The organism is Lactobacillus selangorensis (genome assembly GCF_001437205.1).
In the GTDB taxonomy this organism is placed as follows: domain Bacteria; phylum Bacillota; class Bacilli; order Lactobacillales; family Lactobacillaceae; genus Paralactobacillus; species Paralactobacillus selangorensis.
Genome location: NZ_JQAZ01000008.1, coordinates 1 through 57671, shown reverse-complemented (window position 1 = coordinate 57671; position 57671 = coordinate 1). Strand labels below are relative to the sequence as shown.

Here is a 57671-nt window from a genome sequence, read left to right as displayed (position 1 = left end):
CTAATCCGTACTGCACCAGCAAACGCTGTTCTCCGTCCCAAAAATGGTGGCGGTGCTGCTGATTTTTCCGCAGTTCCAATAAATAGATGAAGTAGCAAACAGAAAAGAGGCACGTCATGTACCCCATGTAATAATTGGTGACGATTGTCAGCCACAAGCTGAACACATACAGTTCGCTGTGATACCCATTGGCAAGCCGTTGCAATCCCAACGCCACTAACGGCAGCAGAATGACACCATCGAGCCACATCACATCATAAAAATACATTGCCACAAAACCGCACAAACTATAGGCCGCCGCAAATAGCAACGTTGAAACATGCTGCTGATGGTAGGTCAATTTCAGAAACAGTGCCATCGTCAGGCTGGCTGTGCCGACTTTAAGCAGGATAATCCAGCTGATTGCCGTCGGTACGGCTGACGCCTTGAAGCAAACGAGCAGTAAGTTGAAGGGGCTCAATAAATAATAGGCCACTAACGGCAGCACATTATCCCCTAATGATAATGAAAAAGAATACAGGCTCAGCTGGTGCGTAATCAGCTGATGCCGAAACTCGGTGAAAAACGGAATGTACTGGGTCCCCATGTCGCTAATTAGCAGGTTGCGGGTCCCGAACGGTGTCAAATTCAGCGCCCAAAAGGCAGCCATTAAGGTCAGCAGCGCCAGCAGAAAGGCACACAGATAGAATAAACTGCTTTGCAAAAAATGCTGCATGCGTTGTTTCATCGTGCCCCGTCTCCCTTACTTTTTCTTCAACAACCAATAAATATAGTGTACATCTTGATTGTATTGCGCATGTGCTTGGACGACCTCATAATTCTTGGCCACCAGCGGATAATCAACGGCCACTGGATTGCCATACGTCCGGGTGACGACGAAATCAACTTTGCGGTCTCGAACGAGCCGATTTTGGGTCCGCATAATTGCCGGATACCGTTTGACCGGCACATTCTGATTTTCAAAGTAACGGGTCGTCGGCAAAATATCGGCCGTCGTATAGAGACCCAGGTCAAGCTGGTCATAATTCAATAATGTCGCATGCGGATACTGTTTGAGATACTGGGCAAACACAAGCTGTGCCGGTTTTAATGGCTGCGCCGGTGCCGCCGAAATACTGCTGTTATGGGGAAATAATTTTGATTCCTGATAATTCTGATTAACATTGCCCAGCCAGACAACGGCCAAAATCAGGCTGACGAGCCATAGCACCCAGCTGCCCCACTGCGAAACCGGCGGCAACTTTTCTAAGCCGATTCCAAGCACAATCAACCCGGCAATCGCATACGGGAACAAGATCAGATGGTAATAGTCGAAGGCCTTGCCGCCATAAAAGGCTAACAAACCGCAGCACAAGAAGGCCATACTGAACAGCCATTTCCCATAAGCGGTCGGAAAGACAAACCGGGTCAGCAGAATAGCCAGCACTGCCAATCCCATTAGCACGCCGAACACTGGCTGCAGCAGAAAACTATTCCAAAAAAGCTGGAGCGATTCCGATAAGCGGCCGACCAGCGACGTCGAATTGGCGTAAATCGTCATGTTGAATTTGAAATAGACCCCGAATAAGGAATGTAAAGCATGATTGAGTCCGAAATACAGCAGAATCGGAAGTGTCACAATCAGCATCCCTGCTAAAGAGTCCAAAATCGTTTTACCGAGCTGCAGCCATTCGCGTTTGAACAGCATGGCACAGCCCAAAACGAGATAAAACCCAATCCAAGAACCGACTAAACTGTATTTAATCCAGATGACAGCCGCAAAACTGATTCCTTCAAGCACTAGCATCCGGCGGATCGGCCATTGCTGGGTATGGCCCGCCCAGAAAAGCACATACAAAAGGCTCATGATAAACGGAAAGGCAAATTCTTCGGCACTATCGCCCTCCCGAAAATACGGCATCCACATCAGAAAGACCGGCATCAAAAAGGTTAGGCAGTCGGCCCACAACGGCCGCATAAACAGCCGTAGTGTCCGCTGGGCCAGCCATAATGTGACTCCCAGCGAAATCGCTTCGGCTAAATAAACCCCGAAGAAGGTCCGATGACTGACCCAATAGGCCAATGTGTGCAGAAAATACAAGAGCGGTCCCTTTTGTTCGAACAGGTCCCGATACGGCACCAGGCCGTGAGCAGCCCCTTTTCCGACTGTAAAATAGGCATTCGCATCGACCCAGCTATTGAGCCAGTATAAAGGCGACGACTCGCTTGTAAACAACAGCAGGCACAAACTCAGGAGAATCCAGCCCCCCAGCGCCAGCCAGTTAGGCGTCTTCTTCGTTGTCGTTATCGATTTGTGCTGCATGGTCAACAAACTCCTTCTTATCTGGTTTCTGATGTTCGTGCGGGGTATAGAGGTCCTCTTCTATAATAAATCGCGGCCGCCGTTTGACTTCCGTAAAGATTTTGCCGATGTAGTCGCCCAGAATCCCCATCCCAATCAGCTGCACACCGCCTAAAAACCATAGCGACATCATCAGCGACGCCCAGCCGGTGACAACATTGCCGCTGATTTTCTGGACCAGTGTATAAATCATGACGCCGATTGCAATCAGCACACATAAAAACCCCAGATTCATCAGCAGCGTCATCGGCACAATCGAAAAGGAAGTGATTCCAGTCATCGCAAACTTAATCATCTTCTGCAGCGGATATTTCGATTTACCCGCCGCCCGTTCATGACGGGGATAGTAGACCTTCGTCGACGGAAACCCGACCAGCGGAATGATACCCCGCAAAAAGAGGTTGCGTTCCTTAAACTCTAGAAAAGCTTCCGTAGCCCGTTTGCTCATCAACCGATAATCAGCACTATCGGGCACCATTTGGACCCCGAGTTTGCCCATCAGACGATAAAACAGCAGAGCCGTATCCCGTTTGAAGGCCGTATCAGTCTTGCGGCTGTCCCGAACGCCATAGACGACATCATAGCCGGCGTGGTAAGCTTGAATGAAATCTGGCATTTTACTGACATCGTCCTGCAAATCGGCATCAATTGTGATTAAGCAATCAGAATCCTTCACGGCGACCGTCATTCCAGCGATCAACGCATTCTGATGTCCAAAATTGCGGCTGAATTTAAGGCCGGTAAAATGCGGGTCCTGCTGGGTATAGCTGGTGATTAACTGCCATGTTTGGTCGCTGCTGCCGTCATTGACAAATAAAATCCGGCTCGAATCGGCCACTTGGTGGGCGGCAATCATGGCCTGCAGCTGCTTTAGGACAACTTTTTGTGTAATCGGCAGCACTTCTTGTTCGTTATAACATGGTAAAATGATTGTTAATTTTGGCAATGCCTTGGCTGCATTCATTGTTCGTATCCCCTTCATCAATATCCCTATTCCATATTATAGAAGATAATCATGAAAACAGGTAATTTCAGGTCACATCAAAATGGATTAGACAAGCCTTTTAAACCCGTACGCCGTATAATAATCTATACACAAACATTTTTTCAGAAAAGAAATTGAAAGGGACTCCACTATGTCTTACAAATCATTTCGTCATGGCATTTCCTGGCTTCTCGTCGGTATCGTACTCGGCGGTGCGCTCGTCATCGGCATTGATCATTTTGTCACACTTCCCCATGAACGGGCTGCCCAGCAAGTTAAAAACAATCAGCAAAGCAACCAGCAGCGAGCCGAAAATCGCCTTCAGAAAAATAAGGAGCGTCAGAAAAAGCCAGTTGCTGATCCTTATGCTAAAAATGTGGCCAGTCAATTAACACCCGTTCAGACCCAGCTCATCAAAAAATTATTAACCACGAATAAAGTCATCGGCACTTTGCTGGTCGTCAAAAATAATAAAGTCATCTGGCAGCAGGGGTTCGGTTATGCTGATGCGGCGGCCCAAAGGGGCAATAACGCCGCTTCGTTATATCAAATCGGTTCAATTCAGAAATCTCTGACGGCAACGTTGTTTGTTAAAGACTTAATCGACACCGGCAAAGTAAAGTATAACGACCCTGTTGCTAAGTATTATCCGACCATTCCGCATGGCCATCAAATCACAATTCGAGACATGCTCGATATGGTTTCCGGCATCTACCACACCGATTTAGCAGATAAAGTGATGACCGATCAGGAAATTGTCAATTGGTCGGCCAAACATTTAACCGTCAAGCCTGAAAACATTGGTCTTTTTTCCTATCAGCCAATCAACTTTACGCTATTAACCGGCATTCTCGAAAAGGAAACTGGCCAAAATTATCAAGACTTGCTCGACCAACAGCTGCTGACGCCGTTAAACCTCGTCCACACTGGTTTTGTTCAAGCCATGGGCGATGAAAAACACCGTACCTATTCCTATAAAGACGGAACTACCTATCAACGCTATCCCGATGAATCCCAAGTCGAAATAAGCCGGGAGCTCGGCACCGGGAATCTCTATGCTTCAGCCGGCGACTTATTCCGGATGGAACAAGGAATCATCCAAGGCAAGATTATTTCAAAAAAGAGACTGGCCGAGCTGCGCAACACGACTAACGGCAGTTATCGAGGTGGCGCCTACTGTTTTAAAACTTATGTCAACGGTCATGGTGTTGAAGCCGGCTACGATGCGGGGTATGCTTTAGCTAAAGACGGCCGCAGCGGTGTCGTGCTGCTTGCCAATACCTATCCGAAACAAACAACCTCAAAACTGGCGACCCAGATTGCCCAAATGGTTTTGCACATCTAAAAAGGAGTTCTCACATCATGGATTACATTTTTACGAGCCATCCGAATTCGGCCCAGCTCGCCCAATATGAATTTGAACAATATCTGCCCAATGCGACGGCCAGCACGTGGCTCGCTCCTGGCGTCGGCCTGTTGTCGACGGACCTCGATCCCGACCAGCTGGCTGAAACGATTTTAAGCACGCCGCTTTTATACACCCGCCACGTTTTTCCGGTGCAGTTGACTTTGCATGCCGACCAGCCGCAGGACGACTTAGCTAAAGAATTATATAGTTTTGCGGTCAGCCAAATCGACTACAACTTTGCTTATGCCCTGCAGGCCCGCAGCAGCCACGACGACACTGCCAAAATCCTGCTGCGAGAATTACTGCCGAAAGTCACTAAAAAGCTGACTGACAGCGGTTATCAGGAAGATAACCAGCACAGCGACCAAATTGTTTCGCTATTTATCACCGCCGATACTGTTTATGCCGGCTTCTCGTTCGCCGAAACCAATTTAAGCCATTGGAACGGCGGCATTCCTCGTTATTCGCATGATCGGGGTGCCATTTCGCGTGCCGAATTTAAATTAAAGGAAGCCATTGAAACCTTCCACATCGATACCGCCGATTTTAAACTGGGGACTGACCTTGGCGCCGCACCTGGGGGTTGGAGCAACGAACTGCTGGAAAATGGCCTGAAGGTAATCGCCATCGATCCGGCTCACCTCGATAAGCGGGTCCTCAACAATCCCAATCTCCATGATTACCGTGAAACGACTCAGCAGTACCTGCAGCGGCACCTGCCCTACGAGTACGATATGATTGTCAACGATATGAAGATGGACGTCCGTGAAAGCATCGGCATCACAGCCTCCTTTGCACCCCAGCTCAGCGACAAAGGTGTCGGCGTAATGACTTTCAAACTGCCGCATCATTATCCTTACAAACATCTGCGTCAGGACCTCGACAAACTGCAAACTAGTTATCGACTCCTCTACGCCCGCCAGCTCTACCATAACCGGTCGGAAGTGACAGTCGTGTTTGGGAAGAAAAAAGCGTAACAAACTCAAAAAGGGCGTGTGCCAGCAGTCGTATTTTGACTTCGTCGGCTCACCCCTGTGAGGACAGCAAGATTAACCTGTCAAAATAAAAAAGTTTCCAAAATGCAAAAAATTGCATTTTGGAAACTTTTTTTGTGAAAGAGGCCTCTTTATGTCAAGGCCGCTTTTCATATCAACTTTTTCAGTCGTTAATTATTCAGCATCTGCTGATTCTGCTGAGTAACGGATTTTACCATCCAAGTAAGTTTCGGATAAGGTCATGTCTTGGTTCAGAACCAGGAAGTCGGCGTCACGGTCTGGTAAGATCGTACCACAAACATCACCGATCTTGCTGCTGCGAGCTGGAACCCATGAACCCATTAAAACGGCTTCTTCTGGACGAACAATGTTCCAATCAACAACGTTCTTGATGGCATCCTTCAAGAGCAGGATACTACCAGCCAAACTATTGCTGCTATCCTTTAAGCGTGCCATTCCGTCTTTAACATAAACTGGGAATTCACCTAAAACATAGTCGCCATCTGGCATCATGGCAGCTTTCATACTGTCGGTAATCAAAAGAACATGTTCTGGGCCCTTCTTGTCGATTAAGATGCGGGCAACGGCTGGGTTGATATGATGACCATCGCAGATCAATTCATCGTCAACGAGATCCAAACTCATTGCGGCACCGACCATGCCAGGAACACGGTGATTCAAACCACTCATCCCATTGAAAGTATGTGTGAAGACAGAAGCACCGGCTTCAACGCAGGCCTTGGCTTGTTCATAAGTAGCGTTACTGTGGCCTAAAGCAACTGTGACGCCTTCTTCACTGACACGACGGGCAAATTCAACGGAACCGTCACGTTCTGGGGCGATTGAGATTTTCTTAATCATTCCGTTGGCACTCTTCTGCCATTCATCGAATTCTTCAACAGATGGATTCGTGAAGTACTTTGGATTCTGAGCACCCTTATGCTTTTCAGTATAGAAAGGTCCTTCGAAGTGAATTCCTTGAATCTTGGCACCTTTAGCTTCTTTGTAATGGCTGCCGATGGTCTTGCAGATATCGTTCAGCTGTTCCCGTGAAGCCGTTAATGTCGTTGGCAACCAGGAAGTAACCCCAGCCTTCAACAAGCCTTCGCTCATTGCCTGGAGACCTTCCCAATCATTATCCATGACATCATGACCTAATAAGCCATGAATATGTGTATCCACTAAACCTGGTGCAATCCATTGTTCGGACCGATCCAGAATTTCGCCGTCTGGTTTTTGATCTTCTGGGAAGAATTGACCAAACTTGCCATCATCGGTGATTTCAAGATAGCCACCGTTTTCAGTTGTGTTGTGTAAGAAAAATTTAGCCGCGTGAATGTACTTCGACATGATTTAAAACCTCCATAATTTCAATTGGTAAAGCGATTTCCTATACAGCCATTATAACCATCTTCAGCTGAGAAACAAAATGATTTTTCCCGTCAGGACTGGAAAGAAAGCGCCATTTTAGAATTGGTCTAGTCCATAATGTGAGCACCTAAAGCGTCCACTAAACTTTCCTGTGCAGAGTGGTCTAGCTAAAAAAAGAAGTTGAACAAAATTTGTTCAACTTCTTTACGGTTAATCTGTTGCGCCGTTTTCACGAGCAGCCTTCCGATTGGATTCGGCCAGTTCAATCGATTTATCGACAATAATCGATTGGGCATCAATGACCCGATAATGATGATCCGGCGCTTTTTCTTGGGCTAATGACAATTCAGTGCAGCCCAAAACAATCGCATCGGTGTGCATCTTATGCTTCATTTCGCTGAGGATGTGATGGTACAAACTGCCATCAACTTCCCCCCGATTTTCTTTGATGTCATGATAAATCAGCTCATTGACTTCCATTTGGATATCATGGTCGGCCATCACAACTTCACGACCAGCCGCTTCGATTTCATGGTTATAGATTCCATCAGCCATCGTGCCTTCAGTGGCAATCAAACCAATTCGTTTGGCCTCTGGATATTTCTTGACCATTTCCTGAATGGCAACATGCGGCATATTCAAAATCGGAATATCCGTCAGCTTTTGGAAATCATCATAAAAATAATGAGCCGTATTGCAGACGATGACCATAAAATCAGGGTGCAAAGTCGCCTGCTGTTTGATATCTTCAGCAATCACCGGGAAAAAGTTCGGCTTCGTATGGTCCAAAATGTAAGCCGTCCGGTCGGGCACCGTTGCATGGTTGACGAGAATGTAATTCAAATAATCTTGATCGCGTTTAGTAGGGGTCCGTTCATTCAGCAGCCGGATGTAACTCTCCGTTGCCATCGTGCCCATACCGCCAATTACTGTAAAAAAGTCTTTCATAATGAGTCAGATCTCCCAATTGAATTAGTTATTCTGCTTTAATTCATCCGCAACGGTCTTCACAACAACGGGATCAGTTGCGTATGGTGTATCAATCCCTTTGACTTTCTGGTACGGATCTTCACCCTTCCCAGCTACGACAATCACATCGCCGGGTTTGCTGGCCAAAATGGCATCTTTGATTGCTGTCGCCCGATCTAATTCGATCGTCACATTGACCTTTTGATGATCAATATCTTTATCAATCTGGTCGGCGATCGACTGGGCACTTTCGAAACCAGGATCATCCGTCGTTAAGAAAGCATCCGTTGCATTTTCATTCAATGCTTTGGCAAAACCTTCCCGACGGTCGATGCCTTTGTCGCCAGGGCTGCCGACAACAACCAGCATCCGTGGATTCTTGTATTCCCGATTGAGGAAGGTCAGCAAGGCGTGCATGCTGGCGTAGTTATGGGCATAATCGACGTAAACACGGCCATGGTCAGGCACATCAATCGATTCCATCCGGCCCGGAATCCGCACATAACGAATCCCTTCAGCAGCCTGCTGGGCATTCGCACCGGCTAAGCCAGCTCCAATCACAGCAGCGGCGCCATCTAATTCGTTGAAGTCGCCGATCAAACTGATTTGATATTCGCCATCGATATGAAGGGCTGCCGCTTTATCGGTCACGGCCACCAACTTGAAGCGGCTGGTCTTGAGATCGGCTTCTTCGCTTTGGAAACGGAAATCAATCGACAGGTCATCCGGCTCTTTGTAATCCGCCCGAGCAAACAGATAAATACTGTCAGGTTCAGTCGTCGTTGTGGCCGCCGCATACACTTCATCGAAGTGATCAGTTTCGGCATTGATGACACACTTGCGGGAGTTGACCAAGATTTGCAGGCCGCAGTGCAAATAATCGGCAAACGTTGGATGCTCGTTCACACCAATGTGGTCCGGTGAAATATTCAAAAAGAAGCCGACATCATAAGTTAATCCGAACACCCGATTTTTCTTATAGGCTTGTGAAGAAACTTCCATCACAAGGTCGGTCATGCCGCTATCAACGGCTTCCCGCATATCATGGAACAAATCCATGCTTTCAGGTGTCGTCAAATCGGATTTGAATTGCTGTTCCGGTTTTGGTCCGACGATTCGGTCGATCGTTGAGAACAAGGCCGTCTTATTATCATTCTTGAGATCAAGGATCCCCTTCGTGAAGTAGGAAGAAGTGGTCTTCCCTTTCGTGCCGGCGTAGGCCACAATAAAGAGGTCGTCCTGCGGATAATTATAATAAGCCGCAGATAAGAGTGCCATCGCCTTCTGAATATTGCGAACGATCAAAGCGTTCATGCCGTTGCCTTCGACAAGCGGCTTTTCAGCAACATAAGTAATTGCGCCTTTTCCTTTAGCCATCGTTAAATAAATGGGGCGAAAGTTTGCACCCTTGCAGAAAAATAACGTATTTCCTTTTACATTGCGTGAATCATAGGTGATGTCAGTCATTTCAACATCTGGATCAACCTGCAAAGCGCTGCTCTTCAAAAGATGATGTTCCTTCAGAATCAGCAGGCAGGCGTTCAATGTCAGTGCCATGTTGGTCTTCCTTCCATTCATAAATTCCGTACTGTTCTTGAAACCCCATTATACCATATTCATGCTGCGGATAAGAAGCGATCACGAACGACCAGAACAAAAAAACGGCCTGCTTGTGAAAATAGTTTTCATCGGCAAGCTGTTTTAATTTGCTACGCTTTCTCAAGCTCCGGATTAGTCAGTTTCTGCTTCCGGTCGAGCGGCAGATGAATGATAAAACTGGTCCAATCAGCATTCGAAGTGGCATAAATATAGCCACCATGCAGCGCCACAATGCTCTGAGCAATCGCTAAACCAAGCCCAGTGCCGCCCGTTTCCTGCGAACGCGATTCTTCGACCCGGTAGAAACGATCGAAGAGCTGGTGCAGCGATTTAGCTGGAATCGGCTGGCCGTCATTGGCCACTTTAATGATGACTTCGCTGCCGACTTTATCAGCACTCAATTTAATGTGGCTAGCACCAGCGCCGTATTTAAAGGCATTGCTGAGCAGGTTGTTGAAGACACGGCCCAATTTTTCGGTATCGGCCGTCATCTTCAAAGGATCGGGATTCGTCGTTACAGCGATGTCGATACCCTTCTTGTGGGCTTCGAGTTCGAAGCTGGCCGCCAATTGTTCGAGCATCTGGGTCATATCGAATTCGGATAAGTTGAGCGGTGTCGACGTCTGCCGAACTTTAGTATATTCAAACAAATCGTCGACCAGCACCTTCATCTGCTTCGATTTCACATAGGCAATGTGCGTATACTTCAATAAATCATCCATTGAATGGTACTGTTTATTTTCAATCAGCCCAAGATAACCGATGATGGAGGTCAGCGGCGTCCGGATATCGTGGCTGACGTTGGTAATCAGCTCATCCTTGCTTTCCTCCATCTTGCGTTCCTCTTCCATCGACTGAACGGTACTGTCGACTAACGCATTGATACTGTCGATGACTCGCTGCAGATCCCGATTGACCTTGAAGTGAATCCGATGATCCAAGTGATGATCGGCAATATAATGTAATTCGCTGATGACGTGCCGCATTTGCATCGAGTGGTACCGGCGGATTAGGCGCCAATAGACGATGATCGCATCGGCAATAATCATTAAAAGGATGAAGACGTTTTGCCAGCTCCACAGATGAATATCGCTAGGCCCGAATGCCAGCCCCTGTTTGATTTGCCAGATTCCATCATTGAGCTGCTGGTTCGTCGAAATGACTTGGTTGATAATAACGACGATCGACAGATTCAGCAGCAATAACAGAATTACCGTGACGATTCCCTCAATAAAAAGTTCGCTTTTTTCACGACGGGTTAATTTGATTGGTTCATTGGCGACGACCGTTGTGGTCACTTCTGCTTCTGCCTCAGGTTCGACCGTCCCTTCTTTTTTGGGTTCGGCGCTCATCACGCTTCAACCTTGTAGCCAACGCCCCAGACCGTTTCGATCACTTTTTCGCCATCGGTAGCTTCTTCGATTTTGTCACGAAGATGCGACACATGGACCATGACCGTTTTGGCCGAAACGATGCTTTCCTGCTGCCAGACCCGTTCGAAAATTTCGTCGGCTGAGAAAACCCGATTGGGGTGACTAGCTAATAAGTACAAAATGCCGAATTCCAGCGCTGTCAGCTGAATCTGAGTACCCGTTAAGGTAGTGACCTCATGGGAATCCTTTTTAATCGTCAGCGGTCCGACTTCCAAAACATCCGGTTCCTCCGGTGTCACCGAATTCTGGCTGCGCCGTAATAAAGATTTGACCCGCGCCATGACTTCTAAAGGATTAAACGGTTTGGCCACATAATCATCGGCACCTGTAATCAGCCCTTTGATTTTATCCATATCAGCCGTTTTCGCCGACACAATGATGATTGGAATCTGCGAATCCTTGCGCACTTCCTTGATGACGTCAATCCCGGACATATTCGGCATCATAATATCGAGAATCATCAAAGCAATATCGGGCTCTGTCAGCAGTTTAGTGATAGCTTCCTTGCCGCTAAAGGCTTTGACTGGTTCGTAACCTTCGTTTTTAACATAAATACTGAGTAATTCGACGATTTCTTTATCATCGTCAACAATGAGGATTTTCATGGCAGTACTCCTTCTATTCATAAACATGCTTTCAAAAGATTGCCAGCGGCGGTGGATTTTTTCGTCCTAACTGTCAATCGGCTTTGTTTTCACTTTAATTCCGTTTTATTGTAACAGAATTCCCTAAAGAAACTATAAAGTTCCCAAGATTTTGTTCAAAAGCGTTATTTGACTGTTGGGCCGTGTTTCGTGCTACGCTTAAGTTGAATAATAATCGGAAGAATGGAGGGTGCAATTTGAACTGGAGCTTAGTTGCGACAATTTTTATTTTAAATGCTGCTTATATTGCGATCAATACACTGCGGACAATGATGGTCGTCAAGCATCATCACTTGCTGGCACCCCTATTGTCAGTGTTTGAGGAAATCGTTTATGTGGTCGGGTTGTCAATGGTTTTGAAAAACCTCGACAACATCGTGAATTTGATGGCTTATTCCTTCGGGTTTGCCTTTGGGATTTATTTAGGCATGCTCATCGAAGAGAAGCTGGCCCTTGGTTATACCAACTTCAACGTGACCGTTCCCGTTACCCCCGAAGGTGAAGATGACCATGGCAAGAAACTCCCGCAAGCCTTGCGTGACAAAGGTTATGGGGTCACCGAAACTTGGGGCTATGGCAAAGACGGCCCTCGCATGATTTTGAGTGTTCTGGCACCTCGTAATGCTGATAAGGACCTAATCAATCTCATCCAGAGTATCACGCCGAACGCCTTCATCGTTTCTTATGAGCCGACCTCCTTCCATGGTGGCTTCTTATCCCAGCAAGTCGATAAGCACTTCAAGCGCCGTGAAGCGATTAAGCGGAAGGTTTTACGGAAGTAACGCTGCAGCCGAATTGAAGCGGCGTTTCGATCTGAGTACACAAAAAAGAGCTCGAATTTGAAATTCGAGCTCTTTTTTACTTATTTAACACAAATTTAGCGACTTCACCTAATGCATCATCAGCTTGTGGATAATTGCCGACTTCGTCCATAAAGGCATGTGTCATCCCGTTATAACGGATATAGCGGATATCGCCGCCGGCTAATTTAACCTTCTTGTAAAAAGCCTCGCCCTGCAGACGCAACGGGTCAAATTCACCAACCATAAATAAAGTTCTTGGTAATTGTTTCAGTAATGATTCCGGTGCATTTAACGGTGAGATATACATACTCTCAGGATCAGCATCTTTGATGTACCATTTATCGATTGTTTGATTGGCATTAAATGTCGTCAGGAATTGTGCAATTTTATCCTTATCAGGATCGGTTAAATTCAAGTTAGCCGGATCATCGAAATAATGCCGCCGTTTCGGGTCCTTGCCCTGGTAAGTGACTGGATACAAAGTAACGCAGGCTGATAAATAATGAGTGCCCATGGCTAAATCTAGTAATGCCGTTGTGTAAGTTAGATTGCCGCCAGCTGAATCACCAAACATGGTCATTTGTTCCGGATCGATTTTGAATTCGTCTGCATGCTGATGTAAATAGACTAAACCACGATAACAGGCTAATAATCCTTCCGGATACGGATGTTCGGGAGCTAGCCCATAATCAAATGCAATCACTTTAACGGCCCCATCATCGGCCAATACATGGCAAGCCATTGCAATGTTATCCAAACTACCGCCAGTAAAGCCGCCCCCATGAATAAAGAGGATCACTGGCAAAGTCTGATTTTTCAATTCAGTCTGCACATAAGTCTGCACTTTGAGATCGCCGGCAATTGTCTGGTCTGCCACTGTTAATGGGTGCCGGTCCGTGTGTCTGGCATCGGAACTCCCCATCATTTTCCGTAACTCTTCAGGTGGGATTTCCGCATGATTGACTTTATCGAAAATGTCATTCATGCCATTCGGTTGTGTTGCACTGACGATCACCTCCCGTGTCTGCGGCGAAAGCCGGCCTTCTAAGACATCTGCAGAAAATGGTTTCATTAAATAATCTGTGTTCGGTACTGTAACAGCAGCTAATAATTTGCTTTTAGTCATGATAATTTCTCCACTAAGCCTTTACGCTTTTGGATTGCGTTTTATTTTCTAATTGATTCCCGATCCGCAGCACAAACATTAAGACTGCCACGACACCGCTTAAAACAATTCCGGCCATAAATGATTGTGCACCGGCGCCGATTCCAACAGCGGCAATCAGCATGGGTGCAAAGAAACCGGCGATACCAGAAACAAGTGTGTTCATCGCAATGACCAGTGGAAATTGTGTCTTATTGGCCAAGTTGGACAAATCAAATGGAATCGTGGCGTTAATCAGAACGATTCCGACACCAGAGAACATGTTCCCAATGACATGTGTGATTGGATTATTAGTAAAGAGGATAAAGGCAAATGATAAGGCAAACGCAACGAACCCCCATGCCAATGTGTTTTTCTTAGTATATTTACGAATAAATTTAAGTGAGAACGCGGTTAAAATGCCGCCGATATTCCCAAATAGCCGTGATAATGGCTGTATAAGAAGTACCCTGACCCTTTGATGCTAATAAAATTGATTCATTGGCCATAAACATGGTCATAATCAAGGACATGATCAAAGTAATCCCTAAAATAATATAAATGCGACCGTTGAGATGTGCCAGTGTGGACCATAAGCCGACTTTCTTTTCTTGATCATCGGCTGTTTTAACAACACGTGGTGTTTTGATATCCTGTGGAACCATGAAGAAGACAGCAACTAAAATGATAACAGCAATAATGTAGATCCAGAACAAGTTGTGCCAGTTGGAGCCGCCCAAAACACCGCCGATAGCAGTCATCGCCATCATCCCGATGTTGTTGAACCCAACGGACCAGCCCATCACAGTTGCACGTTGTTCACCTTCAAAATGCTCTTGCAGCAAAACAGGCACAACGTTAGTAATCAAACCTAAGCCGAACCCCATGGCAATCATGCAGGCTAGAATCAGATTCAGGCTGCTGTTGAAGAAGACCGGCAGCAAACCGCTGACAGCGACGACTGCAACAGCTAACATTCCGACGTTTTTACGAGTCAAATGATATGTTAGCCAAGCAAAGAGGAAGGTTGCGATGATCTGTCCCAACTGTGGAACTGTGCTTAACATCTGCACCTTTGAAATTGGTTCAGTTGGAAATGATTTTGCAATAGCAGCAATGGCCGCTCCGACAGCCGAAGCACCCATTAAAAGTAGGTTCATACTTAAAATCCCAACGGCTAATCTTAAATTCTTTTTTGTCATCAGAAAAAACTCCTTTTTCAATATTGTGTATTTGTATGCGTTTGCAATTTATAGACTGAGTATAGGCGGCGCTTTCATTTGCCACCATACAGAAAATGCAGTTTAGGTATGTTCATTTCAAAGATATCTGAATAATTGGTATCGATTGAAAGCCTTCACACCAGCAGTGATTACTCACTTTGGTGCGAAGCGGCCGTATTTTTATTGCGAAAATCATTCTTTTTGAGAAATCGGACCTGTTTTAACGCGACTAACGGCAGCAACGGCTAATGTAGCATTGCCTAACGCATAAAGCCCTTCTATGTCGCCGGTATTCAAGGCGGCAATGGCCTCATTCGAGAAGTTCAGTGCCGCAGTCGTAAATTCAACCGTCTTGTTTTTGGCAACTACTCTGAAAGTTTTGGTAGCGGCATGGTTGATCAGACAAAACTGTTCTGGCAGTTCGGAAAGTGTCCCGATCACTTCATTGATTTCAAGATCGGCAACCTGCTGCTGTCGAATCACATTGAAGTGCTCCTGATCGGCTTCAATCAGCAAAGCAGCAAAATGATCATTGTTAATCAGACTGGCAATTCCCAAACGCCCCTGCTTCAAATCAGTTGCTTCCGTCGCCAGTGAAACAGTCAGAATTTCGTCGTGAGACGCTTGACGCAATCCTAAAAAGGCTGGCGTTCCTTGCTGGGCAAGTGTTGTTTCGCCGCCATGCAGCAACAGCATCTGGTGCGTCAGCTTTAAGTTGTCCTTTAGCCCATTACGCAAACTAAGCCATTCAGGCCGTAATTTTGCTGTTTCAAAATGATCTTCAAAATCGGTTGACCGTTGTTCATTAAGCAGGCTCTGTTGATGCTGTTTAAAATCAGCCAGCGAAACAACTTCAGTCGGGACACCATGATTGATGACCGGCCAAGTGTGATTCCAATTGACAGGATACAAAAGTGTTTCACGGCCGAGATTCGTAATTTGCGTCATCCCAACGGCGGCTGGCTGTGTGCCTAAGCAGACCAACCACCAATTGTGAGCGGCATCTTGAAACAAATCGCCATGTCCAATATTCTGCAACGGTTGTTCGGCGCGATCACGATTGGTAAAAATGGGATTGACGCCATCCTTATTTTCGTAAGGCCCCCATAAATGGTCTGATTTAAAAATAGTAATCATATGGCCGACGCCAGTACCGCCTTCTGCAGTCAATAAATAGTAGGTGTGGTCTTTTTTAAGAATGTGTGGTCCTTCAACATCACGGCCGCCAGAACCAAAACTGAGCACCTTAGGGCCAGCGAGAATCTCGCCAGTATGCAAATCGATTTCGACTTGTTGAATGGCTTTGGTTCCTTTGTCATCAATATAGCCTGTGAATTCGACATAAGTCCGGCCATCTTCAAAATAAAGATCCGGATCAATCCCATTCACATTGATTTCAACCCGATCGGCATCCCAGACGATTTCATCGTGGTTATTGAGAACGCCGCGAATAATAAACGTTTTGAATTCAGCAAAATTAGTCGTAATAACGTAAAAGGCACCTTCAAAATACCGGATGCAAACGGCAAAAATACCTTCATTCGACTTGGCATGGGATAAATCAGCCTGTTTCGTCTGAGTGACGACCCCAGGCAGCTGCTGCCAATTCAATAAATCGGTGCTTTTACTGAGTGCAATGCCTGGATAATATTCAAAAGTGCTATTGACTAAATAATAAGTATTGCCGACACGGCAGATGCTAGGATCGGGATACATTCCCCGTAAAATAGGGTTTCGATATGAAGTAACCATAGTCATTCTCCTTGCGTAAATTTGTTTTTCAAACTGTTTAACGCAATTCTACGGTTCAATGAAAACGATTACTATGCCGAAAACCAAGATTGCGACTCTTCATTTTGTACATATTCCAACTTTTAAAATAAATAATCTCGACAAAAAAAGCCCCTGAATCGGATTTTATCCAACTCAGGGACACGTTTTAATCGGCATAATTCTGGTGTTTCTTTCGATAACGGCTCGGTGAAACTCCAGTTGCGTGGCGAAAATAGCGATAAAAATACTCTGCTGAAGCAAATTTTAACCGGTCAGCGATCTCACCAACACTCAGATCTGTCAAACTCAGCAGCTGCTGAGCTTTTTTGATGCGCACGACCCGTGCATATTCCAATAAGGTCTTCTGTTCTTTCTGTTTAAACAAGCGGTTCAAATATTCAGCATTATAATGAACTTCTTGGGCAATCTCATCCCGTGTGACAACACCGAAATGAACTTCGATTAACCGGCGGACTTGATTGACTAAATAATCATCTTTGCTCAAATTCATTGCGACCCAATTTACAGAAAAAGCATTTGGATTCTGCAACGTGGCCAGCAAACGCAGCACTAGCCCAGACTGGAAAAAGCGTGCGCCGACCTTGGCAGTGCTGCATTCCAGCTGCAGCGAATCCAAAATCACCTGGAGTGTTTTATTTTCGATTGGCAAGCTCCGTGAAAATTCCAAATAACGATGCTGCCAATTTTCCTGTTGATTCAAACTGCTTTTTAAAAACTGAAAAACATCACCAGTGAGTTTTTCGGTCGCGTCATGCTGCAAAAGCGAATTGAAAAAATCAGCCGTAAAGTCAACAAAAACAATCTGCGAATGATCTTGGATTTCTTCGCGATGTTTCACCTGACGGTTCATCAAACAACCTTCACCATGCTGATAACGAATCGTGCGGTTTCCAACGTGATTGATAATGCTTCCTTCTAGAACCAGCATCAATTCAAAAAAATCATGTCGGTGTTCCGGCGCATAGTCCTTGCCTTCAAAAGTCGTGATCTGACCGTCTTGAATTTTTGTATACAGCAGCCGCTCGCCATCACGCCGTTTATAAAACAACGCCAGCGGTCCTTCAATCGAAAGAACGGGGACCCCGCCGCTTAAATTGCTTTCCATACGCTGCATCCGCTGATCTTTCATGCCACATACCTCCAAAAAGTCGGCTTTTTGTGTAAACGATTACAAATTAGTTGCTATAACGACTAATATCTCGTTTAAATTTCCAGTATTTTAATAAGTGTACCACCGAAATTGATCAAGGAGTGAAAACAATGCGACAAACCAAGAATCTCGCAAACGGCTGGCAGTTTCATTACGGCAACTTGCCGACCCCTAATAAATTAGTCCGTAAAGCCCATTCATTAGGCGGCATGACCTCTGCACTACCTAATGAAGGCAAACGGCTGCCGGTCAGTACCAGCGGCGAATATTTTCTTAAATTAATTGCACAAGGCGATGTTCAGCAAGGATTGCAAAATCTAGCCGGCACCGATTTAAGTACTCAGCTGGACGGTGATTGGGAACCTGTCTCGATTCCACATGATTGGAAAAAAGATCTCCCTTATGTTCAAAATCCGGCCTTATTGATGAGCGGCTCAAAGGAAAATGGGACTGCATACTATCGACTCGCTTTTGAGCTGACTTCTGATCCAGATACAGAACGTATCACGCTTCATTTTGATGGCGTAATGGGTTTATCTGATGTATGGCTGAACGGTACTTATCTCGGCCACAATAATAGCGGCTATACCGCTTTTGATTTTGACATTACCGAAATGGCCAATTATGACGCTGAAGGCCCCAACATCCTCCTTGTCCGTGTCGACACCACAGCTGGCGCTGAAGGATGGTGGTATGAAGGCGCTGGTCTTTATCGAAAGGTCTGGCTGGAAAAATTGCCAGCTGTCCATTTAAATGCCGATGACGCCTATATTTATACACAAACGTTAAACGGCCAAAATGCCGACCTTGGAATTGAGCTCAGCGTGACGAATGAGCGTTCACAACCTGTTTCAAGCACCCCCAAAGTCCAATTTAACAATCAAACGATTACATTTGAATCCCAGTCGATCCAGCCTGGTGAGACAGCTCATTTTAAAACGACCAGTCATCAAACCGACGTCACTCCCTGGACACCAGAAAATCCCCACAATATTCAAGCAACTTTTATTGCTGGTGACGATCAAGTTACCAAGCACTTTGGAATCCATACCTTTGCTTATACAACCGCCGGCTTCTTCTTGAATGGCAAGCCATACGTCTTAAAAGGTGTCTGTGAACATCAAGACTTTGCCGGTGTAGGTGTCGCTTTAGATCAAGATATCATTAATTACAAAGTTAAACTGTTAAAGGAAATGGGCGTCAATGCCCTCCGAAGTTCGCATCATTTTGCGGCACCAGAATTGCTGAATGCCTGCGATCAATACGGTATTTTAGTGATCGACGAAAATCGTATTCTGGAAAGTACGCCATGGCGGCTGGCCGACCTCAAAAAGATGGTAAGACGCCAACGGATGCACTCTTCAATTGCTTTCTGGTCCCTAGGCAACGAGGAATTGATCGGCAGCACCGAACTAGGCGGCCGGATTTTAAAACGGCTGGCACGGCTCATCAAACAATATGACCATGAGCATCTGACCGTTTCCGCTGAATTATTGAATCCCGAAGGTAAAATCGATGAAAATTATTTGGAGAATGTCGATATTCTGGGCGTCAATTATCCAGAAGCCGATGTAATGGGCGACGGGGCACTGAAGATTCATGCCAATTTTCCACAGCAACCCATTATGAGTACTGAAAGCGGCTCGTATTTCCAAACACGTGGCATCTATCGTGACAACGCTGAGCAATGCCAAGCCAACAGCTTTGGTTCCGACTATTCAATGGTCATGCCTGGTAAACGCAAACCTGGTGAACCAGGTGTTGGTGGTACAGCTCGGCCTGAAAAAGTGATTCAGTTTGCCCAGCAGCATCCTGAATTCGGCGGCGTCTTCTTATGGACCGCCTTTGATTACAATGGCGAACCTTCCCCATTCGGCTGGCCCGGAATCAGCTCACAATTCGGTATTCTCGACCTCTGCGGTTTTCCTAAAGATTACTACTATTATTTCCAAGCACATTGGACGGATAAACCGATGATCCATGTCATGCCGCACTGGAACCGTGAGGGACTTGAAATTGCTGCTGATGGTACCGTCGCCGTCCGTATCTTCTCAAATGCACCAACAGTCGAATTATTTATCAATGGTGTTTCACAAGGCCAGCAGCAGGTCAAAGACTGCCAGATGAATTGGCAAGTGACCTACCAGCCTGGCGAATTACGTGCCGTGGCACTTGAACATGATCAAGTCGTTGCTGAAACGATTGAACAAACCGCTGATTCAGCTGTAAAAGTCGTTGTTTCTGTCCGTTATCACGGCCAGCAAGACACCCTGTACGCCTTACAAGCGGTTGATCAAAATGATGTGCCCGTTCCAACTAGCGATCAATTCGTCACGCTCCATGCTGATGGCGCCATCTTAGGGTGGGGCAACGGCAATCCAGCTGATATCAGTGTCCATCATGCCGATGAACTCCAGCTCTTCAATGGCAAAGCACTCATCATTGCACCAAAAGAAACAACATTAATGGCCACATTAAGCAAATAAAAAAAGAGAAATGGCCGTTAAAAGTCATTTCTCTTTTCTTTACTGATTTCGTTTTCGATATTCATTCGGCGAACAACCGAAATTGTCCCGAAAGACTTTATAAAAATACGATGGATTTTCATAGCCGATCTTGGCGGCAATTTCTTCAATCGAAATGTTGGTATTCGTCAAATATTCAGCCGCAACGTTGATCCGCTGCAAATGAACGAGCTTAATAAAGGTCAACCCTGTCTGGCGTTTTAAATATGATGACAGATAATTGGGATTAAACCCAAAATGAGCCGCCATCGCTTCCAAAGTAATGTATGAATAATTTTTTTCGATGTACAGCAGCAATGATAACAAATTGCTCGGTGCCGTTTTGATTGCTTTCGCCGGCATCTTGGTTTTAGAAGCAATCCGAACTAAACGTGCAAACAAGGTCAAAATTTCAAACCGGATAATCTGATCGGTCTGAATATCCGGATGGTAATACTCTTCGATGACATCATCCAAAGTAGTAATTATCTTTTGATCATGATGCGTTTTGAACAAACTATAACTGCCACCGTCGTTATTGCTGGCCAGCAGTGAAAACAGCATCGATGAAATATTGGTTGTACTGCCGTAATAACGCATGAAATCAAGGTCATTTAGTGAAAAAGCGGCATCTTTCAGCGCCAGATTGACGACAATAGTCCCCTTCTTGATTGGTTCAACTCGATGAATGGTCCGATTCCCCATCACGATAAAATCATCTTGTTTTAAATGAAATGATTCATTTTTGGTGGTCACGACACAATTACCGGCGATCGGAATCATCATTTCCACATAATTATGTACATGAAACGGAATGAAGGATTCGATCGGCTGAACTGAGATCGCAATCAACTGCGTCGTTACTTCCAAAGAATCGGTTAACGTATTTGAAAATTCAAAAACGGGGCTTTTACCGACATGATCCACCATTTGAGGGTGCATCTCAGGTCCAAGGGTGTTCCAATCTTTAGGCTGATTGTTTTTTCGTAATAGATTCACAATGTCTGTGTTCATGCAAAATCCTCCCATCGCATTTCCATTTCAACTTTGAATATCCTTATTCTATCGTATTCAAATATAATCGAAATACATTTTTCGAAACACCTGTAAAATGAACACACTATATCTCTTTTTCCTCAATAGCCAGAAAAAAGAAAACGTTTAGAATGAACTTGTTTAGCAAAATAGAGCGTTTCAGGAGGATACCAAATAATGGTGAATTTAGAAGAAAAACCATATAACTTAAATAAAGCACAAATCGATTATATTCAAAACAAAGTTTCGGAAATGTCCGTTTCCGAAAAGGTCGGCCAGTTATTCTTTGTCATTGGTCAAGATGAAGATTCAGTCGATATCAATCACTTTATCAATCAATACCAACCCGGCGGCATGATGTATCGTCCCGATCATGCTGAGAAGATCAAACGCGAAATCAACACTGCCCAAACAGCCAGCAAAATTCCGATGTTCTTTGCGGCCAACCTCGAATCAGGCGGTAATGGGATTGTAACTGAAGGAACTTGGTTCGGCAATCCGCTGGAAATGGCCGCCACCGATGATTCCGAAAATGCCTATCAGCTCGGTAATGTTGCCGGCAGCGAAGCACGCCAAGTCGGCAATAACATGTCATTTGCGCCAATCGTCGATTTAGATCTCAATTTCCGCAATCCCATCATGAATACCAGAACCTTCGGCAGCAATAAAGGCCGTGTCATCAGCATGTCAGATGCCCAAATCAAAGGGCTCAAGAAAAATCAGATTATTCCAGTCATCAAACATTTTCCAGGTGATGGTGTCGACGAACGCGACCAGCATTTAGTCAGTTCGGTCAACTCCTTGTCAGCCGATGATTGGATGAATTCTTATGGCGAAATTTACCATCATTTGATTGCCAATGGTGCACCAGTGGTCATGATTGCTCATATTATGCAGCCAGCTTGGGAACGGCGGCTTGAGCCTGGCATCAACGATACCGACTTGCATCCAGCTTCTAGTTCAAAGCTATTGATCGACGGCTTATTGCGGAATGTCTTGAAGTTTAACGGCTTAACGATTACCGATGCCACTCCGATGATCGGTTACAATGCCTCGATGGCCCGGAAAGATCTTCTACCAGCCACAATTAACGCCGGGATCGATATGATCCTCTTCAATAAAAATATTGACGAAGATTATGGCTACCTCCACGATGCCATCGATAATGGCACTTTATCAATGGCACGTGTTGATGAAGCTGTCACTCGCATTTTAGCAACTAAATTATCGCAGCAAATTATGGACACCGACGAACAACCTTTGCAAAAGTTGCCAGCTGAAATCAATCTTAATTCAGAAAAGCACGCTCAGTTGGCTGCTAAAGCAGCTAATCAGGCGGTCACATTGGTCAAAGATCGGGATCATCTCTTGCCGATCTCGCCTAAAAAGACTCCACGTGTCCGTTTAGTCGTCTTGGGCGACTCAGACGACGGCGGTTTCAAAGAAGGCGGACACGTTACAAATGCCTTCAAGCAGCAATTAGAAGACGCCGGTTTCAAGGTCACCTTGTTTGATCAGAAACACCTCGACTTCCATGAAACGTTTGAAGAAGGTGTCGCTGACCTGCAAAAGAAGTTCGATTTAGCCATTTATGTGGCCAATGTCGAAACGGCCAGCAACCAAACAACGACTCGTTTGAATTGGGTCCACTTGATGGCAGCCGATGCACCGTGGTTCATGCGCAGCATCCCGACTCTCTTCATTTCAACTGCGAATCCATATCATTTATTCGATATTCCAGAAGTTTCTACCTTTATCAACGCCTACACAGGCAATCCGCAAACAATTACGGCCGTGATGAACAAAATCACTGGCAAAGAACCCTTCTTGGGAACCAGTCCAGTCGACCCATTCTGCGGTGATTTCACTACACATTTATAAAATAAAATGAGGTCATTCAAAAATGAAAATTAAACAAATCACAACCAATCATATGTTTGAACCACTTGGATTTCAGTTATCCGGCTTACGGATTGAATTTCAAGTTGATGCCGAGTCTGATACATCCATTTCAAAGCAATTAAAAATTTGGCGCGAAAAGGATGCTGACCCCGTTTATGTCACTAAAATGATTCCGTTTGACAACAATTATTTCGAAGTTCCACTACAATTACAGCCACGAACACGCTACACCGTTGAAGTGACCATCCGTGATGACCAGCAAACGGCGACCAAACAAACCTTCTTCGAAACTGGAAAGATGAATGAACCCTACTCCGCTGAATGGATTGGTAATTCCGACAAGGAAATTCAAAATACTTTATTCAAAAAGCACTTTGCTACCAAGACACCCATCAAAAAAGCACGTCTTTACATCACTGGCCTTGGTTTGTATGAAGCCTTCCTCGACCAGCATAAAGTCGGCGCCGAATACTTGACTCCTGGTGTAACGGATTATAAAAAATGGGTCCAAGTCCAAACTTATGATGTGACTGATCTGCTGAATGACCCTGCTGAGCATGAGCTCGTCATCAGCACTGGCGATGGCTGGTACAAAGGCCGTTACGGCTTTGACGGCGGTCAAAAAGATATTTACGGCGACCAGCAGCAAGTCATCGCCGAATTGCACATTGAAGATGCCGATGGTCACGAACAAGTACTCAACACAGATTCATCTTGGCTGACCACTTCCGGTAAGATTACTAAATCAGCCATTTATTATGGTGAAGATTATGACGCCACAAAGATGGTTGCCAATTGGAAGCCCGTCGTTCTGACCGATCAATCCACAGCAATTTTGCGCGACCGGATGAGTATGCCGATCAAAATCAATCAAAAGCTGCCTGCCCAGGAATTGATCACAACTCCTAAAAATGAACAAGTGTTAGATTTTGGGCAGAACCAAGCCGGCTGGCTCGAATTTTACAATCGTGAGCCAAAAGGCACTCAGATCACCTTCCAAATGGGCGAAATCCTGCAAAAGGGTAATTTCTACCGGGATAATTTACGTGAAGCACGGGCAGCCTTTGTCTACATCTCAGATGGCAAGGAAGGCTGGGTCCATCCGCATTTCACCTATTATGGCTATCGTTACGTCAAAGTAACCGGCAACACCCTGCCAATCAATATCGCCGATTACAAAGCCGATGTCATCTACTCCAGTTTGGAAGCCACTGGCAAATTAACAACTAACAATTCAATGGTCAACCGGTTGCTGGAAAACATTGTTTGGGGTCAAAAGAGCAACTTTATCGACGTGCCGACCGACTGCCCGCAACGTGATGAACGGCTTGGCTGGACCGGCGATGCTAATATTTTCTCAAACACCGCCGCTTTGAACATGAATGTCTACGAATTCTTCAAAAAGTACGCTCGAGACATGAGTGTCGAACAAAAACAGCATGATGGCATGCTGACCATGTATGCCCCTGCAATGGGCACAACTGATGGCGGCGCTGCTGTCTGGGGTGATGCTGCCACAACAATTCCTTGGAACATGTACCAGGCTTATGGCGACCCAGCGATATTGGCTCAAAATTATACCAGCATGAAGGCTTGGGTCGACTGGATTTCAAAACAGACGAAGACAAAGAATTTATGGACCGGCACCTTCCAGTTTGGCGATTGGATTGCCCTTGATGGTGAAAATCCAGCCCTGCCGACCGGTAAAACGGATGAAGACTTCATCGCTTCAGTTTATTACTACTATTCCAGTCAGTTAGTGGCCAACGCTGCTAAGGTGCTTGGCAATGAAGCTGATTATTCAACTTATACCCACCAAGCTGAAAGCATTAAGCAGCACATCCAGCATGAATACATCACAGCAACTGGACGTCTGGCAATCGATACGCAGACTGCTTATGCCCTAACACTGTACTTCAAGTTAGTCCCAGCTCAGCAACTCCAACGTGTGGCCGCTGATTTAGCTGCACGTCTGCATAAAGACAATGATCACCTCAAGACCGGTTTCGTCGGTACCCCATTCATCTGCCAGGCCCTTTCCCAATATGGTTATCATAAATTGGCTGTCAAGATTTTCTTGCAAGAAGATTACCCTAGCTGGCTATACGCCGTTAAAATGGGCGCAACCACTGTCTGGGAACGCTGGAATTCAGTGGAAGAAGACGGATCAATGAATCCCGACGGCATGAACTCATTAAACCATTACAGTATTGGTGCCATCATGGAATGGGTCTATAAATATCTGTGGGGCTTGCAATCACATTCCGCCGGTTACCAAAAGATTTCGATGGCGCCTTACTTTGATGCCCGTTTATCAACGGTCAAAGGCACCTATGAAACACCTTATGGCAATTTGACGATGGACTATCAAATCGAAAGTGATGCCAAGCATACGATCAAAATCAATCTGACCGTTCCATTCGGCGTTACCGTTGATTTAAGTTTGCCACGTGTTAACGTCAGCACCTTAACAGTTAATGGCACCCCTGCCGATAAAGAAGTACTGACCTTAACCGCCGGCACATATGCCATTGCCTATCAGCCAACGCATGATTATATCGAACGTTATAACGCCGACACACACATCGTCGATATTATGGCCAATAAAGACCTCGTAGCTGCAATTGATGCGATTGATCCCGTTTTGGACTTCTTCAAAGACAATCCCGACAACCTGAACGGCGGCTTAGGCAAATTGTCTTTGACCAAGATCAACACCATTTTGCCGATGATCAACATCACACCAGAACACTTGCAGCAAATCAATCAATTATTAACAGAGACACCGCGAATTTAGCAGCTGCACAATCGTCTCATCTGCTTATTGATAGAGCGTCACATCTCAAGAGCTCCAAATATCAGAGCTGCTTTTAAACGGCTTCTGGCCGGACTGCTTCCGATCTTCGTTCGGAGGTAGTCCGGCCAGTTTTATTATGCATATCTTTCTGCGGCAAACATCATAAAATCCTCTGAGTTGGATTTTGTGCAACTCAGAGGATTCATCAGAAATCGTTTTTGAAAACGAACCTGCTTTTCTAAAAAGTAAAATGATACCGTGTTTTTTCTTGCCGTGTCTGACCAGAATGAAGCCGAATATCCCCAAATTTAGGATCTACAATGGCTCGTGGTGCGGTTTGTGCTTCCATTGCAATCCCAATGTGCGGCCTAGCCTGTTTGCCGATAAAATGCAGCGATTCATCAAAATCATTGGCTGTAAATACAACCAGCGCATTCCGATTCGAAAATACATCTACTTTAATGTTGCCTTGGCTGAGCGTGGCTGCCAAGTTCTGTTCCCTGTGTGCATTTAAATAATAAATGTCATCTAAGCCGTTTTCAGGAGTTGATTGTGCTTTTTTAAACATCTCCTTTAGTAATTGCGGCTTGCGAAAATCAAAATATGATGCAGCTACATCAAGCAGTTCACCGGTGGGAATCTTTTTGCTAGTCAGCTTAAACCGCTGGCTGCTTGGAACTGTCAAATGATGATTACCGATATCCGTATCGGATGCATTCAAGTTGAAATAAACATGATTCGTCGGATTAAACAGTGTTTCAGCGTTCGCAGACGCAGTATAAGTAATCGTCACATTATTCTGGTCATCGAGCGTGAAAATAATGGTGACATCGATATCGCCAGGAAAACCATCTTCTGATTCAGAAATATGCCGATTAAAAATAATTTGATTGTTTTTTATCTCGCCATGCCAATTTAATGTGCTGAAGCCGTGCGGGCCGCCATGCAAAGTCGTACTGCCCTCATTTGTTGGTAATGAAACTTCTTGGCCCGCTTGCATATATTGTCCTTGACCGATTCTGCCGGCCACACGCCCGACAGATTTTCCATGGTATGTCCCGACATAATCATCTATTTGCGGCGAAGAAAGAATCAACTCTTGCAGGTGCCCGTTTACTGGCACTTTCAGACTTTGCCATGCTGCTCCATATGATAAACAGGAAAGCTGAACGCCATTTTTATTTTCGACCGTATAACGATAAATCGGTGTCCCGTTCATTTTTCCAAATAATTTTACGGCTGTCATGTTTGCACCTCTTATTTATATTTTGAAACTATTACTAGCTTAAAAGAAATTGAAAGCGTCAACAATGGCATTTGTACAGATGAACATTGCAAGAGTACGGATGTTATCTTTTAGGCCTTTTAAAGACATATTTCATGGAAATCAACAATATTTGGAGATGATCAAATGGACCAAAAACAGCTTGATGAATTTCTTCGCAAGGAGGACCCCATTGAACGCCTGCAAAAAGAGCGGCAGCAAAATATGAACCCCATTCATTTAGATTATCGTGATGGTAATATTCCGACCATCCCCTGCAAAACGCTCTTTAAACAAGGCAATATTTTCGTCAATAAAAGTCGGCGCTTTTCTTATACACCGGCACATCGCCATAACTTCATTGAATTTAATTACATGTATTCTGGTCACTGTACCCAATACATCAACGATGAAAAAATAGTGTTAAACCAAAACGACCTAATTTTAATGGATAAAGATATTGTTCAACGGATCGACTCCATTGGTCCCAATGACATTCTGATCAATATCGGGGTCCGTGATGTTTCTATTTTCAACAATATTACGCACAATCTTGCGGATTCTGAAAGTCTCGTCACAAAATTCATGCTGAATGCGGCAATTGTGAATGCAGTCCACAATAATTTCATTTTATTTAATGTCGGCCAAAACGAGATGGCAAATGAGCTCATCAAAATGATGATTGTGAAGAGCCTTTCTAAAAATCAGGATCGTAATAAATCTTTGAATCTGCTGCTTTCAACCTTGCTCATCGAATTAGCTAATACGGTTGAATCACAAACGAATCAGATCGCAAAATCGGCCGACCCTGAGCTCGCAATCTTACAATATATTGACACCCACTATAGTGATTTGTCACTTAAAACCCTTGCAAAACATTTTGGTTATAACAAGAATTATTTAGGCAATATGCTCAAGAAAACAACGGGCCAAACTTTTCAAAGTTTGCTTGATCAAAAAAGATTGGCACGAAGCCGAACTCTCCTGACGAATACGAATTATTCAATTGAAAATATTTCCGAAATGATCGGCTTTAAGAGTCCAACTTCGCTATTCAAATTGTACCGAAAATATTTACATACCACCCCAAAGACCTTTCGTATGCAGCATCAATAAAAACAGAATCTTTTTTTAGCGCGCAACAAAAGGCCGATTTTAATCGACCTTTTTAACTATTCATCTTAAATTTCATAATGACCGCTATTTAATTTCAACTTTTTTCCGGTCGGAGAAACGACATCAGCAGTTGTTCGAATCGGAATATCCACGACCAATTTCATGGTAGGTATACTCTCCCAATAAACATTTATCGTTCCATTAGGCACTTTTAAGCTTCCGCAAACCCAATCAACTTGATTGCTGTACAATGGATTGATTTTATAATTTTCATCATGTCCTTGTGGCAATTTGATTCCTAAAACATCCTCAATCAGGAAATCTTCAATTGCACCATAAGCATAATGATTTAAACTATTCATCTCAGTTCCGCTGATCCTTCCATCTGGCAAAATGGAATTCCAGCGTTCCCAAACCGTCGTAGCACCTTGCTTGACTTCATAAAGCCAGCTTGGCATTTTATCACGCAAAAGCAGCTCATAAGCTTGGTTGGTTAACCCTGCCTTAACCAATGCATGCGGTAATTCTGGTGTGCCGATAAATCCAGTATCGAGAGCTCCTTTATTGTTAGTCAACAATGTGTGCAAAGATGAACTTAATTTCAAACGGACATCATCATTTGGATATAAACCATATCTTAATAATAACGCTAATCCTGTTTGGGTAATCGGATTTAAATTCAATTCATAATCGGCTGTATAGTAAGTTTGTAAAATAGCATCTTTGATTTCTTGAGTCAGTAGTTGATATTTATCTGCAGATGGCGCTTTAATAATTTTAAGTGCACGCACTAAATTGCTAGTTGAACGATAATAATAAACACTTGCAATCAAATTAGGATCAGTTGCACCAATCGGCGAGTCCCCATTATCAAGTGCCAACCAATCGCCAAGTTGCTGATCGAAATTCCAAAGGTGTTGATCACCATGCTCATGATCACGTTTTGCTAAATAGTCAACCCAGCCTTTCATAATCGGAATCGTCTTTCGTAATAAGCCTTCATCATGATAATGATCATAAAGTACCATCGGTAAAATCGTCGCAACATCCCCCCAAGTCGAGGCGCCATTTGTAACCAAAAACGGATTGATTCCCTCAAATGGTTTTAATTTAGGATATGGAACAAAAAACGGAATCGAACCATCAAGTTGTTTTTGTTCAAGTGCCATGTTATACAAATAATTTGTATAAAAGGCCCGCATGTCCATGTTGTAGGCGGCCGTATTACTGAAAAGTGTTACATCCCCGGTCCACCCCATCCGTTCATCTCGTTGTGAACAATCAGTTGGAATACTTAACGAATTATCACGTTGCCCCCATTGAATATTCTTAACCAATTTGGTCAAACCGGGATGAGACGAATTGAACTTAAACCGATCTTCCATATCGCTATAAAGTGAATAACCAACCCATTTTTCAGCATTTTCAGTGTTTATTCCTTCAACCGCTACATAACGAAATCCAAAATAAGTAAAATGCGGACGAACATCACGATCAGCAGTATTATTTAAAATAATAAATTGTTGTTTGGCGGTCCGTAAATTATCTGTATAAAACACACCATCTTGCAGCAACTCGCCAAATCTAAATTTAACATTATGCTCGGACGCAGTTAATTTACCTTCGATCCAACCAGTTATTTCCTGACCAAAATCCAAAATCAACTGCTGCTTTTGGTCACGGAATACCCTCACCGGCTTTAACTGATGCATCTTTTTTACCGGCGGATCAAGACGTGCAGTTAATAATGATTTATCATCTGACAATACTGTCAGTGTTAATGGTTTAATTTCTTTTGAGAAATCAATTATCTCGCCGTCATAAATCGAGTTATTTTGAATCCGGTTTGTCATAACCTGCCAAGTATCGTCAGTTCCAAATGTTTGCGTCATTCCATCTGAATAACAAACAACTAATTCTGCGATTGCCTTTTGACGTGACCCATAAATATTTTCTTGTCCCCCGTCAAAGACAAACCGTCCTTTATACCAGCTGTTACCTGTAATCATTTTTAAATTGGTTTTTGAATCTAAATATTTTGTGACATCATACGTTTGATAATATTGAACAAGATCGTAACTATGATAACCCGGCAATAAGTATTCATCTGACACATGACAACCATTTATTTCGAGTTCATAAACACCATACGCACAACAATACAAACGTGCCGAACGAATCCTTTTTTCAAAATGATAATCTTTTTGAAAGGTCACACTTGGTTGCGGTTTTCCTCGATAGCTGACCCAATCGGCTTGCCATGGTTGTTTCATCTTGGCTGTTTCAAAAGTACTTTCTGCAATTGCATCGCCACTTGAAACGGACCAATAATATTTCGTTTTCGGTTGCAAAAATTCGCCGTCAATCGTCAATTGATTGTCCTTAGCACTTGTCTTGCCTTCATAAACAACTACATCATAGTTCGGATCGGTTGCAACAACAATTTCTTGTGCATCAACTTGTTCAGAATCTGTACTATCTAAGCGCCACGAAAAAGTCAAATACGGTAACGAATAACCTAATGGCGCTGTTAGTCCATTAACTTGTAACTCACTAATCTGCATTATTCATCAACTCTTTCAGTTTAATGTTCTTACAATTCGGATCAATTGGACTGTGACCTTTGAACTCCTGTTCACCGACTAATTTTGCAACTGCTGCTTTAATAAAATGTTCATAATTACTATATGCATTTACGACTGTTTTAACCATTGGCATATCAAACATATGATATGGATTGCCAAAACTAACAAGCACAGTTGGCACTTCTTGTACAAACCATGGCAGATTGTTCCCTAGCCCATAAAGTGTCTTCCAATTGATACGTGCCGTTGTTTGGTTACTTGCATTTTCAATATTGGCTGCATAAAGAACTAAATCATACTTACTCTTAAAATCGGCAACAGACCCAAGATCTACAAAATTTTTTTCCGGCCGATAAAGAGTTACTTCAAATCCGCGTTTTGTTAATTCGTTCTGTAATGTCTCTTCAACTCGCTGATTAGATGCAAATCCGCCTAAAACTTCAAGCAAAACTCGCTTTTGTTTTTGAGCTGCTAATGGCAAAATGTTTTGATCATCTTTTACTAAGGTAATTGATTGATCGGCAATTTCCTGCTGCTCCTTTTTATAATCAATTAACGGCTTCGACGGTATGGACACGTCTTGATTCAAATTTAATGACGCCTTGGTTGCTAAAATCCGTAATACTGCTTCATCCAAACGCTTTTCTGTTAGCAAACCATTCTTAAGCCCATCTTTCATATAAGAAACATCTTCTTCAAAGTCGTGATTGAACAAGAACATATCGCAGCCATTTTGAATTGCAGTCGGAACGGCTTGATAACGCGGCATTGCCGTTGAAAATCCAACCATTGGTGTGGCGTCGGTAATAATAAGCCCATTAAAACCTAAATCATGCCGTAACAATCCTTCCAATAATTGCTCGTTTAATGATGCCGGAATTTGATTATGCGAATAAGCAGGGAATGCAATATGGCCCACCATTACAGCCTTGGTTCCAAAATCAATCAGTTCACGATAAATCTTGCCGTAAGTCTTCCACCAGCTCGATAATGGCAATGAATTAACAGAGGTCAGCAAATGCTGATCACGCTCATCAATCCCATCACCAGGAAAATGCTTAATTGATGTCATCATATTCTGATCATGAAAGGCTTGAATAAACTGCTTTGAAAAAGCAATATCACGCTCTGTGTCATCACCATAAGTTCGAACATTCATGATTGGACTGTGAAAATTCAAATCTAAATCAACGACCGGTGCAAATCCCCAATTGATTCCGGCAGCTTTTGCATCTTCAGCGGCAATCTTGCCTAATTCATAAGCATATTTTTTATTACCAGCAGCAGCCACAGCCATTTGTGGGGCATATCCTGTGCCTTCTAATACTGCACCATCACCGCCACTTTCCAAATTAGCCGGTGTTAATAATGGCACCTTGCTATTTTGCTGTGCATAGTTAAAAGTTGCTCGTAATTCTTCTAAGTGAGCAGACCGGAAGAATAATCCGCCGATGTGATGCTTTAACAAGCTGTCAATATAATCGTGATCAGTTGAATATCCGATTGGCACGAATAATTGACCGATTTTTTCGTCTGTTGATAATTTTTCTGCCGTATCTTTGACCCACTTAATTTGATCATCATTTAAGTAAAATGGTTTTTGATGCATATTTAACATATTCTCTTTCCTCCAGAATGATAATTGCTAATCTGCCGATGGTGCCTTCGTCTTTTGACTATCAAAAATGAAGACAACCAGAACAATTACAGCAAGTGCTACAATTACGTATCCGGCATTACGCAAGGAAAGCACTGCAGTTGCGCCCAAAACACTAGCTAGAATTGGAGCAACAAAGGAACCGAGGTTTGAGCCCACCAATGCAAACGCATTATGTAATGGCGCTGTCTTCGTATTTGAAACTTGCGAAATGCGGGTGAAAATATACGGAACTGCTAAACCGCCAAATAATCCGCTTAATCCGCCAAGCAGCATGATCATGCCATTAGATTTTGTGAATGTCATTAGAACCATCAGAATCCCGCTCAATCCAACCCCTAAAGGCAGAACGTTACGGTGTAACTTTTTATAGGTCAATCCGAATAAAGCACCACCAATTAACTGTGCAAAGCCCAATACACTGATTACCGTGCTGGCCTGTGAAGGAGACCCGATACCTGTCTGAATATACATTAACGCCATTTTAATATATGAAATCATTGCACAAGCCATATAAACCATTAGCAACAGACTCAACCCAATTACGATCAGCAAAGAGGAATGTCCATTTTCAGTAGCTGGTTCTGTATTTGTTTCTTCTGATTCTTTTTTTCCATCTTTATTTTCAGTTTCTTGCTCTGCGACCATTTTTTCCGGCGATGGAACAAAGAAGAAAAATAGGATCAATGCTGGAATAAACAGTAAATAAACAAGGTATGAGGCATGCCAGTTAATTTTCAATAATTGCCCAGCTAAGAAGGTCATCACTGAAACACCGATACTTGCAACGGCTGTTCGCCAACCCATCAAACTTGCTAATGTATCTCCATGAAAAAACTCACCAATCAAACTAATTGCCAATGGATTGACTAACCCAATCCCAATCCCTAAAACAACTCGTGAAATCATAATTACGTTAAAACTATTCGAAAAAGCCGGAACGATTGAAGCTACTGAGGCAATAACCAAGCCTAAGATGGCCGTTTGTTTTTGACCGATTTTCTTAATAACTAAACCACTGACTAAAACAAAAATTGTAACTGAGATTGACACAACTGTTGTTACTAATTCAATTTGAACTTCCGAATGTTGCGGAAATGATGCAGCCATTTGTGGAATAGAAGCAGAAATTGCACTCGCCGCCTGTTCAACAATATTCAAAAGCAGCAGTGAAACAATTAACATTACTTTCTTAAAACCGGATGCTGTTTTCATTTTTAATTCCTCCTTGATATTATCGTTATTAAAAAATAACTCTGTAAGCTTACAAGAAAAATTGTAATCGCTTTCTAAAGGCGATTCTTGTACTTTTGTATTATTTTTTGCATAATAAAGCATAAAGATGAATTCTATTTTAATAGAAAGGCTGGCAAATCATGCTTACAGAAGAAATTCTTAAATTATTTTACGCAGCAACTGAAGTTCCTTTGTTTTTATTTGATTCTGAATTAAATCATTTAACTTGGCAATATCCTGCTTTAAGTCATCTTCCGCCGCAGCACTTCATTGATGTTTTAAAAAAACATATTACTGATGACGCCGCCGTTTATATTTTCTTAGTTCAGCAAGCAAATATACTTTCATTTATTCGCACTAACAGTGATCATTACTTGATGCTTTGGAGTCAGCCGCTCCCAATCTATACAAACAACAATGAGCAGTTAGAATTTAAAAATGGTGTTCAGTTTTTGCCAAAAATGATTGCCATCACTAAACAACTATATTTCGATCTATATCAAGAACTTCCAAATCAAAATATAATTGATGTTAAATCATTAAATATTGAATCTGAAAACTCAAAAAAACTAATCGATAATATTCATCCGCACAATAGTAATAACGCAGAATCGCGGATGCTAGATGCTCTTAGCAAAGGCGACGTTAAAAGGTTCACAAGTTATTTTGATGACTTTTTAGCTTCCGGCGAACCTGGTTTATTAAATACAACTAGCACCCTGCGTAATCAAAAGGATTTAGCAATCGTTGCCACCACTCTCTTCACACGTGCCTCATTACGAGCAGCTGTACTTCCTGAAGAAGCTTATGCACTCAGCGATAACTATATACAAGAAATCGAACAAATGCCTAGCATCGATGATTTACATAATTATATTTTAAATATTGGACTAAACTTTATCCAAAAAATTCAACACAGCAAACGAACAAATTCCTTGCCTTTAGTGACCAAAGCCCAGGATTATATTGCTAAAAATATTTCTCATACTATTTCAGTTTCAGACATTGCTTCCTACTTAGGAATCAGTTCATCCTATCTTATGAAGCTTTTCAAGGAATCAACCCATATGACCGTTGGTGCCTATATTACCGAACGAAAAATCCAAGAGGCTAAAACCCTTCTAGCCTATACTTCCAATTCAATCGCTGATATTGCAAATCAATTAGGTTATTCAGATCAAGCTTATTTCAGTCGCCAATTTTCAAAAGTCACCGCACATTCACCTTTTAAATATCGTCAGCAAAAACAAAATAAATTCATTTAGCCAAAAAAATCGCCAAAATCAGTTCTGATTCTGACGATTTTTTAATGTCTTTATGTATGTAATCCCTGGATTTGATAATGCTTCAATTTCCGGAAGATATGAGTATCGAAAAAGCCGATCAGTGAACCTTGAAAAAGCAGGCAAAATAGCGTTCCGATATTCACGGCCCATAAGTGATGTGTCCAAACAAACGTGACCAGCATAATCATAAGCGGCGGAACGTAATGAACCATTTGTGCCCTTGCAGCACTGCCATGCAGATAACGGTAGCGCAAAATCTGCATTAAGTCATCATTCGGATGCAAGATCAAGTTGACACGCTGATAGATTGAAGTGGCGAGTGCTACCATCATCACACCGATAATATCAACGCTGATTTGTAAGATGAGCGGCCAGCTGCCAATTTTGAAAATGGCCAGTTTTTCAACGAAAAATTGAATCAAAATACTAAACGGGATTACAAAACCCAAGTTGCCGATAAAATGCCACCAGCTGAAGTGATGGATCAGCGCTGCATTAACGAGTGCAACGACAAATCCACACAGGAAGAGCGTCATTCGCAGGCTCAAGGGCCACAGGTGGTAAATATTTACAGCCGAGGCCGTCCAAACAGCACTGCCAAGATTAGCCGCAATTGTGAGTGCATGACCGGTTGCATTGATCAAGAGTGCTAGAACCCAATACAGCCAGCGCTGCAGCAATCGTCTGAGCTTATTCTGCATTTTTTTCATAAACAGACCTCTTTTCCGTAAAAAAATAGACCGGCTGGAGTACCGATCCATTTCAAAAAGATTCAATAGGAAACACAATCAAAAGAAGGATTTGATCATCAAATTAAGGCTTCTTGATGTAGAGGAATTCACGGTTTGCAGGCAAATCAAAACGGTCGACCAAATCACGGAGGTCATCATCGGTGATGCAGTTGATCATCTTGCCACCTTGAGCCTGAATCGTTGTAAAGATTAAAGCTGACTTTTCAATGGTTTCGATAATTCCAAGTGTTTCATCCAAAGAATCACCGGCAGCAAAGACACCGTGATGCGGCCAAATAACGGTTCTGAAGCGTTCCATTTGCTGAGCAGTTGTTTCACCGATTTGAACAGTCCCTGGGCACATATATGGAATAACAGCTAAGCCTTCTGGAATGACAACGATGCCTTCTGGATGCATCTTCCAAATCGTCCGTGTAAATGATTTAGAATCCAACGGCTGGGTAAAGGTCATGGCAACAATATTGGTTGGATGACAGTGCATGATAATCCGCTGATCTTTATCAACTGCCTGACGCGCAATGTGGCTCATCAGATGAGATGGAAATTCACTGGTTGGTTCGCCGCCATCATTGAACCCCCACATCAAGTCGACGCTGGTCCCATTGTCAGCGATTCGAACTAAACCGGTATCACGTTCTGGAAAGTTTTTAATATTTTTAAAGTAACGGCCAGTGCCGGTTACTAAGAAATATTGACCGGCTAATTTAGTCGCATCGAAATCAATCGGAATGTTGCGAAGTACTTTGCCTGTATCTTCAAACTGAGCAACTTCATCATCCATGATCCGGTAGCTGACATTGCCGCCATTACGTTCATCCCACCCATGCTGGTACAAGTTAGTCGTTACATCGCCAAGGCCTTTTACAAATTCAGAATCGATAAATTTAGTCATTTTTTGCTTCTCCTTTAAAATTAGTCTTCTCGTTTGAATTGAACATCTTTTTCATACTGATGGATATTATTCAGCCAATCCGTCCCGACTGGAACATTATTCTGTAAACAGAATTCATCCCAAACAGCACCAAATGGATATGATTTTAATTCTTCGGTAACCGCCAGACGAGTGGTAAAGTCATACGTGTTTTCTTCCTGCTTTAATTGGTCGATGGGAGCCAGCATCGCTTGTAAGAAAGCTTTTTGAGTAGCACGTGCGCCGATGACCCAAGCAGCAACACGATTGATCGTCGCATCAAAGAAATCAAGTCCAACATTAGTCCGATCAAGCTCGTGATCACGAACTAAAGAACGTGTGATCCGCATCAAAGCATCATCCATAATGACAACATGGTCACTGTCCCAACGAACTGGACGGGAAACATGGAGCATCAAGCCACGTCCGAATGGTAGGAAGGCCGAGAATTTATCGGAAACATCTTCCGTTGGATGCCAGTGACCTGCATCAATTGTCCATAACTTGTTGCGAGTAATGGCGTAATTGTTATAGAAGAGGTGTGAGCCAACGGTGAATGATTCGATTCCCGTCCCAAATAATTTGCCTTCAACGGCTTCGATCGTATTCTTTTCATCGTATTTCTGCTTCATGATTTCATCCAAAGAATTCATCAACCGCAGACGTGGTGATAATTTGTCGATTGGATTGTCCTTGTAGCCATCTGGAACCCAGAAGTTATTGACGGATTGCTGACCTAATTCCTCCCCAAAATAGTTTGAAATTTCACGGGACTTTTTCCCGACCTCAATCCAGTAATCACGGACTGCCTTTTCAGGACTGGCTAAGGTGAAATTATTTTTAACCATTGGATGCGAGAAGAAAGTTGGATTCATATCCAGTCCGACACCTTCTTGTTTTGCCCAATCGACCCAGTATGAAAAGTCTTCAGGACCAACTTCATCGAGGTCCTTCTTCTTATCCGTAACGGCATAAATCGTATGTAGCTGTACTTTATGCTTGCCAGGAATCAAAGACAAAGCTTCATGGAGGTCGCCGGTTAATTCATCAGGGGTCCGTGCCACACCAGGATAATTGCCACTAACACCAATCCCGCCAGTTAGTTCCTGATCGGGATTCAAGAAACCATGGATATCATCACCTTGCCAGCAGTGAACTGACAATTTAATCTTTTTTAAAGCGGCCATTGCAGCATCAGTGTCGACGCCTAATTCGGCATAACGTTCTTTAGCAACTTGATATGCGGATTCAACTTCGTTTGTACTAACCATTTTCAATACCTTCCTTTTGTTCTGATTGTTGGGTTAAAAATTGTTTATATTGCGCTAGAACTTGTTCCAACTGCTGTGATTTTTGTGGTACATATTTTTTTAATGGATATGAGGTACGAATCAATGCACGTGCAGCTTGAACATTCTTGACATCGCCAGTCGAAATCATCTGAACTAAGATGTTGCCGATTGCCGTTGCTTCGGTTGGACCAGCGACAACATTGATATTTGCCAATGAACTCGTTAATTGATTCAACAATTCAACATTCGAACCGCCGCCAACAATATTGAGTGTTTCAAACGGCTGTTTCAAAATCTGACTTAACTGGCCTAATTCGGCGGCGTAGCATAGGGCTAAATTATCGTAAACTGTCCGAGCCAGTTCACCTGGTGTCTGCGGGACAAATTGCTTTGTTTCACGTGCGTACGCCTGGATTTCATCAATCATATTAGTCGGATTTTCAAACCGTTCATCATTAACATTGATGAACGTCCGAAAGCCTGGTGTTTTCTGAGCCATGTCGGCTAATTCTGGGAATGAATATTGATCGTTTAAATCGGCTTTGATGCGCTGAATAATCCATAATCCCATAATATTTTTCAAAAAGCGGTAGGTTCCATAAGCACCCCACTCGTTTGTATAATTGGCATGAAAAGCGGCTAAACTATTTTCTGGTACATTGGTCTCGGCACCGAGCAATGACCAAGTTCCTGAGCTTAAGAAAGCCCATTTATCGCCCTCTGCCGGTGTTCCAATCACAGCACTCGCTGTATCATGCGAAGCTACTGTAACGACAGTCGCATCTGGCAGCTCATATTCTGGAAAACGCTCCTTTTGCAACTGGCCCAGGATCGTCCCGGATTCGACCAACTTGGGAAACTGATCATCACGAACATGGACGTCAGCCATCAAATCGGAATCAAACAAACGTTTTCGCAAATTAAGCATCTGGGTCGTCGAAGCATTCGTAACTTCTGTGACTGCATTTCCAGTCAATTGAAAGCCCAGATAATCAGGAATCATCATGATTTTATCGGCTTGCCGCAATTCGGATTGATCTTCCTCGTAAAGCTGATACAGGGTATTAAAGTTTTGGAACTGAATACCTGTTTTTTCATAAAGATATTCTTTCGGCAAAGTACTGGTTAATTCATGAATCGCATTTTGCGTCCGTGCATCCCGATAACTGATCGGATTCTGCAGTTTGTGTCCGTCTTTATCAGTCAGGACATAATCGACGGCCCATGTATCAATTCCTAAGGTCACTTTTGAAATACCAGCACGTTTTACCTTTTCAAGTCCAATCAAGATTTCTTTGAGAATCTGGTCAATATTCCACCGATCGTGTCCATCCTCTCTGAAAAATCCATTTTTAAACCGATGAATTTCAGTTGTTTTTAATTTTTGATCACTGATTTGCGCCATTACCAGCCGGCCGCTGGATGCGCCGATATCAACTGCAACAAATACATGCATCAAAATTCACCTCTTTTTGTCAGAATATGTACGTAATGAAGCACCAAAATCACATATTGTTTACTTGGTTTACCTCTCGCTTACAGTTACTATTTAACCGTTTTCAAAGCGGACTAACAATGACATATATTGTGACTAATTGGAACATATATACAGGAGCATTCAAAATAGTTGTGAGAAATAAAAAAGGTCTGATTAAAATCAGACCAAGTTCATTTTTATTCAAATTTACAAAGCAGTGAGGAACGCTGCCAAACCAAGAAAGATGCCGGGCACATTTGCAATTACTACTGGCCAATCTTTTTTCGGCTTAATGGCTCCATAGGTAACCCATAAAATACTGTTAATGGCCGCACATAATGGTTGAATCGGATTGCCTCGGACACCAGCAAGATTATTGATGATCTGCGGAATGTATGAAACATACATTAAAATCGAAAAAAGGGTTGCAATGCGGCCAACACTAAATAATTGAATATACTTATTTTTCTCCATCTGTTTCATTGATTCCTTTCCTTGCCCCAGTAATCTGAATCATGAGATTATCAGATGTACCAATATTACACATTTTCAGGTTTGCATGAATTTCGTACCCAGTTAATATTTAATCGTATTTATGCTATGCTAGCAATAACAGATATTGTGAGTAATTGGAACAGATATACAGGAGAAGCTTCAAATGGATATTCGCGTCTTAAATCACCTAAAAGAATTGACTGCCGTTGAAAAAAGGCAGAAAAAAGAACGCCGGACGAGCGACGATCTGCCCTTCGACGCAATCGATGTTACTTCAAGCAAATCGGCACAAGTCCCAGTCCTTAATGATTACTTTTTTAAAAATAAAAGTGTCTTCATCAGCAAGCACAATCGTTTTGCGCCCTACCCACTGCACAGTCATCTTTTTTTTGAAATCAACTACATGCTGCAGGGCAGCGCCGTTGAAACAGTGGCTGGACAGCAGATTAATCTGCAGCAGGGCGATATCCTGCTGATCGATATTGGTACCAAACATGCCATCAATGCACTGGGGCCTAATGATATTCTGATCAATCTGCTGTTCCGTGACCAGAACATTTCACTGGAACTTCTCAAGAAAATTAAAAGCAGCCAGAGTGTCCTTTATGACTTTCTAGCCCACCAAGTAACAAGTACAACAGCGTCTTACCTGCTTGTAAAAAATGGGCATACTCATGACGTTCGAGATACAATCGACACCATTATCAATGAATATTATTTGAACCAGGACTATTCGGACAGCATTATCGAATCAGAGCTTTCCGTTTTACTGCTGAAATTAATCCGCAATTATCACCTGAACAATGCCGATGATATTTCACCTTCACAGCAAGTCGTAATCGATATGTTAACGGAAATCAAGGAAAACTATGCCACCACCAGTCTTGAAAAAGCAGCCGCTAAGTTTGCTTATAACAAAAACTATTTAAGCAATTTATTCAAGGCCAAAACACATAAGACCTTCAGTAGTGCCCTCACTGAAGAACGCCTGCTGCGCGCGCAAGATCTCCTGCACAATAGCAAAATGCCGATCAGCGAAATTTGCGAACGAATCGGTATTTCAAATAAAACTTACTTCTATCATAAATACCGAGCCTACTTTGGCTGCTCGCCAGCCGAATCACGGTAAAAAAGAACGTTTCAGGGGTCATTAATGACCCCTGAAACGTTCTTTTAGTCTAATCCTGTACCCACTTTCTCAGTTTGAAAAACATATGGAAAATCGTAATCACCAGCCCCAACCTCTAATGAGTAAACCTGCTTTTCAAGAGTCGCACCAGCTGGAACATTCTGTACATCTTGATAAGGCAGTATGATTTCAGCTGTGACCCCTGCTGGGATCGTTACATGCAGCAAACTGCCGTTTTCAGTGTCTTCACTGCTAATCTTAATCAAACCGCTGACTGCTTGGTAAGTCAGTTCAAAGCGGTCGACTAATTTCACTTTCGGACTAATCATGATGGTTTGATAACCAGGTTCTGTGGGAGTCAATCCAATCACGTCTCGGATGAACCAATCGAGCACACACCCCATCGCATAATGATTGAACGAGAAAGTCCCCACTTTGCCATCCGGTTGAATGCCAGACCAAGATTCCCATAAAGTCGTGGCCCCATGGTCAACCTCATACAGCCACGATGGACATTTTTCTTGTAAGAAAACTTTTTTTGCAAGAGCGGCATGACCATTATCAACCAGAACATCCAGCAGATACGGAACAGATAAGAAACCAGTATCCAAACAATCGTCGTTTTCATGAATCAATTCGACTAAACGAGCTACTAAACGTTGTTTGGTTTTTTCATCGGTAATCAGGCCAAAAGCAAGTGCCAAAACATAGCAGCCCTGGTAATCAGCTGTCAGCAAACCCTCTTTAGTCACATAATATTTTTCAAAAGCATGGCCGACTTGATCAGCATACTCATAATAAGTTGCTGATGGGCGGCCAAGGACATCGCTGATTTGACCTAACAAGCGGGCACTATTGGCTAAGAATGCTGTTCCGACCAGGTTACGAGTGTATTTCGAGGTGACCATCGGATCGCCCATTTTCGCCATCAAACTAGGCAGCATCCAATCGCCATAATGAAACTTAGTGTCCCATAAGTAGCGGCGGTCATCCGTTTTATTGCCAGCGGCACTCTGTTTTGCAAAATGATGCCACTTAACCATTGCCGCATAATTGTCCTGCAAAGTCTGCCGATCGTCAAAACGCTGGTAGAGTGTCCAAGGAACCATCACAATCGCATCGCCCCAGCCTGCTGACGACATTGATCCAGTAAAATCGAGATCCGCATAATAATCCTTTGGCGCTGGTGTATAATCGATCACTTCACCGCTATCCTGCTGCTCCAACCGCACATTTTTCAGCCAGCGGTTAATAAAGGAGTCCGTATTGTAATAAAAGGTCGATGCCGGTGCAAAAACCTGCATATCGCCCGTCCAGCCAGCACGTTCACGTTGAGGACAGTCCGTTGGAATCGAAATCATGTTGCCACGTTGACTCCAAGCGACATTTTCCAGCAATCGATTGATTTTCGGATTGCTCGTCGTTACATGACCAGTTGCTTTCATATCGCTAAAAATCACGATTGCTTGGATGGTTTTCAGATTGCTTTGCTTTAATCCAGTAATTTTGACATAACGAAACCCGTGAAAGGTAAAATCAGGTTCGATGGTATCAACCTGGCCACGGCCGATAATGACATCCTGCTGGTCCTTATTACGACCGACAATATTCTGGAAGAAATGTCCTGCTTCATCAAGTACTTCGCTATGGTCCAAAACGACTGGCTGGCCGTCGTCAAACATGGCCGTTAATCTCACTCGTCCCGCAACGACCTGTCCGAAGTCAACAATCAGCGCATTTCCTTCCGGCCAAATTTTTTGTGCGGCCAGTTTCATTTTGCGTTTCACTTGCGGCCCTTCTTGCGGCACTAAATGACTAAAATCAGCATCGATTTCAAGTGCCTGCTCAGTCGGCTGTAAATATTCTTGACGGAGATCTTGTTTTTCGCCGATCTGAATATCGGCGTATCGCCATTTGCCAGTTCCTACTTGAAAACGATGATCTGTTCCAATTACTTTTTGCGAACCATCCGCAAAACACAGCGTCAAATCAGCCAAGGCGGCCAGCTGACCTCCGAATTGGGCACTGCCGCCCGAAGTACTGATCCGGCCAGCGTACCAGCCATCTGCGACTACAATCACCAGTTTATTTTGACCCGAATGCAGCAACTCAGTGACATCATAAGTCTGATATTGAAGCATTTTATTGTAGTCAGTATAATCTGGTGTCAAAATGGCATCCGTAACATTGCGCCCATTCAAATAGGCCTGGTAAATGCCGTGTGCTGTGATCGTCAGCACGGCTTGACGCACTGTCTGATCAAGCTGAAAGTGTTTGTGAAAGACTAAAGCTGGACGTAAACGTTGGTCAACGGGTTCCTGCTGGGCGTGACTGCCTTTGACAAACATATCAGCCAGTGTAAAGGTTGGTTCCTGCCTGACAGTTCCGAAACTCGCTGAAATCCATTTTCCCGTCCAGACGGGATGTTCTTGGCGCATCAAATTTTTCTGCATGACTCTTCTGCTCCTCTTCTTTAATCTTTAACGACTGACCGCTTGGCTTTCTCCTGAACACCTTGTTTGGTCACGTGTTTGCCAACACGTCCGAACAAGCAAAACAGCCCCATAACGGCACTTGCAATGATTCCGACGAAAAAGGCATCGTTACCAGAGCTGATATGAAAAGCCCCTAATACCATCGGACTGAAGAAACTGCCTAATGAGTTCATGAATTGGAACAACGACATTGCAATCGCCAATTCCGCACCGCTAGTGACTAGCGACACATAATAGGGAAGGGTCGACATAATCGTTGCCATCGCAAATCCGGACAAGAAGGAGCCAACCATCGCCATTGCTAAACTGCCGGCAAAACGAATCAGAATAAATGTCAGCATCAATGAAGCAAAACCAGCAACGAGGATGTTGTCTTTAAAAAGACGCTTAATATATTTCATGCTGAAGCCGGTAATTAACCCGCCGACCGTTCCAATCGCATTGACAATCCCAGCTGCGCTCGTTCCGCCCAATGCTTTAGACGCTAGAATAATGGATAAATTGGTTTGGAAAATCGTATAAACCATCGACATAATCAACGTAATCCCAACAATCACAAAAACATATTTATTCAGCTTCTTCACTACTTCCAATGTATTTGGCTTTTTCTGTGCTGGGCCGGCTGCCGAAGTCGGCTGAACGGGAACATGATCATTCGGTAATGTGAATAAGACGATAAAGAATACTAAAATTGTGATTGCAAAAATATAATAAGTATGTGTCCAATCGACGGCACCTAACGTACTGCCGCCAACTACCATGATAATGGAACCTAAACTTGAGAAAGCTGTACTTTGGCCCATCATTTCAACCCGATCATCACCATCAAAGAAGATTGAAATCAGCATCGGATAAATTGGTGTTGTAAATCCTAATCCAACACCCATCAACACACCGAATGCCAATAACAAATTAACATTGCTATGGAAAGCAATCGGCAGCAAGCCGCCGAGTCCAATCAGAAAAATTCCAATCAAACTTAGGAGTTTCTTTGAAAAACGGGTTGCTAGGACACCAACGAATAAGGTGGTCACTAAGGTTCCTAACCCTGGAACAGTCCCTAACATTTGAATTTTTGTGACCGATTCATTTGGAAATGATTTGATAATGGCACTAAATGCACTCGTAATTACTAATCCGCTCATCCCTAATAAACATATACTAAGGATACCAATTCTAATCTTGAAATTCTTCATATCGTTCACCTTTCGCTTAAGAAAATCACAGTATCTTTTAAACAGTTTCAATGGTTGCTAATCCCATTGCATTACGCGCGTTCTGTTGATATGATAAGTATCGCCTGAATAGCAAACGCTTACAATATTCTGGGATGACTATTTAGTGTGAAAATATGACTTCTAAATGGAGATGAAATGTGTGAATTTACAAGAAAACATCAAGCAGCAGCTGGCTTTTATGGCACCAAATACACAGCAATTAGATGCACAGGTCAGCTTTTCACGTTTGCAAGCCGACCATCGAATCCCTGATGAAGACATTTTCATTGTGGCGCATCAAATGCAACAAAATGTCCCGCTGCACCAGCATGATTTTTACGAATTCATTTACGTAATCAACGGCACTGTCTTGAATCTCATTGACGATGAAGCCATTTATATTCTGCCAAACAGCTTGTTTCTGATGAATCTCCAGAGCCGCCATGCTTTAAAAATTGTCGATTCGCAGGCAATTATTATTAACATCGGGCTCCGCAAAGAACTCTTTGCTGCCGGTGTCTTTGCCCAATTCAAAGCCGAAACTAATCCCGTTGCCGATTTTTTGCGGAACAAAGGCCATCATTCTTACCTCTATTATCCGCTGCCGCATGACCTGCAAATCAATGCCACCATCAATTATTTAGTCGGCGAATATGCCAGAAATCAATTTCACAGCAGTTACTCTTTGCAGGCATTTGTCCTGCTGCTGCTTGACCAATTGCAAAAGGAAAAGAAATATTCCTATTATGGAGTTAATCAGCGTTGCATGAAAATCATCAGCATGATCAATTCAGATTGCCAGCATGCCTCTTTGTCCGCTTTAGCTCAGAAACTGAACTTCAATGAAAACTATTTATCCCGCTACGTTAAGAAATATACCGGCAATACGGTTTCTGAGTTAATCCAAGGAATTCGCCTCAAAAAGAGCTGTTCATTGCTGACTGAAACCGACCTGAGTATTGAAAAAATTGCACAGCAAATCGGCTATGCCAGCACGAGCCATTTTTATCGTATTTTTAAGGCCAATTTGAATGTCACACCAGAAACATACCGACAAAATAGTCGTATTCAGTCCAACTAAAAAATAGCGTTCGGATAAAAGTGCGACTTTCACTTTGAGCAGTTAAAAAAATCGCTGAAAGTCCGAACTGGGACATTCAGCGAATTAAACTTAAATGGAACGAGCGGACTTGTGTCACTCGTTTAAACGAAATCGTTTGTCATACACAAAGAGGCCATGACTAATGTCACGGTCCCCCTTTAATTTGTTATTGCACTGAATAATTCGGTGCTTCTTTGGTAATTTGAACATCATGCGGATGCGATTCCCGTAATCCGGCGTTCGAAATCCGCATAAATTGGGCGTTATCCTGCAAGTAGGCAATATCTTTGGCACCGGTATAACCCATGCCAGACCGGATGCCGCCAATCATTTGATAGATCACATCGGCAACGGTCCCTTTGTAAGCCACCCGTCCTTCGATTCCTTCCGGAACAAGTTTGTTGGCTTCGTTGATGCCGCTCTGGAAGTAACGGTCGGATGAACCATGTTTCTGTTCCATCGCACCGATACTGCCCATGCCACGATACGTCTTGAAACGACGGCCTTGGTAAATTTCTGTTTTGCCAGGAGCTTCATCGGTACCGGCCAACATGCTGCCAAGCATGACAGCATTGCCGCCGGCGGCTAAAGCCTTGACGATATCGCCGGAATATTTGATCCCGCCATCAGCAATAATCGTTTTGCCGTATTTACGGGCAACGCTGGCGGCATCGTAAACGGCGGTCAGCTGCGGCACACCAACACCGGCGACAATCCGAGTCGTGCAAATCGAGCCAGGCCCGATACCGACTTTGACGATATCAACGCCGACTTGATAAAGGGCTTCGGTTGCTTCAGCAGTGGCGACATTTCCGGCAATCAAAGTGACCTTTGGGAAATGTTCCCGAATTTCTTTGATTTTGCGAATGACACCAGCGGAATGACCATGCGCCGTATCAATGACGATTGCATCAGCACCGGCATCCAGCAAAGCTTGTGCGCGTTCCAAAGTATCGCTTGTGACCCCAACAGCGGCTGCGACTAACAACCGTCCCTGGTCATCTTTGGCAGCATTGGGGAAGGCAACTTTCTTTTCAATATCTTTCACGGTAATCAAACCGCTTAATTTGCCGGTACTGTCAATCAGTGGCAGTTTTTCGATCTTGTGGGCTTGCAAAATCTTTTCGGCTTTTTCAAGGGAGGTCCCAATCGGTGCCGTGACCAGATGATCACTGGTCATGACTTGGTCGATTGGTGTGTTTTCATCGGATACAAACCGAAGATCACGGTTGGTGATGATGCCGATTAAGCGTTTGTTATTTTCATTTTCAACGATCGGCACACCGCTGATTTGGTATTGATCCATCAAAGCTTTGGCATCACGAATCGGCCGTTTGCCAGTCAGATAGAATGGGTCGATCATGACGCCGCTCTCAGAACGCTTTACTTTGCGGACTTCATCTGCCTGTGCTTCAATACTCATGTTCTTATGAATGACCCCTAAGCCGCCTTGGCGTGCCATTGCAATCGCCATTTGGGCTTCGGTCACGGTATCCATCCCAGCACTGATGATCGGAATATTTAATTTCAGATTATCAGCCAGCTGAACGGACAAATCCGTGTCCTGCGGCAAAACATGACTTTCAGCCGGAATCAGCAAAACATCATCGAACGTATAGCCTTTACGAGCAAACTTTGTATCCCAATTTGACAAGATAGTTCCTCCTTAAAATTGTTTAAATTAGGAACATCATAGCAGAAAACCAATGGCCGATGCAAGGTGAAATCCGAAGGAACGCCGTTTGCTCTGACACCCTGCTCACTTGAAAACAACCGGCAAAAGCCAGACAGTGACCGGCTCGCCGTGCTTTTCAAGGCAAAATAAAAAGAACCGCTTTGATTCGGTTCCTTTCAGAAAATTTGTTTAAAAAATAGTTCCTTTGATGTGATAGTAACGCTTGAAGAAGAAACGCACCCCAAATGTGATTACTGCCAGAACGATGTAGACCATCCCAGATGGATTTGGATTGAAGCTGGCTGGAAGATGCGACATCAAGCCGATAACGACCAGCAAAACCAGGAAGACGCCGACGAACATCAGCAGCATCTGCCAAATCGGCCGAGTGTGCTTGCCGCGATTGTTGGCCCACATTGTCGAATAGGCCATCATAAACCCGACGGCAATCGAAATGACAATTGTGCTGACAATCCCAGTCCCCTGCTGCGAAGTACTGTTCTTGGCAACCAGATCCATAATCCCATAGAACGCCGTAAACAGACCAAAGAACAGCAAAGTATTATCAATGACTAATTGCCAGTAAGGCGTCTGCTTTTCAGGCACAGGGGCATGCAAAATGTCGTCGGCCTTCTTCAGCGGTGAACCATACAACTGATTGGCTGGATGGCCTTGATGCTGGGCCTTCAAAATATCCGGCAATAATTCGTTGACCGTTTTTTCTTCTTCGGCCGCACTCATGCCGCCCTCTTGCAAGGCTTTGCGCAAACGGAAGACATAGTCGTCGTTCCGTTTCGACAAATGTTTGATCATCTGGTCCGGTGTTTCGGATTCGATAGCCTGATTCTTTTGCTGCTGTTTAGCAGCGGCCGCATTTTTATCAGCCGCATTCGAAGCCGTTTCAGACACTGCTTCGGAAGCTTGTGAAGTCGTCGCTGATGCTTGCGAAGCAGCCGCTGATGAAGCTTGCTTATTCTTATCGTCCATTTAGAAAATTCTCCCTCTTTTGTGTGTTCGTTTTAAACATTGAACCGGAATTCGATGATATCGCCATCTTGAACTTCGTAGTCTTTCCCTTCAAGGCGGAGTTTGCCGGCTTCCTTAACGGCCTGCATACTGCCCAGCTGATCGAGATCCGTAAAGGACACTGTTTCGGCCCGAATGAAACCACGTTCGAAATCAGAATGAATAATGCCGGCTACTTGCGGTGCTTTCATGCCTTGTTTAAACGTCCACGCACGTGTTTCCTTGCCGCCGGCTGTGAAGAAAGTGGCTAAACCAAGCAAATGGTATGAAGCACGAATCAAACGATCGAGTCCTGGTTCCGAAACTCCTTCGGCTTCGAGGAATTCGGCCTTTTCATCGTCATCCAATTCAGCAATTTCCTCTTCGGTCTTGGCCGAAATGGCAATCACTTCAGCATTATCCTTCTTGGCGTATGCTTCAATTTGCTGAACGTACGGCGACTGTTCAGGATCGGCCATATCGTCTTCGGCAATGTTGGCCACATACAGAACGGGCTTGGCTGTCAGTAAGAATAAGTTATGAACAATCTTCTGTTCATCTTTATCGAATTTGATCGAACGAACGGAACCGCCGTCTTCGAGCACAGGTTTAATCTTCTTGAGCACATTAAATTCGGCAATGGCATCTTTATCCTTGCTCTTAGCCTGCTTTTCAACTTTGGTGTAACGCTTGTTGACGGAATCCAAATCAGCGATGCTTAATTCCATATTAATCGTTTCGATATCATCGATCGGATCGACTTTGCCAGTGACACTCGTGATTTCATCGTCATCGAAGGCACGGACAACATGGACGATCGCATCCACTTCACGGATGTTGGCCAAGAACTTATTGCCTAACCCTTCACCCTTGCTGGCCCCTTTGACGATTCCGGCGATATCGGTAAATTCGAAAGTCGTCGGCACCACTTTTTTGGCCGGAATGATTTCTTGAATCCGATCCAAACGTTTATCCGGCACTTCGACCATTCCGACGTTGGGGTCGATTGTGGCAAATGGATAATTGGCCATTTCGGCACCGGCCTTGGTAATTGCGTTAAATAAAGTGGATTTCCCGACGTTCGGTAATCCGACAATTCCTGCTGTTAAAGACATAAATTCCACTCTTTTCTATGATTTTAAAAATGCGGCTGTTGTTTCGGGTCCACATAATTTGGTTCAGCACTTAAAGCGACTTTTTCAGCCGGCACAAGCACCTTTTTTAAACGTTTCTGAAAATCGCGGCGCGGCATCATGACGACATGGCCGCAGCCTAAACATCTGGCTTTGATATCCATGCCCATGCGAGTGACTTCCCACCGATTGGTGCCACAAGCATGCGGCTTTTTCATTTCAATAATATCACCTAATTTGAACATTCCGCGTCTCCTTTCGTTTAATCCAGATTGACATCGAGCAGTTCAAGGATTCGATTCAGATCGTCGGTCGACAAATAGTCGATTTCGATTTTACCCTTGCCCTGCTTATTTTCTGAAATATTGACTTTGGTCCCGAACTTATCGCCCAGCTGATGTTCACTGGCCTGCAAGTACGGCGATTTCGCCTTGGCCTTCTTTTTCGGCTTGGGTTTGACCTGATTCATCTCATTGACCAGCTGTTCCAGCTGCCGCACAGTTAGATTATCCTTGACCGTGCGTTCGGCCAACCGATTGATCTTCTGCTTGTCTTTCAGCCCCAAAAGGGTTCGGGCTTGCCCCATCGACAGTTTTTTAGCCTGCAGCAGTTTTTTCGTCGCCGCCGGCAGTCCTAGCAAGCGCAAGTAATTGGCGATGTACGGCCGGCTCTTCCCCAATCGTTCCGAAATTTCAGCTTGGGTCAGATGGAGTTTCTTAAGCAGCGTATCGTAAGCTTCGGCTTCTTCAAGCGGCGTCAAATCTTCTCGCTGCAGATTTTCCAAGACGGCGACCTCCATCATCTTCTGTTCATCGAAATCACGGACAATGGCTGGAATTGTTTCTTTTTTGGCCAGCTGCGATGCTCTAAAACGCCGTTCGCCAGCAATGATTTCATAACCGTTGACACTTTTACGCACTAGAATCGGCTGAAACACACCGGATTCTTCGATTGAAGCGGCTAATTCCTTCAGTGCTTCATCGTCGAAGGTCTTGCGAGGCTGGTAGGGATTCGGCCGGATTTCGTCTAAATTGATTTCCGTAACGGTCTCTTCGGGAGTCGTTTCGGTTTCAGCACCGAATGCCGATGAAAAGATCGCATCGAGCCCTTTCCCTAAGCCCTTACTATTTTTATTCGCCATGTGCTTGCAGCACTTCCTTTGTTAAATCTTCATAGACTTGCGCACCCTTTGAACGTTTGTCATAGTCGCTGATTGGCAGACCATGGCTAGGCGCTTCGGCCAGACGCGTGTTGCGGGGAATGACCGTTTTGTAGACCCGCTCGCCGAAGTGTTTGCGGACTTCTTCGATGACTTGGGCACCCAGATTGGTACGGGCATCGTACATCGTCAGCAGGACCCCTTCGACCTTGAGATCGGGATTAAAATGCTTCTGCACGAGTTTCATTGTATTTAATAATTGACCGAGTCCTTCAAGGGCATAATATTCGCTCTGGACAGGAATCAGAATCGAATCGCTGGCTGTAAAGGCATTGATCGACACCTGACCCAACGATGGCGGGCAATCGATCAGAATATAATCATAATCAGCCTGAACAGCTTTGAGGCCCAGCTTTAGCCGCATTTCACGTGCCATCTGCGACATCAGTTCGATTTCGGCCCCTGCCAATTGAATGGTAGCTGGGACGACATCAAGTCCTTTGTGCTGGGTCTTTAAAACGGCTTTTTCGAGTGGATATTCATTGACTAAAACATCGTACATATCCTTTTCGACGGCCCCCTTTTCGATTCCGACGCCGCTGGTCGCATTGCCCTGCGCATCGGCATCGACCAACAGCACTCGTTTGCCCTGATCGGCCAAATCGGCACCCAGATTGACAGCCGTCGTTGTTTTGCCAACGCCGCCCTTCTGATTGGCGATTGCAATCGTATACGCCATTACCTACACCTCCCGATCCACAAGCGGCTTTTTATTCGGCACGCCCGCCTTGCGGGGATAGGTTTTCGGCGTCTGCCGCTTCTTGGTAATGACCAGAATATGACGCTGGTCGCCGGTTTCAGGCAATTCAAAAGCAATATCCTGAGTTACCTGGCCGCCCAATTTCTGAATCGCATATTGCGCATCAGTCAGTTCTTCTTCAGTATGACTTGCTTTCAAAGCCACAAACTGGCCGCCTTTTTTGACCAGCGGCAAACAGAGTTCAGCCAGCACATTCAGGCGTGCGACGGCCCGTGCCAGCACCATGTCGTACTGTTCCCGGTGTTCGCTCCGTTTGCTGCCAAAATCTTCCGCCCGGCTGTGGATGAAGGACACCCCAGTCAGGTCCAGTTTCTGTGCTAATTCATTCAAGAACTTAATCCGTTTATTCAATGAATCAATGATGGTTACTTGAAGCTGCGGGAAAACAATCTTCAGCGGCAGCGATGGAAAACCGGCGCCAGCACCGACATCGCAGATTGAAATGGCGTCTTTAAATTCAGGCACATAAAAAGCCGGCGTCAGCGAGTCATAAAAGTGCTTCAAATAAACTTCAGGTTCGGCTGTAATCGCCGTCAAATTCATTTTCTGATTTTCTTGCACTAAAAATTGATAATAATCATGGAACTGTTTCATTTGTTGGTCCGTCAGGTGAATATCATGTTCGGCCAACGCTTGTTTAAATTCTAATGGGTTCATATTCGCCTCTCATTCTGTGGAACAATCGCATGTTTCACACATAGGCTACTTTACCCTAAAAAACAAGGAAACGCAACCGTTCTCAAGGAACTCAGCGGCGTGATTTTTTTGACGAAACAGGCCTAAGAAGGTTATTATGGAAGAGAACGGGAAAACTCGTTGAACGGCAAAAATTTTGTGAGGGAAGCGCGAAAAATGGAATTAGATAATCAAAAGGTTGAATTCGATATGAAGTTGAGCGACGCACAGCTCGACGAATTACACAAGGATTACCGTCATCTCTGGGATAAGCTTAAAACATTACAATATTCTGATGACAAAGAAACCTTGGACGTTTTATTACAAGAACCTGATAACGTTCAAAACTACGAGGCGGCCTTCTTTACCCTGCAGATCCGTCACGTCAACGATACCTTTGATTTTGACCAATACGCGATCACCATCAACAACAAGAGTACTTTCTCTGATAGTGCCGATGAACTCGTCTTGGAAATTTCCAAGTTCGACACATGGGACGCTGTTGAAGATAAGGCCATGGAAGCTGCTGAAAAGTGGATCAAAACGGTTAAACGCTAAAATAAACCTAGGAGAAGCCAATTGCGGCTTCTTTTTTCTTCCCGACATGAAACCGATTTCTATTTTAAAAACGTTTTTTGGTCAATTAGCTTGCGTTTCAATTGTAAAGGCGTAAAATCGACGGTACAAAAAGAGTTTTTCTGATAGGAGTGTGTTTGAAGATGAAAAAATTCTACAATCAATATGGGTTGCGCTTGCACCCCGAAGATGTGCAAGACGAAGCAGTTGTTTTCGAACAAAACCCGACCACGACCGCTCCTGCGGAATCTGAGCAAAAATCACGGCTGCACTGGCCCGACTTATCACAGTTACGCTACTTAGTCGTTTCCATATACGTTTGCTAATTAAAAAAGATTGAGGAAATTTCCTCAATCTTTTTTTGTCCGCACATTTTGGTTGATTTTAAGCGCCCGTTCGAAGTAAGGGCTGCGATACGAACTATGAACGCCCCATTCGTAGAAAATAAGACTGACGATGATGATAATCACAAAGTCCCATGGATAGTGCAACAGGTTGCTGCCATTGAACTGGCGGCTCCCAATGTAGGAAATTACCGCCAAAACGACCAGATAGCTGACCATCCACAAGCCGCTTTTCAAGGCCTGGCGTGTATCCCGCCATTGCTGTTTGGCCTCGAAGAAGAAGTACATCGGAAAACCGAGTACAATGACGCCGATAACTTCGATTGTCGTCGGCCACATCGCCCAGTAAATCGCCAGACTGGCCAGCACAAACGCAAACGGCGCCATGAACGGCAGCCATTTCGAATGGACCGGCCGTTTCAAATCCGGTGCGACCCGTCGCAACGCCATCACAGCTACCGGTCCCGTCAAATAAGCGATCAGCGTCGAAGTTGAAATGACGTTGGCTAAAAGACTCCAGCTCCGAAAGACCGACACCATCACCATGCTGAGCACCATATTCGTAATCAGCGCCACACGTGGGGTGTTGTACTTGCGATTGAATTTGCCTAAAAGCTGCGGCACATGCTCGCCGGACGACATCGATGCTAAGACACGAGCAGTCGATGCAACGAACGACACTCCGGTTCCGACAGGCGAAACAAACGCATCGACATATAATAGGATGGCTAACCAGTTGATTCCCAATAAAATCGCAATATCGGCAAACGGTGAACTGAAGTTAATCCCCCGCCAGCCGACCCGTGCAAGCAGTTTTGGTGCCACAGAGCCGATATAAGTCACCTGCAGCATAATGTAGATCACACCGCTGATCAGCAGCGAAATCGTTATGGCTCGCCCAATATTTTTGTGCGGCTCTTTAATCTCGCTGCCCATATTGATTACCGTCTGGAAGGCATTATAGGAAAAAATAATCCCAGACACTGAGGTCGCTGCAAAAACGGCGGCCGTCCCATATGGGAAGAACGTTCCGACACTATGGCCGAAATTGGCGGGATGAAACCCGGATAGTAATAAGGTCACAATTGTCAGCAGCGGCACTCCGATTTTAAAAATCGAAATGAAGTTGGTGAAATGGGTCAGCAAACTGACCGACCAGTAATTTAATAAGGTAAAAACTAGAATAAATAGGAAGACAACACCTAATCCAGGCGTCGTAATCTGCCCATTGGCTAAAAAGCGATGCGTCCAGTTAGCCCATGACCATGGCCATGAACTCATGTATTGCACAGCGGCGACCGCTTCAATCGGAATGATCGTCAATAGCGACAACCAATTAGCCCACGCAGCGATAAACCCGACGAACGAACCATGTGTGTATTGGGCATACTGGCTCATTCCGCCGCTTTCAGGAAACATCGTCCCTAATTCAATGTAATTGAAGGCGATTGTATCGATCACGACTGCCCCGATAATCCAGGACAAAATGGCAGCTGGGCCAGCGACTTTAGTGGCTTCCCATGAACCGAACAGCCAGCCGGACCCGATGATTGCACTTAAGGCCAGCATGACCGTTGTAAATAGATTTAATTGTTTTTTCTGCACCCCAAGGATCTCGCTTTCTGAAAAAAACCGTCCATATCAGTATAACGCTAACCAAGCGGCTGCGGGTGAAAAATACCAGTTAGAAGTAGTCCCAGAGCATCGGCTGCCCCGTTACAAGCAGGCGTTGCAACTTTTGTAACGCCGTTATAGAGCCCGTTAATTCCCCATATTGGTGCTGACTCAGCAGCGAACGGTACCCAAAAGCGGCCTTCGTCAGCTGCTGTACGGTCAAAGTAATCTCAGCGGGCGCCGTTACTTTTTCAGCCGTTGTCTGCCCATTATGCGTCGTTAACCGCCAAGTCCCTTCATTTTCCGGCAGAAAACGATCTTCCAGATTGAAAGCCAGCGTCTGATCGGCCGCTGGCTGGTACGGGTATTTGGCCAAAAAATCGGCAACATCGACAATTCGGGCCATCATGTACGGCACAATCTGCGTTTTCAATGTCTGCGGATCGGCAAATAAATCATGCAGCTGCACCGGCGCACCGCTTGCATACACAAACTGGCGATATGCCGATTGATGCTTCCGCACGAAGTTGAATAATTGCTGACGTGCAGCAATCGTTTCGACAAAGCACTCATGAATCAGAAATGTGTCTGGTTCCCGTTCATAAATCAAATAACCCTGCACCGTTTCCTGAGCATCAAAATAAACAGCGACCTCCCAATCAGGATGCTTAAGGACATCATACTGCCACCACCAATTCTGCCGATTCGTTCCGGCATGCTGATTCAATGGATGCTCGTTGTGCAGTTTGCTGATCAGCGGAATTGCATCTGCAAATGCCAGCCGCTCAACGTGACCGTCTGCGACTGGAAATTTGGTGCGGGGCAGGTCGCGACTCGCCATCTCGTGGCGAGCCTGATCGAAGGCGTCCTCATAGCCGAAACGCCGGTAAAATGCATCTGAAAATGGTGCCAAGTATGATAAAGTCACATGCTGAGCATGCATATCATGGAATGCCAGCGTCATCAGCTGCGAAATGCTGCCATGGCCGGCAAATTCGGGATAACTCGCCACATAACCGATGCCGCTCATCTGAAACGGCTGACCGTAAAAATTGACCCCGAACGGCGTCCCCAAAAAGCCGCTGACCAGCTTATCATCGACAAACAGGCCATACCCCCGACTATTGTCATAAAGCTGCTTGAACGCTCGCCGCCGGTCCTCAGAATCCCGTTTGTTAAACGCATAGACCGTCAGTGCATAAAACGCCGACACATCGGCTGCCGTCAACATTCGTTTCGAAATCATCTAATCCCCTCCTCTAATAAATTTATTATAGCGTTTTCAAACGGCGAACCCAATCGCTTGATTGCTTTTTAGAATGATTTTGATACACTTAAGGCAAAAAATGGAGGTCTTTTCATGACAACAGTTTACACAACTCAATTCAGCACCCATGGACACACCTTTTGGCTAGGAACGACCCTGAACGGGTTGTGTTTCGTCGGTTCACCCGACGCCAGTCAAAATGAAATGGCCCAATTTCTGCCCGCCGACACCACTTATCAGCTGGACCGTACTCATAACGAACATGCGCTCAACGCCCTTGATGCTTATTGGAATGGTCAGTCGCAATCTTTTGACCTGCCGCTCGATTTTCTGCAAGGCACACTCTTACGAAAACAAGTCTGGCAGGCGTTGCAGACGATTCCTTATGGTCAGACCGTCACTTATACCGAACTGGCTGAGCAGAGCGGCCATTCCGACGCTGTCCGTGCCGTTGCCAGTGCAGTCGGCAAAAATCCGCTCTTGATTGTCGTTCCTTGCCACCGAGTGCTCCGCAAAGATGGCAGTTTAGGCGGCTATCGGGGCGGCGAACCAATGAAAAAAACGTTGCTAGCATTAGAACAGCATTAACTTAAAAAAGGCTGCTAAAACAAAATTGTTTTAGCAGCCTTTTTGTATCTTATTTTAAGCTTGCAGTGCGACTCGAACGCGTTTTTCAAGATGGCTCTTCTGAAAAGCATCCTTCGCAATCATCAGCTCTTCATTCGTCGGGACGACCATTACCTTGACCTTAGACGCTGGCTGGCTGATGATTCGTTCCTTGCCGACCACTTCATTCTTGACCGAATCAAGCTTAACGCCAAGAGCACCCAGTTTGGCACAAACTAGTTTGCGGATTGGGGCACTATTTTCACCGACACCAGCTGTAAAGACGATGGTATCGAGACCCTGCATTTCGGCAGCATAACTGCCAATATATCGAACGATGCGATTGACAAACATATCAACAGCCAGCTGAGCACGTGGGTTGGTGTCACGGGCAGCCAGCACATCCCGCATATCTGGTGAAACGCCTGAAATGCCTAGCAAACCGGACTTTTCGTTTAAAATATCATTCAGACCATCCGCATCCACATTCAATTTTTTCATTAAATATGGAAACAGAGAGGCATCAAGGTCGCCGGCGCGAGTGCTCATCGTCAGTCCAGCCTCCGGTGTGAAGCCCATCGATGTATCAATGACCTTGCCATTGTCAAAGGCCGTCATCGAGCAACCCGAACCTAAATGGAGCGTAATCATTTTCTGATTCTTAAGAACGTGTTTGGATACTTTGAC

At 44.3% G+C, this 57671-nt stretch carries 49 protein-coding genes (1 of these 49 running past the window's edge); 13 read left to right on the top strand and 36 right to left on the bottom strand.

Annotation, left to right across the window (positions count from 1 at the left end; all coding sequences use genetic code 11):
* The 3 genes in view from IV40_RS09570 to IV40_RS09560 are tightly spaced (at most 15 nt apart) and all read right to left on the bottom strand, a layout consistent with a single transcriptional unit that may run on beyond the window.
* Nucleotides 1–727, bottom strand: the 5' portion of a protein-coding gene (locus IV40_RS09570; protein ID WP_057771015.1) for a YfhO family protein. Its footprint begins 1862 nt before the window's first position; only the first 727 of its 2589 coding nucleotides appear in the window; the start codon lies at nt 725–727; its stop codon lies beyond the left edge, outside the window.
* A gap of 15 nt (nt 728–742) precedes the next feature.
* Nucleotides 743–2302, bottom strand: coding sequence for a hypothetical protein (locus IV40_RS09565; protein WP_057771013.1), 1560 nt, complete (start codon nt 2300–2302; stop codon nt 743–745).
* Nucleotides 2262–3305, bottom strand: a complete 1044-nt coding sequence (locus IV40_RS09560) for a glycosyltransferase family 2 protein (RefSeq protein WP_057771011.1) — start codon at nt 3303–3305, stop codon at nt 2262–2264. Before IV40_RS09560 ends, IV40_RS09565 begins: the two co-directional genes overlap by 41 nt.
* A gap of 172 nt (nt 3306–3477) precedes the next feature.
* Between IV40_RS09560 and IV40_RS09555 the strand changes: the two genes are divergently transcribed.
* Together IV40_RS09555 and IV40_RS09550 are read left to right on the top strand one after the other, a co-directional pair.
* Nucleotides 3478–4671: a serine hydrolase domain-containing protein gene (locus IV40_RS09555; protein WP_057771009.1), complete on the top strand. Its 1194-nt coding sequence runs from the start codon at nt 3478–3480 to the stop codon at nt 4669–4671.
* A 17-nt stretch (nt 4672–4688) separates the two neighbouring features.
* Nucleotides 4689–5711, top strand: coding sequence for an SAM-dependent methyltransferase (locus IV40_RS09550; RefSeq protein ID WP_057771007.1), 1023 nt, complete (start codon nt 4689–4691; stop codon nt 5709–5711).
* A 192-nt stretch (nt 5712–5903) separates the two neighbouring features.
* On the opposite strand, the gene nagA is transcribed toward IV40_RS09550, so the two are convergent.
* From nagA to croR, 6 genes are all read right to left on the bottom strand, one after another.
* Nucleotides 5904–7079: an N-acetylglucosamine-6-phosphate deacetylase gene (gene nagA, locus IV40_RS09545; protein WP_057771005.1), complete on the bottom strand. Its 1176-nt coding sequence runs from the start codon at nt 7077–7079 to the stop codon at nt 5904–5906.
* 231 nt (nt 7080–7310) lie between these two features.
* Nucleotides 7311–8048, bottom strand: coding sequence for an amino acid racemase (locus tag IV40_RS09540; protein WP_057771003.1), 738 nt, complete (start codon nt 8046–8048; stop codon nt 7311–7313).
* 24 nt (nt 8049–8072) lie between these two features.
* Entirely contained in the window at nt 8073–9626 is a 1554-nt protein-coding gene (locus IV40_RS09535; protein ID WP_057771002.1) for a UDP-N-acetylmuramoyl-L-alanyl-D-glutamate--2,6-diaminopimelate ligase, read from the bottom strand.
* Entirely contained in the window at nt 9550–9792 is a 243-nt protein-coding gene (locus IV40_RS10805) for a hypothetical protein (protein WP_156404275.1), read from the bottom strand. The genes IV40_RS09535 and IV40_RS10805 overlap by 77 nt, the downstream gene beginning before the upstream one ends.
* On the bottom strand, nt 9779–10936 hold the full coding sequence (locus IV40_RS09530; protein WP_057771063.1) for a sensor histidine kinase: 1158 nt from the start codon (nt 10934–10936) through the stop codon (nt 9779–9781). Before IV40_RS09530 ends, IV40_RS10805 begins: the two co-directional genes overlap by 14 nt.
* Before the next feature lie 83 nt (nt 10937–11019).
* Nucleotides 11020–11706, bottom strand: coding sequence for a response regulator transcription factor CroR (gene croR / locus IV40_RS09525; RefSeq protein ID WP_057771000.1), 687 nt, complete (start codon nt 11704–11706; stop codon nt 11020–11022).
* Between the two features lie 236 nt (nt 11707–11942).
* On the opposite strand from croR, the gene IV40_RS09520 reads away from it, so the two are divergent.
* Entirely contained in the window at nt 11943–12527 is a 585-nt protein-coding gene (locus tag IV40_RS09520; RefSeq protein WP_057770999.1) for a DUF2179 domain-containing protein, read from the top strand.
* Nucleotides 12528–12603: 76 nt separating this feature from the next.
* On the opposite strand, the gene IV40_RS09515 is transcribed toward IV40_RS09520, so the two are convergent.
* From IV40_RS09515 to IV40_RS09500, 5 genes are all read right to left on the bottom strand, one after another.
* Complete coding sequence (locus tag IV40_RS09515) at nt 12604–13674, bottom strand: alpha/beta hydrolase (protein WP_057770997.1); 1071 nt, start codon at nt 13672–13674, stop codon at nt 12604–12606.
* A 13-nt stretch (nt 13675–13687) separates the two neighbouring features.
* On the bottom strand, nt 13688–14059 hold the full coding sequence (locus tag IV40_RS10935; protein ID WP_236698043.1) for a hypothetical protein: 372 nt from the start codon (nt 14057–14059) through the stop codon (nt 13688–13690).
* Between the two features lie 31 nt (nt 14060–14090).
* Nucleotides 14091–14894 carry an MFS transporter gene (locus IV40_RS09510; protein ID WP_236698044.1) on the bottom strand — a complete coding sequence of 268 codons (804 nt, stop codon included), beginning with the start codon at nt 14892–14894 and terminating at the stop codon, nt 14091–14093.
* Nucleotides 14895–15107: 213 nt separating this feature from the next.
* Nucleotides 15108–16667 (bottom strand): glycoside hydrolase family 43 protein, encoded by a 1560-nt coding sequence (locus IV40_RS09505; protein ID WP_082617984.1) that lies wholly within the window; start codon nt 16665–16667, stop codon nt 15108–15110.
* Between the two features lie 187 nt (nt 16668–16854).
* Entirely contained in the window at nt 16855–17838 is a 984-nt protein-coding gene (locus tag IV40_RS09500) for an AraC family transcriptional regulator (protein ID WP_057770993.1), read from the bottom strand.
* Between the two features lie 131 nt (nt 17839–17969).
* On the opposite strand from IV40_RS09500, the gene IV40_RS09495 reads away from it, so the two are divergent.
* Nucleotides 17970–20345 (top strand): glycoside hydrolase family 2 TIM barrel-domain containing protein, encoded by a 2376-nt coding sequence (locus tag IV40_RS09495; protein ID WP_057770991.1) that lies wholly within the window; start codon nt 17970–17972, stop codon nt 20343–20345.
* Nucleotides 20346–20384: 39 nt separating this feature from the next.
* On the opposite strand, the gene IV40_RS09490 is transcribed toward IV40_RS09495, so the two are convergent.
* Nucleotides 20385–21377 (bottom strand): AraC family transcriptional regulator, encoded by a 993-nt coding sequence (locus IV40_RS09490; RefSeq protein WP_057770989.1) that lies wholly within the window; start codon nt 21375–21377, stop codon nt 20385–20387.
* Nucleotides 21378–21575: 198 nt separating this feature from the next.
* Between IV40_RS09490 and IV40_RS09485 the strand changes: the two genes are divergently transcribed.
* Together IV40_RS09485 and IV40_RS09480 are read left to right on the top strand one after the other, a co-directional pair.
* On the top strand, nt 21576–23279 hold the full coding sequence (locus tag IV40_RS09485; RefSeq protein ID WP_057770987.1) for a glycoside hydrolase family 3 protein: 1704 nt from the start codon (nt 21576–21578) through the stop codon (nt 23277–23279).
* A gap of 22 nt (nt 23280–23301) precedes the next feature.
* Complete coding sequence (locus IV40_RS09480) at nt 23302–26097, top strand: alpha-L-rhamnosidase (RefSeq protein ID WP_057770985.1); 2796 nt, start codon at nt 23302–23304, stop codon at nt 26095–26097.
* A gap of 238 nt (nt 26098–26335) precedes the next feature.
* On the opposite strand, the gene IV40_RS09475 is transcribed toward IV40_RS09480, so the two are convergent.
* Complete coding sequence (locus tag IV40_RS09475; RefSeq protein WP_057770984.1) at nt 26336–27343, bottom strand: aldose epimerase family protein; 1008 nt, start codon at nt 27341–27343, stop codon at nt 26336–26338.
* Nucleotides 27344–27508: 165 nt separating this feature from the next.
* Between IV40_RS09475 and IV40_RS09470 the strand changes: the two genes are divergently transcribed.
* A complete protein-coding gene (locus IV40_RS09470) occupies nt 27509–28477 on the top strand; it encodes an AraC family transcriptional regulator (RefSeq protein WP_057770982.1) in 969 nt (322 codons plus the stop codon).
* A 65-nt stretch (nt 28478–28542) separates the two neighbouring features.
* Here the strand turns inward: IV40_RS09470 and IV40_RS09465 are convergent, their stop codons facing one another.
* From IV40_RS09465 to IV40_RS09455, 3 genes are read right to left on the bottom strand one after another with little or no spacing between them, the layout of a single operon-like run.
* Nucleotides 28543–31041 (bottom strand): alpha-L-rhamnosidase, encoded by a 2499-nt coding sequence (locus IV40_RS09465; protein ID WP_057770980.1) that lies wholly within the window; start codon nt 31039–31041, stop codon nt 28543–28545.
* The gene (locus IV40_RS09460; RefSeq protein WP_057770978.1) at nt 31031–32680 is read right to left on the bottom strand and encodes a glycoside hydrolase family 3 protein; all 1650 of its coding nucleotides are present in this window, start codon (nt 32678–32680) and stop codon (nt 31031–31033) included. Before IV40_RS09460 ends, IV40_RS09465 begins: the two co-directional genes overlap by 11 nt.
* A gap of 27 nt (nt 32681–32707) precedes the next feature.
* Complete coding sequence (locus IV40_RS09455) at nt 32708–34057, bottom strand: MFS transporter (protein WP_236698046.1); 1350 nt, start codon at nt 34055–34057, stop codon at nt 32708–32710.
* Between the two features lie 38 nt (nt 34058–34095).
* Here IV40_RS09455 and IV40_RS09450 point away from each other — a divergent pair, with 38 nt between their 5' ends.
* A complete protein-coding gene (locus tag IV40_RS09450; RefSeq protein ID WP_057770974.1) occupies nt 34096–35220 on the top strand; it encodes a helix-turn-helix domain-containing protein in 1125 nt (374 codons plus the stop codon).
* Nucleotides 35221–35270: 50 nt separating this feature from the next.
* Here IV40_RS09450 and IV40_RS09445 read toward each other — a convergent pair whose 3' ends face one another.
* From IV40_RS09445 to IV40_RS09425, 5 genes are all read right to left on the bottom strand, one after another.
* Nucleotides 35271–35951, bottom strand: coding sequence for a YczE/YyaS/YitT family protein (locus IV40_RS09445; protein ID WP_057770972.1), 681 nt, complete (start codon nt 35949–35951; stop codon nt 35271–35273).
* 103 nt (nt 35952–36054) lie between these two features.
* Nucleotides 36055–36885 (bottom strand): rhamnulose-1-phosphate aldolase, encoded by an 831-nt coding sequence (rhaD, locus tag IV40_RS09440; RefSeq protein WP_057770970.1) that lies wholly within the window; start codon nt 36883–36885, stop codon nt 36055–36057.
* 20 nt (nt 36886–36905) lie between these two features.
* Nucleotides 36906–38174, bottom strand: a complete 1269-nt coding sequence (locus IV40_RS09435; protein WP_057770968.1) for an L-rhamnose isomerase — start codon at nt 38172–38174, stop codon at nt 36906–36908.
* The gene (rhaB, locus tag IV40_RS09430) at nt 38167–39651 is read right to left on the bottom strand and encodes a rhamnulokinase (RefSeq protein ID WP_057770966.1); all 1485 of its coding nucleotides are present in this window, start codon (nt 39649–39651) and stop codon (nt 38167–38169) included. The genes IV40_RS09435 and rhaB overlap by 8 nt, the downstream gene beginning before the upstream one ends.
* A gap of 228 nt (nt 39652–39879) precedes the next feature.
* The gene (locus IV40_RS09425) at nt 39880–40146 is read right to left on the bottom strand and encodes a SemiSWEET family transporter (RefSeq protein WP_057771061.1); all 267 of its coding nucleotides are present in this window, start codon (nt 40144–40146) and stop codon (nt 39880–39882) included.
* Nucleotides 40147–40330: 184 nt separating this feature from the next.
* On the opposite strand from IV40_RS09425, the gene IV40_RS09420 reads away from it, so the two are divergent.
* Nucleotides 40331–41296, top strand: a complete 966-nt coding sequence (locus IV40_RS09420; protein WP_057770964.1) for an AraC family transcriptional regulator — start codon at nt 40331–40333, stop codon at nt 41294–41296.
* Between the two features lie 44 nt (nt 41297–41340).
* On the opposite strand, the gene IV40_RS09415 is transcribed toward IV40_RS09420, so the two are convergent.
* Together IV40_RS09415 and IV40_RS09410 are read right to left on the bottom strand one after the other, a co-directional pair.
* Nucleotides 41341–43749 carry an alpha-L-rhamnosidase gene (locus IV40_RS09415; RefSeq protein ID WP_057770962.1) on the bottom strand — a complete coding sequence of 803 codons (2409 nt, stop codon included), beginning with the start codon at nt 43747–43749 and terminating at the stop codon, nt 41341–41343.
* Nucleotides 43750–43769: 20 nt separating this feature from the next.
* Entirely contained in the window at nt 43770–44987 is a 1218-nt protein-coding gene (locus tag IV40_RS09410) for an MFS transporter (protein WP_057770960.1), read from the bottom strand.
* A 181-nt stretch (nt 44988–45168) separates the two neighbouring features.
* On the opposite strand from IV40_RS09410, the gene IV40_RS09405 reads away from it, so the two are divergent.
* Entirely contained in the window at nt 45169–46089 is a 921-nt protein-coding gene (locus IV40_RS09405; protein ID WP_057770958.1) for a helix-turn-helix domain-containing protein, read from the top strand.
* 187 nt (nt 46090–46276) lie between these two features.
* Here the strand turns inward: IV40_RS09405 and guaB are convergent, their stop codons facing one another.
* The 7 genes from guaB to rsmG all read right to left on the bottom strand — a co-directional run bounded on the left by guaB (nt 46277) and on the right by rsmG (nt 52559).
* Nucleotides 46277–47764 carry an IMP dehydrogenase gene (guaB, locus tag IV40_RS09400; RefSeq protein ID WP_057770957.1) on the bottom strand — a complete coding sequence of 496 codons (1488 nt, stop codon included), beginning with the start codon at nt 47762–47764 and terminating at the stop codon, nt 46277–46279.
* Between the two features lie 210 nt (nt 47765–47974).
* Nucleotides 47975–48772, bottom strand: a complete 798-nt coding sequence (locus tag IV40_RS09395; protein WP_057770954.1) for a DUF1129 domain-containing protein — start codon at nt 48770–48772, stop codon at nt 47975–47977.
* Nucleotides 48773–48804: 32 nt separating this feature from the next.
* Nucleotides 48805–49905: a redox-regulated ATPase YchF gene (ychF, locus tag IV40_RS09390; protein WP_057770952.1), complete on the bottom strand. Its 1101-nt coding sequence runs from the start codon at nt 49903–49905 to the stop codon at nt 48805–48807.
* Nucleotides 49906–49928: 23 nt separating this feature from the next.
* Entirely contained in the window at nt 49929–50168 is a 240-nt protein-coding gene (locus IV40_RS09385; protein ID WP_057770950.1) for a DUF951 domain-containing protein, read from the bottom strand.
* A 17-nt stretch (nt 50169–50185) separates the two neighbouring features.
* Nucleotides 50186–51064, bottom strand: a complete 879-nt coding sequence (locus IV40_RS09380; RefSeq protein WP_057770948.1) for a ParB/RepB/Spo0J family partition protein — start codon at nt 51062–51064, stop codon at nt 50186–50188.
* Nucleotides 51054–51821, bottom strand: coding sequence for a ParA family protein (locus tag IV40_RS09375; RefSeq protein ID WP_057770946.1), 768 nt, complete (start codon nt 51819–51821; stop codon nt 51054–51056). Before IV40_RS09375 ends, IV40_RS09380 begins: the two co-directional genes overlap by 11 nt.
* Nucleotides 51822–51824: 3 nt before the next feature.
* Nucleotides 51825–52559: a 16S rRNA (guanine(527)-N(7))-methyltransferase RsmG gene (rsmG, locus tag IV40_RS09370; protein ID WP_057770944.1), complete on the bottom strand. Its 735-nt coding sequence runs from the start codon at nt 52557–52559 to the stop codon at nt 51825–51827.
* 195 nt (nt 52560–52754) lie between these two features.
* Between rsmG and IV40_RS09365 the strand changes: the two genes are divergently transcribed.
* Both IV40_RS09365 and IV40_RS09360 read left to right on the top strand, forming a co-directional pair.
* Nucleotides 52755–53135 carry a hypothetical protein gene (locus tag IV40_RS09365; RefSeq protein WP_057770942.1) on the top strand — a complete coding sequence of 127 codons (381 nt, stop codon included), beginning with the start codon at nt 52755–52757 and terminating at the stop codon, nt 53133–53135.
* 161 nt (nt 53136–53296) lie between these two features.
* The gene (locus tag IV40_RS09360) at nt 53297–53479 is read left to right on the top strand and encodes a hypothetical protein (protein WP_057770939.1); all 183 of its coding nucleotides are present in this window, start codon (nt 53297–53299) and stop codon (nt 53477–53479) included.
* Nucleotides 53480–53503: 24 nt separating this feature from the next.
* On the opposite strand, the gene IV40_RS09355 is transcribed toward IV40_RS09360, so the two are convergent.
* The gene (locus tag IV40_RS09355; protein ID WP_420843265.1) at nt 53504–55102 is read right to left on the bottom strand and encodes an APC family permease; all 1599 of its coding nucleotides are present in this window, start codon (nt 55100–55102) and stop codon (nt 53504–53506) included.
* 79 nt (nt 55103–55181) lie between these two features.
* On the bottom strand, nt 55182–56357 hold the full coding sequence (locus IV40_RS09350; protein ID WP_057770938.1) for a GNAT family N-acetyltransferase: 1176 nt from the start codon (nt 56355–56357) through the stop codon (nt 55182–55184).
* Nucleotides 56358–56471: 114 nt separating this feature from the next.
* On the opposite strand from IV40_RS09350, the gene IV40_RS09345 reads away from it, so the two are divergent.
* The gene (locus IV40_RS09345) at nt 56472–56966 is read left to right on the top strand and encodes a methylated-DNA--[protein]-cysteine S-methyltransferase (RefSeq protein ID WP_057770935.1); all 495 of its coding nucleotides are present in this window, start codon (nt 56472–56474) and stop codon (nt 56964–56966) included.
* A gap of 54 nt (nt 56967–57020) precedes the next feature.
* Here the strand turns inward: IV40_RS09345 and IV40_RS09340 are convergent.
* Nucleotides 57021–57671: acetate/propionate family kinase (locus tag IV40_RS09340; RefSeq protein WP_420843264.1), on the bottom strand; the 651-nt coding region annotated here is incomplete at its 5' end.

What these genes read in the sequence shown, in the direction of transcription:
- IV40_RS09360 (WP_057770939.1), top strand. Translation starts at nt 53,297, where the DNA reads ATGAAAAAATTCTACAATCAATATGGGTTGCGCTTGCACCCCGAAGAT.
- IV40_RS09540 (WP_057771003.1), bottom strand. Translation starts at nt 8,048, where the DNA reads ATGAAAGACTTTTTTACAGTAATTGGCGGTATGGGCACGATGGCAACG.
- IV40_RS09450 (WP_057770974.1), top strand. Translation starts at nt 34,096, where the DNA reads ATGCTTACAGAAGAAATTCTTAAATTATTTTACGCAGCAACTGAAGTT.
- IV40_RS09350 (WP_057770938.1), bottom strand. Translation starts at nt 56,357, where the DNA reads ATGATTTCGAAACGAATGTTGACGGCAGCCGATGTGTCGGCGTTTTAT.
- IV40_RS09345 (WP_057770935.1), top strand. Translation starts at nt 56,472, where the DNA reads ATGACAACAGTTTACACAACTCAATTCAGCACCCATGGACACACCTTT.
- IV40_RS09550 (WP_057771007.1), top strand. Translation starts at nt 4,689, where the DNA reads ATGGATTACATTTTTACGAGCCATCCGAATTCGGCCCAGCTCGCCCAA.
- IV40_RS09560 (WP_057771011.1), bottom strand. Translation starts at nt 3,305, where the DNA reads ATGAATGCAGCCAAGGCATTGCCAAAATTAACAATCATTTTACCATGT.
- IV40_RS09455 (WP_236698046.1), bottom strand. Translation starts at nt 34,057, where the DNA reads ATGCTTTATTATGCAAAAAATAATACAAAAGTACAAGAATCGCCTTTA.
- IV40_RS09365 (WP_057770942.1), top strand. Translation starts at nt 52,755, where the DNA reads ATGGAATTAGATAATCAAAAGGTTGAATTCGATATGAAGTTGAGCGAC.
- IV40_RS09380 (WP_057770948.1), bottom strand. Translation starts at nt 51,064, where the DNA reads ATGGCGAATAAAAATAGTAAGGGCTTAGGGAAAGGGCTCGATGCGATC.
- IV40_RS09415 (WP_057770962.1), bottom strand. Translation starts at nt 43,749, where the DNA reads ATGCAGAAAAATTTGATGCGCCAAGAACATCCCGTCTGGACGGGAAAA.
- IV40_RS09515 (WP_057770997.1), bottom strand. Translation starts at nt 13,674, where the DNA reads ATGACTAAAAGCAAATTATTAGCTGCTGTTACAGTACCGAACACAGAT.
- IV40_RS09505 (WP_082617984.1), bottom strand. Translation starts at nt 16,667, where the DNA reads ATGGTTACTTCATATCGAAACCCTATTTTACGGGGAATGTATCCCGAT.
- IV40_RS09535 (WP_057771002.1), bottom strand. Translation starts at nt 9,626, where the DNA reads ATGGCACTGACATTGAACGCCTGCCTGCTGATTCTGAAGGAACATCAT.
- ychF (WP_057770952.1), bottom strand. Translation starts at nt 49,905, where the DNA reads ATGTCTTTAACAGCAGGAATTGTCGGATTACCGAACGTCGGGAAATCC.
- IV40_RS09480 (WP_057770985.1), top strand. Translation starts at nt 23,302, where the DNA reads ATGAAAATTAAACAAATCACAACCAATCATATGTTTGAACCACTTGGA.
- rhaD (WP_057770970.1), bottom strand. Translation starts at nt 36,885, where the DNA reads ATGACTAAATTTATCGATTCTGAATTTGTAAAAGGCCTTGGCGATGTA.
- IV40_RS09565 (WP_057771013.1), bottom strand. Translation starts at nt 2,302, where the DNA reads ATGCAGCACAAATCGATAACGACAACGAAGAAGACGCCTAACTGGCTG.
- IV40_RS09510 (WP_236698044.1), bottom strand. Translation starts at nt 14,894, where the DNA reads ATGACAAAAAAGAATTTAAGATTAGCCGTTGGGATTTTAAGTATGAAC.
- IV40_RS09485 (WP_057770987.1), top strand. Translation starts at nt 21,576, where the DNA reads ATGGTGAATTTAGAAGAAAAACCATATAACTTAAATAAAGCACAAATC.
- IV40_RS09490 (WP_057770989.1), bottom strand. Translation starts at nt 21,377, where the DNA reads ATGAACACAGACATTGTGAATCTATTACGAAAAAACAATCAGCCTAAA.
- IV40_RS09445 (WP_057770972.1), bottom strand. Translation starts at nt 35,951, where the DNA reads ATGAAAAAAATGCAGAATAAGCTCAGACGATTGCTGCAGCGCTGGCTG.
- IV40_RS09435 (WP_057770968.1), bottom strand. Translation starts at nt 38,174, where the DNA reads ATGGTTAGTACAAACGAAGTTGAATCCGCATATCAAGTTGCTAAAGAA.
- IV40_RS09460 (WP_057770978.1), bottom strand. Translation starts at nt 32,680, where the DNA reads ATGTTAAATATGCATCAAAAACCATTTTACTTAAATGATGATCAAATT.
- IV40_RS09410 (WP_057770960.1), bottom strand. Translation starts at nt 44,987, where the DNA reads ATGAAGAATTTCAAGATTAGAATTGGTATCCTTAGTATATGTTTATTA.
- IV40_RS09495 (WP_057770991.1), top strand. Translation starts at nt 17,970, where the DNA reads ATGCGACAAACCAAGAATCTCGCAAACGGCTGGCAGTTTCATTACGGC.
- IV40_RS09500 (WP_057770993.1), bottom strand. Translation starts at nt 17,838, where the DNA reads ATGAAAGATCAGCGGATGCAGCGTATGGAAAGCAATTTAAGCGGCGGG.
- IV40_RS09475 (WP_057770984.1), bottom strand. Translation starts at nt 27,343, where the DNA reads ATGACAGCCGTAAAATTATTTGGAAAAATGAACGGGACACCGATTTAT.
- rsmG (WP_057770944.1), bottom strand. Translation starts at nt 52,559, where the DNA reads ATGAACCCATTAGAATTTAAACAAGCGTTGGCCGAACATGATATTCAC.
- IV40_RS09375 (WP_057770946.1), bottom strand. Translation starts at nt 51,821, where the DNA reads ATGGCGTATACGATTGCAATCGCCAATCAGAAGGGCGGCGTTGGCAAA.
- IV40_RS09470 (WP_057770982.1), top strand. Translation starts at nt 27,509, where the DNA reads ATGGACCAAAAACAGCTTGATGAATTTCTTCGCAAGGAGGACCCCATT.
- IV40_RS09555 (WP_057771009.1), top strand. Translation starts at nt 3,478, where the DNA reads ATGTCTTACAAATCATTTCGTCATGGCATTTCCTGGCTTCTCGTCGGT.
- IV40_RS09425 (WP_057771061.1), bottom strand. Translation starts at nt 40,146, where the DNA reads ATGGAGAAAAATAAGTATATTCAATTATTTAGTGTTGGCCGCATTGCA.
- rhaB (WP_057770966.1), bottom strand. Translation starts at nt 39,651, where the DNA reads ATGCATGTATTTGTTGCAGTTGATATCGGCGCATCCAGCGGCCGGCTG.
- IV40_RS09385 (WP_057770950.1), bottom strand. Translation starts at nt 50,168, where the DNA reads ATGTTCAAATTAGGTGATATTATTGAAATGAAAAAGCCGCATGCTTGT.
- IV40_RS09395 (WP_057770954.1), bottom strand. Translation starts at nt 48,772, where the DNA reads ATGGACGATAAGAATAAGCAAGCTTCATCAGCGGCTGCTTCGCAAGCA.
- IV40_RS09465 (WP_057770980.1), bottom strand. Translation starts at nt 31,041, where the DNA reads ATGCAGATTAGTGAGTTACAAGTTAATGGACTAACAGCGCCATTAGGT.
- nagA (WP_057771005.1), bottom strand. Translation starts at nt 7,079, where the DNA reads ATGTCGAAGTACATTCACGCGGCTAAATTTTTCTTACACAACACAACT.
- IV40_RS09420 (WP_057770964.1), top strand. Translation starts at nt 40,331, where the DNA reads ATGGATATTCGCGTCTTAAATCACCTAAAAGAATTGACTGCCGTTGAA.
- croR (WP_057771000.1), bottom strand. Translation starts at nt 11,706, where the DNA reads ATGAAAATCCTCATTGTTGACGATGATAAAGAAATCGTCGAATTACTC.